Origin of the sequence: Aeromonas sp. QDB31 (assembly GCF_027707605.1) — a bacterium.
Classification (GTDB): Bacteria; Pseudomonadota; Gammaproteobacteria; order Enterobacterales; family Aeromonadaceae; genus Aeromonas; species Aeromonas media.
Genome location: NZ_JAPCIX010000010.1, coordinates 114,037 through 167,923 on the forward strand (window position 1 = coordinate 114,037; position 53,887 = coordinate 167,923).

Consider the following 53,887-nt stretch of genomic DNA (forward strand, 5'->3'; position numbering starts at 1 on the left):
GAGGCGTTTATGATGCCAAACATCGGCGACCGAGGGCCAGTTTGCAGCGCATCAATGGCTTGGCAATCGCGCCGGATGTGAGGCAGGCGGCATTTTGGGGGTCAGATCCAGCCCAGATGGGTCAGCCAGCCCTGGATGCGACCGGGCGTTTCGCCCAGTTCCATCAAGGCATAGGGACGGTAGTTGAGCTTGTGGCTGCGGCGGCTCTCGCTCTGGCGAGCCTCGGCAGCCAGCAGGGGCCAGCGTCCCCCGTCTTCTTGATAGAGATCCAGGGTGGGAATGCTGGCCTGGGCCACCTGCTTGGCCAGGGTCTGGTTGCTCAGCTGGTTGGGAAAGAAACCGTCGAGCAGCACCAGGGCATCGGGGGCGGGCAATTGCTCGCTGGTGATGAGGTTGGCGGCCCAGGCCGCGCTGGTGCCTTGCGCCAGCAACAGCTTGAACCCGCCCTCCTGCAGCTTGGCGTCACCGAGCTTGACGATGCGTTCGGCAAATTGCCGGCGAAATGCGTCAATGTTCTCCTGCTTCTTCTCTGAGGCCGGATCCAGCTCGGTCTGCTGGGGGGAGGGGAGCAGCAGCAGGGTATCGAAGCCGAGTCGACCCAGATCCCGGGTCAGTTGCCACAGCTGGCCGCTACGCTGCCAGTCCGGCAGCAGGATGGCGAGCCCCAGATAGCTGTCACCGTCGTGCTTGGCAAAGAGCACCCTCTGCTTGTCGATCCGGGTGCTGTCAGGCACTCCCTTCCAGTCGCTCTCCTGCCAGTGATCGAGAGGGGTCGGGGGCGAAATCTCGTTGGCCGGCAAGGTGGTGCTCGCCAGCAGGGTCAAAAACAGCAGTGGTAAGGATAATCTGGCCATGATGCGCTCCCCGGTTGACTGGGTTAGCGGCGGCGTGCCGGATTTCTGAAGGGGGTCGGGGGATCCAGTAGCAAGAGGGAAGGGGCAGGCCCCTTCCCTCGACGGGCTCAGGGCCGGGCAAGTCTGCCGAGCTGGCGGTCGTGCAGGGGGGAGAGCAGTAACAGGGCGCTGACGGCCCCCATCAGGGCGAAGAACATGTCGGACTGGGTATCCCAGGGGTCTCCCTGGGTGCCGAGGAACTCGTCGGCGCCCTGACCCAGAGCCAGGGCTGCACCCCACTCGATGAGTTCATAGCTGGCGCTGACGGCGAGCACCACGCAGATCACCAGAAACACCAGCATCTTCTTGCCCTGCACATGGTGGCCGCGCAGCAGTATCTCGCGACAGGCCAGGGCGGGCACGAACCCCTGGAAGAAGTGGCCAATCTTGTCATAGGGGTTGCGACCGAGATCGAACCACTGCTGCAGGTCGAAACCGAGCGGCACCCGGGCATAGGTGTAAGCACCCCCCAGCATCAGCACGGCCCCGTGCAGAAAGATGCACAGGTAGAGCAGGCTGGTGAGGGGGTAGCTGCGCTGACTCAGCAGCAACAGCGGCAGGACGATCAGCACGGGGGCGACTTCCAGCAACCAGGTGACCCTGTCATAGGGTTGCCAGCCGGAGAGCACCAGCAGTACCAGGGTGAGCAGCAACAGCAGGAGTTTTTGATGAGATGTCATAGGGAGCCTGTGAGGGAGGAGGAACCTGACTTCATGGTGTAGTCCCAATCGGCGCGAGACGAAAGGGGGCAGGGGAATTCTCCCTCAATGGAAGGCCCGCTGTCACTGACCGGGGCTGAATGATCGCAGGACCGGTGCCCATAAAGAAAAAGCGAGCCTGGGGCTCGCTTTTTTCAACACGGGCGTGAAGCCGTCAAATCAGTTGACGCGACGCTTGAATTCACCGGTGCGGGTATCGATTTCGATCTTGTCGCCGATCTCTACGAAGGCGGCAACGGCCAGCTCGTAGGTGGTGCCCTTCAGGCGGGCCGGCTTGGTCACTTTACCGGAGGTGTCGCCACGGGCGGCCGGCTCGGTGTACTCGACTTCGCGAACGATGGTGGTCGGCAGTTCTACGGAGATGGCTTTCTCGTTGTAGAAAGTCACTTCGCAGATGTCTTCCATGCCGTCAACCATGTAGTTCAGGGCGTCACCCAGGTTGTCTTTCTCGACGTCGTACTGGTTGTACTCGGTGTCCATGAAGACATACAGGGGGTCGGAGAAGTAAGAGTAGGTGCACTCTTTACGCTCCAGCTGAACGACTTCCAGCTTGTCGTCGGCCTTGAATACGGTCTCGGTGGCGCTGCCGTTCAGCAGGCCTTTCAGCTTCATCTTGACCACGGCGGAGTTACGGCCGGATTTGTTGAATTCGGCTTTCTGGACCACCATCGGCTCGGTACCGATCATGACGACGTTACCAGCGCGGATTTCCTGTGCGGTTTTCATGTAAAAATTCCTGTTCGTATACGGGCAGATAAAAACTGCCAGATTATATACGGCTTTCTAAAAATTTCACCAGCCGAGTGACGAGATCCCCATCGGCAAGCAACTTCTGTGACCAGCTTCGCGCATGTTGTTGCCAAATAGTGCCGAATTGCGGCCATTGGGCCCAGAGTTCGCGCACATCTTGCCCATGGTTGAGGGCATGATTGAAGGCGCGCAGCCACTGGCCGCCATCGGCGGGCAGCGCCTCCAGATAGTGGTCGAGGAAATCATCCAGCTTGGCAATGTGAGCCTGATCGTCCTGGGGATAGATGTGCCACAGGAAGGGCCGTGCTGCCCACTGGGCCCGCACGAAGGAGTCTTCGCCGCGCACCAGGTTGAGATCGCAGCTCCACAGCAGCCGATCGTAGCCCGCCTGGCTCGTCATCGGCAGCAGCTTGATGGCGAGCTGGCCCGATTGCAGCAGATCCCCCGCCTGGGCCGTGCCGATGGCACTCTCAAGACCGGCGCCGCTGAGCACGTCGGGGAGGGCGCGCCCCATGGGCAGCAGCAGGGTGACCGGGGTGGCGCCCTGGCTCCAGCACTGGACCAGGCTTTTCAGCGCCTCGCTCTCGTAGGTGAAGAGGCTTATCCGCAGCTCGTCTTGCGCCCTGGGCGGTAGCCCCAGGCTCGCCCAGTAGGCGGCAAGGCCTGCCTCATCCTGCTGCCACCGCTCCCGTTCGGCGATGAGGTCACGCTCGCACAAGAGGCCACCGGTCTTAGCCGTGAAGCCCGGGAAGAAGAAGTATTTATTGAGGCTCAGCTTGCCGACCCGCTGCGGCGAGGCGAGGCCGTGGCAATCCTCGACCCAGCTCTCTGCCGAGAGATACTCCAGATTGATCCAGCAGGGGGGCGGGCTCTGCTCGGCCATGCGTTCGATAAAGGGGGCGGGCAGCTCGCAGGCGAAGGCCTCTATGACCACTCTGGCCGGGATGGCATCCGCTGGCAGGGGGCCTTGCCAGCGCTGGATGTGAATCCCCTCAACCCACTGGCGATCCCGCGCGGGATTAAGCCCCGGACAGATGCGGGCAAAGCTCGCCAGGTCGTCCACCCAGAGCCGCACCTCTCCATGCCCCTCCCGCTCCAGCTGGCGGGCCAGCCGCCAGGTGACGCCTATGTCGCCGAAGTTGTCCACCACGGTGCAGAAGATGTCCCAGTCGAAGGGGGGCAGGGGGCTGGTCATGTCAGGGGTCCAGATGCAAAAAAACCGGTGCGCAGGGTAGCACACCGGTGGCCTGGCTTCTAACCGTCAGCGCGTGACGGGGCTGCGGCAGATTACTCCTTGCCGTAGACGTTGTTCTCCTGCTCGCGCACCCGGATGAAGGTGGTGCGCTTGGTGAGCTCTTTCAGCTGGCTGGCGCCGACATAGGTGCAGGTGGAACGCACACCGCCGAGGATGTCGCGCACGGCGTTCTCGACCGGGCCGCGGTAGGGCAGCAGCACCGTCTTGCCCTCGGAGGCACGGTATTCGGCGACGCCGCCGGCGTGCTTGTCCATGGCACTGGAAGAGCTCATGCCGTAGAACTTCATGAAGGGCTCGCCATCCACGTCGACGACTTCGCCGCCGCACTCCTCGTGGGCCGCCAGCATGCCCCCCAGCATCACGAAGTCGGCGCCGCCGCCAAACGCCTTGGCCACGTCGCCCGGGCAGGTGCAGCCGCCGTCACCGACGATCTGGCCGCCGAGGCCGTGGGCCGCATCGGCACACTCTATGATGGCGGAGAGCTGGGGGTAGCCGACGCCGGTCTTGACCCGGGTGGTGCAGACCGAGCCCGGGCCTATGCCCACCTTGACGATGTCGGCGCCGGAGAGGATCAGCTCCTCCACCATCTCGCCGGTGACCACGTTGCCCGCCAGGATGACGTGGTTCGGGCAGGCTTCACGGATCTTGCGCAGGAACTCGACGAAGTGCTGGGAGTAGCCGTTGGCCACGTCCACGCAGATGAAGCGCAGCGCCTCGGACATGGCGAGGATCTGGCGGGTCTTGATGAAGTCCTCTTCCGAGGTGCCGGTGGAGACCATGACATGGCCCAGCAGGGCAGGATCGGTGTCGTTCACGAAGGTTTGCCACTGGGCGAGGCTGTAGTGCTTGTGTACCGCCGTCATCATCTCGAAGCCGGCCAGAGTGCGCGCAATGGCGAAGGTGCCGACGGTGTCCATGTTGGCGGCGATGACGGGCACTCCCTGCCACTGGGTCCGGGTGTGCTTGAAGGTGAACTGACGGGTCAGGCTGACTTGGGAACGGCTCTTGAGGGTAGAGCGCTTGGGACGAAACAGGACATCCTTGAAACCGAGCTTCAAGTCTTCTTCGATACGCATTGCAAATTCCTTATTGAGCCTTGTGAAAGTCACTGTTGCAGTGGGCAAAATTTTCGGCAGGCACAAAAAAACCGCAGGTTTTCAAGGCCTCCGGTTTACAACAGTCTAGGCAAAAATCCCGCCAGAACAAGACTGATAATTCGCTCAGCATTGTGGTAGCCTTTGGCGTCACAACCTGAGGTCGACCACCAGCTTCATCCAGCACCTCGCCGTGGCCTCTCTCTCCCCTCTTTTTTCCCCCTGCACCAGAGTCAACTGCTGTCGGATCCCCCATGCCGTGAGTGCCAGAGGCCGGGGTTCTGGGCGCCTGCGCCACGTTTGCCAGTTGACAGAGGCCTGCGTGCTGCCCACTCTGGCGCAGAGGGCCAGCGTGGGCCCGCTTCGACGAGGAGAACACATTGTCCGTATCACACAAAGCCGGCTGGTTGTTGTTGGCCAGCCTCTGCTTCTCATCGAGCGTCTGGGCGGCCCCCACCGTCTATGGCTGGATCGAGAAGGGCCTGATCATGCCAAGTGGCGTCGCGGTCAAGATGAAGCTGGATACCGGGGCGCTCACCTCGTCCCTCGATGCGCGGGAGCTGCACCACTTCAAGCGTGACGGCAAGCCCTGGGTGCGCTTCACCCTGGCGTTGACCGATGCCAACACCGACAAGGAGGTGCGCCAGACCCTGGAGCGGCCGGTGGAGCGCAGCGTGACGGTGCGCGGTGCCGGCGGCATGGAGGAGCGTCCCACGGTGACCATGTCCATCTGTGTCGGTGACAAGGTCTACAAGGAGTGGTTCACCCTGCGGGATCGCAGCGACATGATCTATCCCGTGCTGCTCGGTCGTCGTCTGCTGGCGGAGCTGGGGCCGGTGGACTCCGCCCGCACCTTCACGGTGCAGCCGAGCTGTGGCTAGGCGTCATTCCAAAGGCGCGAGGATCGCACGCGGGGCCCGAGGCCCCGCGTTTTTTCTCCCCTGAGGCCTGTGCCTTCTATGCCGGGCGGGGGGCGGCGGGCAGCAGCACGCTCACCTCAAGGCCCCCCTCGGGCCGGTTGTGGATGTCGAGGTCCGCGCCGTGCAGTTGGACGATGCGCTGGACTATGGCCATGCCAAGCCCCACCCCATCCCCCTGCTGGGGGTTGACCCGAAAGAAGCGCTCGCACAGGCGCGACAGGGCGGCGGTGGGAATGCCGGGGCCATTGTCCCGCACATCCACCCTGACCCTGTTGCCCTCCTGAGTGATCACCACGGCGACCTCGCCGCCCACCTGGGTGTAGCGCAGCGCATTGTCGATGAGGTTGCCAAACATCAGCTCCAGCAACATGGCCTGTCCCATCACCTGCAGATGCTCGTCGCCCTCGAGGGAGAGTTGCAGGTCCTTCTTCAGGGCGATGGGGGCAAGGGTGGCCAGGGTGCCCTGCAACAGCAGGCTCAGATCCAGCCTGCCGAGCGCCGGTACCTGCTGATTGTCGATGCGGGCCTGGGTCAGCAGCTGGCGGATCAGCCGGTCGCTGCGATCGAGCGCCAGCAACATCTTGCGCAGCGCCTGTTCGCGGCTGAGATCATCCTCGGCCGCCAGGGCATTCTCGCTGTGGATGCGCAGCACCGCCAGCGGGGTGCGCAGCTCGTGGGCCGCCTCGTTGGTGAACTGTTTCTCCCGCTCTATGGTGTCCGCCAGGGTGTGCATCAGCCGATTGATCTCCGCCACCAGCGGCGTCAGCTCCTCGGCCTTGATGGCCAGGTTGAGCGGGCTCAGGTTGGCAGGATGGCGCTCGCCGATGGCCTGGGTCAGCTGGTGCAACGGAGCCAGGCCACGTTGCACCAGCCACCAGAGCAGGACGAGCAGGAAGGGCAGGGTGATGAAGAGCGGCAGCATGGTCAGGGTGGCCATCTTGCTGGCCAGCTCCCCTCGCTCGTCATCCCGCTCCGCCACGATGAGCCAGGTGTGCTCATTTTCGTTGTAGAGGGTGAAGGTGCGCCACTCGTGGTGATCCTTGGTCTCGCTGTTGAAGCCGCGTTCCAGGGTGGTCAGGGGCTGCTCCGGCGCATTGGGTGAACGCAGCAGTATGATGCCCTGCTCGCTCAGCAGCTGGAAGTAGAGGTTGTGTTCGAACTCGTGGCCGTAGGGGGTGAACTCGTTGTCCCGCCCAAGCTGGCTGAAGCTGCGCTTCTCCTGATGAAAGGTGTCGGGCACGGCCTGCTCCCACTCCTGGTAGACGGCGCCGTTGCTGGGCAGCTCGCCGCGCTGCTTCAGATAACGGCTGAGCAGCTGGTTGGTGATGCGGGCGGACTGGGCGAGACGGGCATCGAACAGCTCTTCCATCTCGTGGTTGGCTTCCAGATAGCCGATGAGGCCGCTGACGGCCAGGCTGAGACTGACCAGGGCCAGGATGCCGGAGAGCAGGAAGCGACGGATGGAGCGGACGCGACTCATTGGCTGGATATCCCTCTGGTGCCCGGGGTATCTGGCTGCGGCACAATGTAGCCGACGCCGCGGATGTTGCGGATGAGCTCGGGGAAGAACTTCTTGCGCAGGTGGTGAATGTGTACCTCCACCGCATTGCTTTCGGCTCCCTCATCCCAGCCATAGAGGCTCTGCTGCAGCTGATCACGGCTCAGCACCCGGCCGCTCTGGCTGATGAGCTCCTGCAGCAGCTTGTATTCGTGGGGGGTCAGTCTGACCACCTCCCCCTGATAGGTGACCTGCTGGGATTCGGGGTAGATGAGGATATCGCCATACTCCAGCACCGCCTGGGCCTGCCCCTTGCTGCGGCGCACCAGGGCGCGCAGGCGGGCGTTGAGCTCCTGCAGGGCGAAGGGTTTCACCATGTAGTCGTCGGAGCCCGCGTCCAGCCCCAGCACCCGGTCGTCCAGGGCATCACGGGCGGTGAGGATGAGCACCGGCAGCGTCTGTCCCTCCCGGCGCAGCTTGCGTAGCAGGCTGATGCCGTCGATGTCCGGCAGATTGAGGTCCAGGATGAGGGCGGCAAACTCCTCGCTCTTGAGCGCCGACAGGGCGGGCAGCCCCTGCTGCAGCCAGTCCACCGTGTAGCCGCTGCTGCGCAGGGCATCCACCATGCCATCCCCCAGCATCATGTCATCTTCCACCAACAGGATCCGCATTGTTTTTTCCCCTCAAATGACGCTGCCCACCAGTATGCAAGTTGGTGGGCAGAGTTTAAATAGCGCACTGATATGCTTGTGTTTATAGCTTGGCGAGACGCTCGCGGATTTCCGTCTTGCGCCCTTCGTCCGCCACCTCGCGGCCCGGTCTGGCCGGGGCGGCCAGGGCCTTGTCCAGATAGATCTTCGCCTTCGCCTTGTCCCCCTGTTCCAGCAGGAAATCGCCGTAGAAGAAGTTGGGATCGATGCCGGTAGGATTGATGGTGAGTGCCTGCTTGAGCAGCTGCTCGGCCTTGTCGTCATCCCCAAATCCGACCGGCCAGCCCGGCACCTGGTAGTAGAGCGAGCCCAGGCTGGTGTAGGCGGAGCCCTCCAGCGCCTTGGGATCCTGCTTGATGGCGATCTCCAGCTTGGCCTTGGCCTCTTTCACCAGGCTGAGGGCCCCGAGGCCGCCCTTGGCGCCGGCCCAGGTGCTCTTGACGATGGCGGACCAGATCAGCAGATCGGTGCGAAAGGCCTCCTTGGCACTGGCCTGATCCGCCTGGGCACTCAGGGTCGCCAGGCAGCTCTCCTTGGCCTTGCCGGTCTGCTGGTACTGGCAGTGGGCCCACTGCTGTTGAATGGTGGGCAGGGCATCTGCGGCCTGAACCAGGCTGCTGGCGAGGGCAAGCAGCAGGACGCTGTGGCCAAATCGGGGGCGGAAAGTGGCGTGTTTCATCTCAATGTTCCTTCTCGTGCGTGGCACAGGCGGGGTTGTCCCCGTGATCGGTGGCCGGGTGGGCTGGGCGGCGGGCATGGCGCTCGATGACGGGCAGTTGTCTGGCGAGCGCCTTGTCGACCAGGGCGGGCAGCAGGCCGTTGAGCCGCACGAACAGCTTCTCCGGCCAGCCGAGCCAGCTGCGGCGTGTCTCGTTGCACAGGGCGATGACGGCCTCCTCGGCGACGTCCTGAGGGCTGTCGGTGTGGGTGCCGAGCTCGGCATTCATGGCGTAGGCCGCCTCGGAGTTGAGGTGGGTGCGGGTGGCGCGGGGGGCAAAGTGCAGCACCTTGATGCCGGAGCCCTCCAGTTCCCGGCCCAGCGCCTCGCTAAAGCCCCGCAGGGCAAACTTGCTGGCGCAATAAACGCTGTAACCGGCATAGCCGATGGCCCCGAGGCTGGAGCCTATGTTCATGATGACTGCGGGCTTGCGCAGCCTCGGCAGCAGGGCGCGGGTGAGCTGGATGGGAGCCTCGACGTTGAGCAGCAGTTGGCGCGTCACCTGCTCGCTGCTCTGATCCTCCAGCCAGGCGAACTGGTTGCAGCCCGCGCTGTTGATCAGCACGTCCAGCCCGTCATCCAGCGCCGGGTGCTGCAACAACCGGGCCCGCTCCTGGGGCGAGCCCAGATCGGCGGTCACCGTCTGATGGCGCTCCGGGTGGGGCAGCTCCTTGCGCAGCCGTTCCAGTGCGCTGGCCCGGCGTCCGTGCAGCAGCAGATGCGCCCCCTGGGCCGCCAGCTCCAGGGCCAGGGCTTCCCCTATGCCGCCGCTGGCGCCGGTGAGCAGTATGCGTTTCCCTTCAAGCTTCATTGGCAGAGGATCCCGTGAGCTGATGGAGCATGTCGCCATAGAGGCGGTAGACCACCTTGGCGGCGTGAATGATGGCGGCCTGATCGGCGGCGTCTTCCACCCGGTTCATCAGGGATTCGAAGAACTTGAGGTGCTCCTGATCCAGGGCGCCGTGAGAGCTGAGGTAGCTCATCGCCTGGGGTGGCAGACCGAGGCCGCTCTTGAGCTGGTCCGCCACCGTCAGGGCGATGGCGACGCTGGTGCCTTCCAGCACCTGCACCATGCCGAAGAAGCCCATGGGGTTGCCGCGCTGGATCTGGTCGTAGAGGAAGGCCACCATCAGCTCGATGGGTTGACCGGGTCGGCCATGGCGCACCGCCTCGGCGTCACCGCCGCAAGCGCGGATGTCATTGAGGATCCACTCCTGGTGGCCGTACTCCTCGTCGATGTACTCCCGGATGGCGCCGCGCACCCACTCATACTCCTGTCCCAGCTTGCCGCCGGTGGCCATCAGGAGCGGCACCGTGTGGCGCACGTGGTAGTAAGCCTCTGCCAGAAAGGCGAGGTAGGTCTCCCGGCTGATGTCGCCGCGGCGGCAGGCCTCGATGATGGGGGCATTGAACAGGTGCTCGCGCTCGGCGGCGGTGGCGTGTTGCAGGGTCTGGTAGAAACTCATGAGGATTCTCCTGTGAGGCCTTGAGTCAGGCATTGGTCGATCTGCCGGGAAAAGTGGTGATAAATCTCGTTGCGACGGGGGCGGCCGTTAGCCGTCAGCAGGCCGGGGTGCTGATCCAGCGCCACCGGCAGCCAGTGATGGATGCGGGCGTAATCGGGCAACTGCTGGTTGAGCCGGGCAATCTGCTCGGCCAACTGGCACTGGGTGCCCGGCAGCGGCTGGATGAGGGCGACGTTGGCGGGCTGGCCGTCACCGAAGATCACGATGCGGACGATGGCCGGGCAGAGCTGGGCCTGGGCCTCCACCCACTCCGGCGAAAAGTTGCGGCCAAAGGCGGTGATCTGCACGTTCTTCTTGCGCCCCGTGATGTGCAGGTAGCCTTCTGCGTCCAGGTGACCCAGATCCCCTGTGGCGATCTGGCTGGCCGCAGCGCCCTCTTCCCCCAGATAGCCGAGCATGGCGCTGCCGCTCACCATGACTTCGCCGTCGGCGGCGATCGTCACCTGGCAGTGGGGCAGGGGGCGGCCGACGCTGCCCGGACGGTCATCGTCCGGGCCGTTGAGCGCCACGACCGAACCGCACTCCGACAGGCCATAGCCCTCATAGACTGGCAGCCCCAGCGCGCGGGCATGGGCGATGAACTCGGGGGCGACCTTGCCGCCACCGACGGCGACGAAGCGAAGCCCCTTGAGCCGTTCGGCCAGGGCCGGGGTGTTGGCGCACAGCGCCAGCAGCAGGCGCAGCAGTTCGGGTACCAGCACCAGGCTGTGGCTGGGCCAGCGTGCCAGGGCCTGGCCCAGCATGGCCGGGTCGAGGGTGCTGGAGCCGGTGAAACCCAGCTCGCCGAGCGAGGGGATGCGGCTGCAGGCGCCGGTGAGCAGTGGCACGTACAGACCGGTCAGATTCTCCAGCAGGGTGGCCAGGGGCAGCAGGGTCAGGTGCTGTTCAACTCCGGCCGGGGCGACCCTTAGGGCTAGGGATTCGCAGACTGCCATCATCTGGGCAAGGGACAGGCAGACCCCCTTGGGCTGGCCCGTGGTGCCCGAGGTATAGGTGATCTTGGCTGTGCCGTCCGGCAGGGCCGGAGGCGCGAGCGGGGTGCGTCGCCACAGGGGCAGATCCTGTTCGTCGGCGGTGCCCGTCATCAGGATGAGGGGGGCTGCGGCCTGCCAGCCCTCATGTTCGGGTCCCACCAGGGCGTCGGCTCCGCTGCTCTCCAGCAGCCAGGACTGCTGCGCCGGGCTGAAGAAGTGGGGAACCGGAATGACCACGATACCGGCCCGGGTGCAGGCCAGATCGAGCAGCGCCCAGGGCAGACCGTTGTCGAGCTGCAGGGCCAGGCGGCGAATGCCGGCTTGCTGCAAGCGGTCGGCCAGGTGCTGGATCTGCTGCCACAGGTTCTGGTAATCCAACGAACCCTGGCTGCCTTGCAGTGCCGGTTGTCGCGGCGTCAGGCTGGCGTGGCGGGCGATGGCGTCAAACAGGCTCATTGAGCGCACCTCTTGTCATTGTCGGCGTGGCTAAAAAGCATGGGCATGGGCCCCAACAGGTTGAGCAGCAGGCTGCTCTGGGCGAGCACCTCGCGCCCCTGGTTGATGTCCCCGGCCATCACCTTGGGTTGGCAGCGGTAGTACTCTCCCCAGGCACTGGCGTCTTCCCCCACCTGGTGGGCCTGGGCGGGGGCCAGCTCCACCGGGTTGAGACGCAGCCGGGCAAAGCTGTTGCGCAGTTTGGCGGTGCCGGTGAACACCACGTAATCGAGGGCGTTGTCACACAGCAGGCGGCACAGGGCGGCAAACATCAGGCGGGCATTGCCCGGCTCGCTGCAGGCGAGGTTGCCCACTTCGATGATGCGGCTGCGGGCCGGTCTTACCCCGAGGCGGGTTTCGATGGCGGCCTCGATGGGTTGCTCCAGATACTGCTCTAGATAGAGGGGTTGCTCGCCCTCGCCGTTGCAGGCCTGGTTGAGGCCACAGGCGCCGACCAGCACCCCATCGGCCCGGTAGAGCCCGAGCAGACAGGGCAGAAAATGGGGAATGCGGGCGTTGAATTCGAGGGTGTAGGCGGCCTGGATATAAGTTTGCAGCGCCATGACCTGCTGCGGGGATTCGGCCAGGATCAACCTGTAGGGGGCTTGGATCTCGATGGTCATGGTTGGCTCCTTCTCTTGCGATGGGTTGAGAGTAAAAGGGCAAACTTAAGAAACCCTTAAGGCGCAAAAAAAGTTGTCAGCAAGGCGGCGGGCAGGCAATCTGCGCGGCTGTTACCCAGGAGGATCCGTCATGTCATCAAGCGTCAGCTGCCCCCTCTGCTCGGCTCGCCACAGTTACCCCCTGTCGGTGGCAGGCAAGCGCTATCACCGTTGTCTGGACTGCGAGCTGGTCTGGCTGGATGAGGCGGATCATCTGGACGATGCGGCCGAGAAGGCGGTCTATGACGGGCATGACAACCGGGTGGATGATCCCCGTTATCGCGGCTTTCTGATGCGGGCCTTCGGCGAGGTGCTCTCCCGGGTGAGCCCTCCTGCCTGTGGCCTCGATTTCGGCTGCGGTCCCGGGCCTGCCCTCATCGCCATGGGGCGGGAGGCGGGCTTTGATATGGCGGGTTACGACAAGTTCTATGCCGACCAGCCCGAGCTGCTCACTCGTCGCTACGATTTCATCACCAGCACCGAGGTGATAGAGCACCTGGCCGCCCCCCGCGCCGTGCTGGACGGGCTCTGGGCCTGCCTCAACCCCGGCGGCGTGTTGGTGTTGCAGACCCAGCGGGTGCTGGGTGACGAGCGCTTCAAGAGCTGGCGTTATCGCCACGATCCGACCCACATCGTCTTCTTTGCCGAGGCGTCGTTCCGCGCCCTGGCTGCCCGCTGGCAGGCGGACCTCTGCTTCCCCCACACCGATGTGGCCGTGTTCACCAAACCCTGAACGGGGCATTTTCATTTGGCGGCGGCTTGGGCATGCTGGTGACCTGACACTCAGGAACGGATGCCCCTATTTTCATGTCGATCCCCCATTTGTCATTGCAAGACGCCCGCCACCTGCAACTCGCCGCCCAGGGGCTGCTGACCCCGCGCCGCGCCAAGGCCGGCCCCTCCGATCTGCTTGACTGCATCCGCCGCATGGCGCTGCTGCAGATAGACACCATCTCGGTGGTGGCCCGCAGCCCCTATCTGGTGCTGTTCAGCCGGCTCGGCCACTACGATCCGCGCTGGCTGGAGCAGTTGCTGGCCGAGGGGGCGCTCTTCGAATACTGGGCCCACGAGGCCTGCTTCGTCCCCCGGGAGGATTACCGGCTGCTGCGCCATCGCATGCTGGATCCCGCCGCCATGGGCTGGAAGTTCTCCGCCCAGTGGCTCAAGACCCACGGCGGCGAGATTGCGCAGATAGTCGAGCGCATCCGCCGGGAGGGCCCGGTGCGGGCAGCCGATATTGGAAACGAAAGAGGCGAACGCAAGGGGGGCGGCAACGGCTGGTGGGACTGGAAGCCCGAGAAGCGCCACCTGGAGGTGCTGTTCACCGCGGGTCAGCTGATGGTGCGCGAGCGGCGCAACTTCCAGCGGGTCTACGATCTCGCCGAGCGGGTCATGCCCGAGTGGGACGACGGGCGGGATCTGCCGAGCCCTGAGCTCGCCCAGCGGGACATGGTGCGTGCCAGCTGCCGGGCGCTGGGGCTGGTCAAGACCGGCTGGGTGGCGGATTACTACCGGCTCAAGCGCGGCAAATACGATGTCCTGCTCCATCAGCTGGCGGACGAGGGGGAGCTGTTGCCGGTGCGGGTGGAGGGCTGGCAGCACGGTGCCTTCGTGCACGCATCGCTCTCCGATGAGCTGACCCGGGCCCAGGCAGGCAGCCTCAAGGCGACCCACACCGCCGTGCTCTCACCCTTCGATCCCCTGGTGTGGGATCGCAAGCGAGCCAGCGAACTGTTTGGCTTTGACTACCGCATCGAGTGCTACACCCCGGCCCCCAAACGCCAGTACGGCTACTTCGTGCTGCCTCTGCTGCGCCGAGGCAAGCTGGTGGGGCGCCTGGATGCCAAGGCCCATCGCAAGGAGGGGGTGTTCGAGGTCAAGAGCCTCTATCTGGAGCCAGGGGTCAGGGTGACCGCCAGCCTGGCGCAGGATCTGGAGAAGGCGCTGCAAAAACTGGCGCAGTGGCACCAGACCCCGCTGCTTCGCCTCGGCGCCATGCCGGCGCCCCTGCGGGCCCTGTGGCCGGAGTCAGCGCCGCTTCCTTGAGCAATACGCAGCCAGACAACGCGCCGCGCGCCAACCATCAACCAAACAAAAACCGGGCACTGGGCCCGGTTTTATCATCTGTTGCTGGCAACTAAAGGATTACTGGAGTACCAGCACCATCAGCAGACCGACGGTGATGGCTGACACCAGGAAGGCGAAGCCATAGAACACGTAGTGGTGCAGCTTGGTGGTGTGGATCCCGAGATCATGCAGGCCGTGGTAGATGCGGTGCATGCCGTGCCAGATCGGCAGGGCGATGATCACCAGCAGGATGCAGGCACCCCACCAGGAGCTGGCGAACTCGAGTGCGCGTTCGTAGCTCATGGTCTCCACGTCCATGATGCCCATGGGCACCAGCAGACCAGTAATGAGGACAATCACCGGCAGCAGCATGGCGACAACCATGCCACCGGCACCAAACAGTCCCCAGTAAATGGGCTCGTCAGAACGTCTCATCATTAATCTCCTCAAGCCACGATGATCAGGATCAGCAGGGATACCACCGCCAGCGCCACATACTGGGCGATGACGATAGGCTTCTCCGGCACCAGGTCTTCACCACGGAAGATACGCATGGCCTTGGGGGCCAGGGCGAACCAGGTCTTGGCGTGGAACAGGCAGGCTGCCAGCGCGATGACGTGGAACAGGATGGCGACCGGGCTTTGCAGGGATTCCAGCCAGCCGTTGAACGCTTCCTGACCCTGCACCAGCCGCAACAGACCCCACATCAGCACGACGGCATAGATGGAGACGAAGATGCTGGTGCCTTCGCGGATCATGTAACCGGTGTAGAAGGCATTCTTCAGCCACCAGTCTTTCTTCATTTCGCGCACGTAAGGCTTACGTTTGCTCTCTGTGTTGTTCATGGTCTCACTCCTCAATCCGGCTTGAACATGGCGATCATGTAGTCCTTGGCGCTCTCGACCTTGCCAAGCTGGATGGCTGCGGCCGGATCCACACCCTTGGGGCAGACATCGGAGCAATAACCCACGAAGGTACAACCCCAGACGCCCTCGTCCTGGCTGATGATCTTCATCCGCTCTTTGGACGCGCTGTCGCGGTTGTCGGCGTTGTAGCGATAAGCCAGCGCCAGGGCCGCCGGGCCGGTGAACTTCTTGTTGATGCCATACTGCGGGCAGGCGGCGTAGCACAGACCACAGTTGATGCACATGGAGAACTGGTGATATTTCGCCATGTCGGCCGGAGTCTGGGTGTACTCGCCGTCGCACAGGCTGCGCGGTTCGCTCGGGATGATGTAGGGCTTGATGCTCTCCAGCTTCTCGATGAAATCGGACATGTCGACCACCAAGTCGCGCTCGATCGGGAAGTTGTTGAGCGGCTCGATTTTCATCTTGCCCGGCAGGTAGTCCCGCAGGAAGGTCTTGCAACCCAGCTTCGGAATGCCATTGACCATCATGCCGCAGGAGCCGCAGATCGCCATCCGGCAGGACCAGCGGAAGCTCAGGGTGGAGTCCAGCTGATCCTTGATGTACTGCAGCGCATCCAGCAGGGACATCTCTTTCAGGTAAGGCACCTGGAAGGTCTGCATCCAGGGCTCGTTATCCTGCTCGGGACGGTAGCGCAGGATTTCAATTTCGATCATCTCAGCCATTCTTCTTAGCCTCGTCTTGTTTCTCACCCTCGGAACCGTACACACGCTTCGCCGGTTGGGATTTAGTGATCTTCACATCGGAGTAATCGATGGTCGGGGCCCCTTCCGGTGCATAGAAGGAGAGAGTGTGCTTGAGGAAATTCACGTCATCACGCTCCTCATAACCGTCCAGACGCTGGTGGGAACCACGAGACTCTTTACGGTTGATGGCGGAGTGCGCCATGGCTTCGGCCACGTCCAGCATGTAGCCCAGTTCGATGGCGTACAGCAGATCGGTGTTGAAGACCGAGGACTTGTCGTTGATCTTGATCTTCTTGTAACGGGCTTTGAGCTCGTTGATCTTGTCGATGGTGCCCTGCATCAGCTCTTCGGTACGGTAGATACCGACGCCAGCTTCCATGGACATGCCCAGTTCGTTGCGGATGTCGGCCGGGTTTTCGGTCCCGTCGATGTCCATCAGCGAGAGGTGCTGCTTGATCAGCGCCTCGGCCTTGGCGGCCAGCGCTTCGGTGTTGCCGTGCTGCTGGGTCGCCGCGAATTCGGCTGCCTGTTCACCGGCCACCTTGCCGAAGACCACGATCTCGGACAGGGAGTTGGAGCCCAGACGGTTGGCACCGTGCAGGCCAACGGAGGCACACTCGCCAGCGGCGTAGAGGCCGGGCATGCGGGTGGCGCACTTGCCGTCAGTTTCGATGCCACCCATGGTGTAGTGGGCAGTCGGACGGACCGGGATTGGCTCCTTGACCGGATCCACACCCACGTAGGCCTTGGCCAGTTCGCAGATGAAGGGCAGACGCTCTTTGAGGTACTTCTCGCCGAGGTGGCGCAGGTCGAGGTGAACCACGTCGCCCATCGGGCCCTGGATCACGCGGCCTTTCTGCTGCTCCTGCCAGAATGCCTGGGAGAGACGATCGCGCGGACCCAGCTCCATGTGTTTGTTCTTCGGCTGGCCGACCGGGGTTTCCGGGCCCAGGCCGTAGTCTTGCAGGTAGCGATAGCCATCCTTGTTGAGCAGGATGCCACCCTCACCACGACAACCTTCGGTCATCAGGATGCCGGTGCCCGGCAGACCGGTCGGGTGATACTGGACGAATTCCATGTCACGCAGCGGTACGCCGTGACGGTAGGCCAGCGCCATGCCGTCACCGGTGACGATGCCACCGTTGGTGTTGTAGCGGTAAACGCGACCGGCACCGCCGGTAGCCAGCACCACGGACTTGGCCTGGATGAAGCGGGTGATGCCGTTCTGGATATCGAAGGTCAGCACGCCTTGCACGCGGCCATCTTCGACGATCAGGTCCAGACAGAAGTGCTCATCGTAGCGCTTGATGGTCGGGTACTTGATGGAGGTCTGGAACAGGGTGTGCAGAATGTGGAAACCGGACTTGTCTGCGGCGAACCAGGTGCGCGGGATCTTCATCCCGCCGAAACGGCGGACGTTGGCCTTGCCATCCGGCTTGCGGCTCCAGGGGCAACCCCAGTGCTCCAGCTGGATCATTTCGTTGGTGGCGTTGTTGACGAAGTATTCGACTACGTCCTGCTCACACAACCAGTCACCACCGGAGACGGTGTCGTTGAAGTGGTTTTCGAGGGAGTCGTCATCACGCACGACACCTGCGGCGCCACCTTCGGCGGCCACGGTGTGGCTGCGCATCGGATAGACCTTGGAAATCAGGGCGATTTCCAGCTCCGGGTGGGCTTCTGCAATGGCGATTGCGGCACGCAGGCCACCGCCACCGGCACCGATGATGGCAACATCGGTCTTGATAATATCCACATCTGCCTCCTTAGGGATAGATTTGCTGGGCACGATTTTGCTCTATGAAAAAAATTCAGGCTTGATGCAAGTCAAACTGCTTTGTTTTAGTGCTTGGCAACGGTGATTTTTATTACAACCACCCCATTCCTTGGATGAAAATGCCGTCATTATCGCCATCCATCAGTGATCTGGATCAGCCGTACTCGCTACTCGAGTGATTTTAACCCCAAGATTGTACGTAGTTTTCTTTCAAAAAAATGAGAAATGCCTCTCTTTTTAGGTATTACCCATAAAGTTTTTAAGTTTTTTATCAGAAATGTTTAATGATAACTATTATCATGTTTGCGGCCGATGAAAAGACATCAAAAAAGTAATGCGAATATAGCCGTGGCAGGCATCATCTGTGTCAGAAGGATATTCGAATGGAGAGGCTGATCACAGAGTGTTCTGTGTCGAAGGGGAATTATAACCATTGAAACAAAAAGGGTTTATATAAAAAAGGGGCCTGGACGGCCCCTTTTGATTGGTTCGATCAGATGCGGAACATGCCGACCTGATTGTTGAGCTCACCTGAAATATTTTTAAGTTGAGCCGAGAGGTTGCGTGAACTGTCCGCATCCACCGCCAGCTCGTCCGAGACGTCCTTGACCGCCTGGATGTTGCGGCTGACCTCGTCGGTCACCGCCCGTTGCTCCTCGGCGGCACTGGAGATCTGGGTCGCCATGTCGGAGATCTGGTTGATGGAGGTGGTGATCTGCTCCAGGGCCTGGGTGGCGTCGTTCGCATCTTCCACACTGTTCTGGGCCAGCAGTTGACCCTCGTGCATGGTGCTGACGGCGCCCTGAGTGTTGCGCTGCAGGGTCTCGATCATGCTGCGGATCTCGACGGTGGAGCTGTGGGTACGTTGTGACAGCACTCGCACCTCGTCGGCGACCACGGCGAAGCCGCGACCCTGCTCACCGGCCCGGGCGGCTTCGATGGCGGCGTTGAGCGCCAGCAGGTTGGTCTGCTCGGCGATGCCCTGAATGGTGGAGAGGATGGTGTTGATCTCCTGGGCGTTCTTCTCCAGCTCCTGGATGATGCCGGAGGCCTGCTTGACCTGGGTGGCGAGATCCGTGATGGAGCGCTGGTTGCGCGCGATCACCTGCTTGCCGTGCTCGCAACTGCTGGAGGAGCTGCGGGCCGCCTCTGCGGTCTGCTCGGCATTGCTGGCGACCTCGACGGCGGTGGCGGACATCTCGTGCACCGCGGTCGCAATCTGGGAGATCTCGTTCTGCTGGCGGGCCAGCCCCTGGTTGGATTTCTCCGCCATGTCGTGGGAGGACCTGGCCTGCTGGTTGAGCTGTCCGGAGGAGTTGGAGATGTCCTGCACCATCACGTGGATGCGCTCAATGAAGGTGTTGACGTGTTTGGCGACGGTACCGACTTCATCTTCCCGCTCGATCTTGATGCGACGGGTCAAATCGCCATTGCCGCGGGAGAGATCGGCAATCGCCTCGCCCAGGGTTTTCAGTGGGGCCAGGGAACTGTTGATGGCCACGTAGGAGAAGCCGGCCACGATGAGGATGGTCAGCAGGCCCTGCAGCAGGGCGGAGGTGACCATGCGGGAGACGGACTGGTAGGCGACCGCTTCATCCACCACTATGCCGAAATACCAGTTGGTGTTGGGGATCTCGGTGAGATCGAACACGCTGGCCTTGCCGCTGATCATCATCTCGGAGATGGTGTTGTCATGGGCCAGCTCGTTGACCTTGGCCGCCGTCAGCTCGGGAGAGAGGGCGGTGGCGGGTTTGAGGGCCAGCGCCTTGTCCGGGTGGGCGATGATGGTGCCGTTGCTGTCCACCAGGATGGCGTAGGTGCCTTCCGAGTTCATGGCCAGCACGTCCCGCACCAGACCGTCGATGGAGACGTCACCGGCGATGACCCCGTCGGTGTTGCCACGGCTGAAAGGCTCGGCGATGGTGATGATTAGCTGGCCCGTGGTGATGTCGGCGTAGGGGGCCGTGATGGCGAGTTTGCCGGCCGCCGTGGCGTCCTTGTACCAGGGGCGCTGGCGCGGATCATAGCCGGCCGGCAGATCGGTGGGCTTGCTCTGGATCATCCGGCCATCCTTGGTGCCCACATAGACCAGGTCGAAGTTGCCCGCGTTCATGGACTGGGCCAGGTGACTGAGGGGCTCGTCCTCCTTGGTGAAGGCCTCCTTGGTGGCGGTGACCAGGTTGATGCGGGCATCGAGCCAGCGGGAGATGCCCTTCACGTTGGCGATGGAGCTGTCATCGATGAAACTCCAGATCAGCCGCTGGGTTTCGCTGCGCAGCTGGGTGGTGTTGTACCAGACCTGCAGGCCGGTGATGACCAGGATGATGGCCCCGATGGCGAGGACCAGCTTGTTCTTGATGGATAGGTTCATGTTTACATCCTTGTGAGCGTCAGTCTGAGATCTGTGTGGTGTTTGTTATTGTTATGAGCCAACTCTGTATCGGCTGAAAGTGGACTTTATGTATCCCGGTGCACAGAAAATTTTCGATCTTTTTTCACCTCCTGATGGCCTGCCAGGGCGTGCTAATACTCAGCTGAATCGATCTGGCCGGTTGGTAAAGATGCCATCGACCCCCATGGCTGCGAGGGCATCCCCATCACTCACCTCGTCGACCGTATAGACCAATACCTTTAACCCTCGGCGATGGGCATCCGCCACCAGTCCGGCGTCGACAAAATCCACGTCGCAGTTCAGGGACCAGGCCCCCAACTCTTCGGCGAAGCGGGCGCCGTGCAGCGGCAGGCTGGCGGTCAGGGCGCCGAGGCGCAGCTCCGGCCTCAGCCGGGCGAAGTGCGCCAGCTCGGGATGGTGAAACGAGGAGACGACCCAGTGGGGCGGGGTGAAGCCAAGCTCCGCCTCGGCCCGCCTGGTCAGGGCCGCCACCGGCTCGGCGGTGTGCGCCCCCTTGAGCTCGATGTGCAGCTCGCAGCGCCCCGCAATCAGGCTCATCACCTGCCACAGGGTCGGGATCCGCTCCCCGTCCCCCGCATCCAGGCTCGCCAGATAGTCCCGGGACTGCTCTGTCAGCACCCCATGGCCGTCGGTGCAACGCTCCAGCCGTCGGTCGTGGAAGACCCAGAGCTCGCCGTCTGCCCACTGTACGTCGAGCTCGATGGCGCCGACTCCGAGTGCGATGGCTATCTCCATCGCTTTGAGGGTGTTCTCCGGTGCCAGTTTGCTGGCACCGCGATGGGCAATGATCTGCATTCGCTGCTCCTGTTGTCGTCATTGGGGGATGAGTGAGCTAGAACCCCACCCTTCCCCTTATGAAGGGGAGGGAGCCATCAGCCTCGGCTCATCCTGATATCGATCTGCTGGTGGGGCAGATGCATGCCGAGCTGGTTGAGTTTCTCCAGGATCAGCGAGTGCACCTCATGGGTGATCGGCATTCTGTGGTCCATGTTGTTCACATAGAGCCGGATCTCGTAGATGAGGGCCGAGTCGGTGAATTCGATCAGGAACACCTCGGGGGTCGGGGTATCCAGCACCAGAGTGGACTCCTGCACGCACTGTTCCAGCAACTGTTGTACCCGTTTGGGTTCCTGGGTCAGACCGATGCGAATGCGCAGCTTGACCCGGGTGATGGCATCAGACAGCGACCAGTTGATGAACTGCTCGGTGATGAAGGCCTTGTTGGGGACGATGATCTCCTTCCTGTCCCAGTCCACGATAGTGGTGGCGCGGGTCTTGATCTTGGTGACAGTGCCGGTCAGATCGCGAATGGTGACGGTGTCGCCGAGCCGGATCGGCTTCTCGAACAAGATGATGAGGCCGGAGACGAAGTTCGCGAAGATCTCCTGCAGACCGAAGCCCAGACCCACCGAGAGCGCCGCCACCAGCCACTGGGTCTTGGACCAGTCGATGCCGAGCATGGAGAAGCCGGTGAGGGCGCCGATGAGGATCACCAGATACTTGCTGACCGTGGTCAGGGCGAAGCCGGTACCGGGGGAGAGGCTCAGGTGCTGGAGCAGGGTGAGCTCCATCAGCCCCGGCAGGTTGCGGGCGGTGACCACCGTCAGGATGAAGGCGAAGGCGGTCAGCATCAGATCCTGCAGGGTAATGGCGGAGAGTTGCTCTATGCCAGCCACCTTGCTGCTCACCTGCCACACCTCAATGCTGCTGAGGAAGCTGAACGCCGAGTTGAGATCCGACCATTGCACCAGTACCAGCATGGTGAAGCCCAGCATCAGCAGGGTGCGCACCAGGCCGAGGGACTGGGCGCTGATGGTGTCCAGATCCAGCTCAGGCTCCTCCACCACGTCCGGGATCTCGGAGCTCAAGTCGTCATCCTCTCGTTCCCGCTGGGCCAGGATCTCGGCCCGCTTGCTCTTGGCACGATCGAAGGCGAGGCGGCGGCGCTGGATCAGCATCCAGCGGTGCGCCAGATAGTAGACGAGCAGGCAGCCGAGCCCAGCCAGCAGGCTCAGCTCCAGCTGGCGCAGCAGGATCCGGGAGGTATAGAAGTAGCCGAACAGGGTGCCCAGTACCGCCAGCAGGGGGGCCAGCATCAGGCTGTTCCAGATGAAGTGGTGCAGCAGGTGTGGCTTGGTCATGTCGGCCTGGCCCCAGGTGAGGGGCAGCTTCTCCCGGTTGAGGCGGGCGAAGAACAGCAGCAGCCAGAGGGCGCCGACGATGAAGGCCAGCCGGCCGAGGGAGTCGTAGAAGGCGTGCTCCTGATAACTGTTGGCCATGCCCTGCACGAAGAAGCTCGGGATCAGCACCAGCAGCAGGGTGCGGAACTGGCCCCACACCTTCTGGACCCGCTCTTTCTGCCAGCGGAAATGGAGGATGAGGATCCCCTTCTCCAGGGTGAGATGGCGGGCCACCAGCAGCGCCAGCAGCAAAAACCAGATCTCGCCAAGGCCGCGGGCCACCGCCACCGCGAAGGGGTATTGCCAGGCGCCGTCCAGCAGGCCGCGCATCATCAGCACCATGGCGGGCAGCGGCAGGGCCGCGAGCAGGGAGCGCATCAGCAGCCGGCTGGTGAGGCTGAACTTGTCCTGGGTCACCTTGCCGATGCGGGGGGCTATGTAGTGACTGTATTGCACCAGATGGCGTCCCAGCTTGGCCCAGCACCAGGCAAGCACCAGCAGACCGAGCCCGGCCAGGGTCAGGGTCATGGGGTTGTTCTCCACGATGGCCCTGGGCAGTTGCAGCCAGTTGACGGGATCGAGCAGCAGGCTCAGGGCGGTGGGCACACCGAGCAGGACGGCCGGGGTGAGCGGGCGCACATCCGGCATCCAGAACAGGTGGCTGGCGCTGATCTCGCGGATCTCGTCGATCTTGCTGTTCTGGCGGCTGTAGAGCAGCTTGAGCCGGGTCTGCTCCTGAATCAGGGTATCCGAGGCGTCGTTGAGCCGGGTCAGCAGTTGTCGCCTGGCCTTGAGCAGGTTGTCGAGCACGGCACGCTGGGCCCTGTCCAGGGTGATCTCATCCCCGCTGAGCAGCTCGTTGCGGATCTGCGCGGGATCCTTGAGGGCATCCTGCTCGGTCTCGTACTGGTATTTCGCCATGCGCGCCTTGACGATGTCGGACTCCAGTTTCTCCAGCGGGAAGTAGGCCGGCAGATCGGCCAGCTTGCTGCGCAGGTTTTCGCCGTAGGCGTTGCTTATCTGCAACCATTCCAGTTGTTCGCGCACCGAGTTGACCAGATCGTTCAGTCCTGACAGGGAGGTGTCGACGCCGCGCTGCTCGTCCTGTACCCGCTCTATCTGATCCTCCAGGGCACCCAGTTGCAGGGATAGCGCCTGGTTCTGCTGTTGCTGCTCCTGCAGCAGGGGCAGATCCGAGGTGAGCTGCCTGCGCAGCCGCTCGCTCTCGGCCAACGCCTGCACCGTCTTTTCTCGCCGCAACTGGTTTTGCTGGGCGAGCAGGCTGTTCTGCCACTCGTCCTCGTCGGTGATGGCGAGGTTGAGCTCCTGCAGCTTCAGCTTGCCGAGATCGTTGCGCTGCTGGGCGGAGAGCTGCTCCAGTTCCAGCATCTGGATCCGGTCAGAGAGGCTCTGCTCCTTGAGACGGGTGGCCAGTTGCTGGGCCTCCTGCAGCCTGTCCGACTCGTTGCTGAAGCTCAGGCGATCGAGCTGGGAGCGGGTCTGCAACAGCTGCTTGCGCAGCTCATCGACCCGCACATGATACTCCTGGCCCGTGCTCTCCAGCTGGTTGAGGCTGTCGGTCACGGCCTGGCGCTCCTTGCGCAGGTTGATCTGGCGGTTGCTGCTGAGGCTGATGGCCTGGCGCAACGTCTCTTCTTTTAGGGAGGAGAGGGGTGGACGGGGCTGGGGTTGATAGTTGTGCAGGCTCTCCTTGAGGCGAGCGGACTCCTTGGGGTAGTCGATGAGGATCTGCTGATAGGCCTTGCCCTGTTCCCGATAGCGCTGGGCGTCCCGGGCATACTGCAGTGCCTGCTGATAGCTCTCCCGCAGCTGCTGGTTTTCGAGGCTGTCGGTCTTGGGGACGCTTTGCAGCAACTCTTCCACCTGGGTGACGGCATCATCGGCCTGGACAGAGGAGAAGGGGAGCAGGCTGAGATAGAGCATCAGACAGAGCAGGCGTTGCAACATGGCGCACGTTTCCGTTCATGAGAAGTCGCCTTAGCCTAAAGCAGGGGCCGGGGCGGGTAAAGCCTTCCACATTAATGATTTGCAACATAAATAACGGGTGATCCGGGTCTTGTTTGGCTATTATTCTGGCCGTTTCCCTCCGTTGAGCAATTTATGTCCTCTGTCGATCTGGGCACGGCCCCCCTTTCCCGGCTCTTCCTGCGTTACGTCACCCCGACGGTGGCCGCCATGCTGGTCACTGGCGTCTATGTCACCATAGACGGCATCTTCGTCGGCCATCTCCTGGGCCAGGACGGTCTGGCTGGCATGATGCTGGCTTACCCCATCTGCGCCGTGCTCTATGCGGTGGGGGCGCTGATCGGCATGGGCTCCTCGTCGCTCGCCTCGTTTTATCTGGGCAAGGGGGAGCAGGTGAAGGCGCGCCACATCGTCGGCAATGCGCTGGTGATGGTGCTCATCGCCTCCGCGCTGCTCGCCTTCATCGGCATCCGGTACGGAAGGGAGATGCTGACCTGGATGGGGGCCGAGGGGGTCATCTTCAACGCGGGGTTCGCCTACCTGCAGTGGTACGCCTGGCTCGGGGTCTTTGCCGTGCTCTCCATGGCGTTCACCGCCTTGCTGCGCAACGACGGACGGCCCGGCCTCACCACCTGGATCCTGGTGGGGGGCGGCGTGCTCAACGTGCTGCTCGATTACCTGCTGATGGCGGTAATCCCCTGGGGACTGGCGGGGGCGGCCATCGCTACCATGCTCTCCCAGGCGGTGACCGGCGGCCTCTGTCTGTGGCACTTCTTCACTCCGCGCAGCCAGCTGCGCATCCGCCTGGATACCCTGGTGCCGGACTGGCGTCTGATGGGGGAGACCCTGCGACTCGGGGTGTCGAGTTTTCTGATGTACCTCTATCTGTCGGTGGTGCTGGCGCTGCACAACAAGGCGCTGCTGTCAGTCGGCACTTCGCTGCACGTGGCTGCCTACGGCGTCATCAGCTACAGCGAGGCCTTCTTCTATCTCATCTTCGAGGGGATCGCCATGGGCATCCAGCCCATCGCCAGCTTCAACGCCGGAGCGGGTAACTGGGCTCGGGTACTGCGGGTGCGCAACCTGGCGCTGGGGGTGACCCTGGCGGTGGCGCTGTGCGGCATGATCCCGCTCTACCTCTGGCCCGAGGGGGTGGTCTATCTCTTTGCCGGCGACAACGCGGCCCTGTTGCCGGTGGCCAGCCTCGGCATCTGGCTCTACTTCTGGGGCCTGCCCATGGAGGGGCTGCTGCTGGTGGGCGCCACCTATTTCCAGGCCATCAACCGGGCCCGCATCGCCTCCCTGCTCACCGGGGGCAAGCTGGTGCTGATTGGCGGCTTCCTGTGGGGCTTCTCTTCCCTCTGGGGCGTGGCCGGGGTCTGGTTGGCGCTGCCCACCTGCAGCACCCTGCTGGTACTGGTGATGTGGCGGGCCATGGGCAAGGAGGCCGGGCAGCATGCCGCAGCCCCGTGACTAGCGCCCCTCTCCATGAACGAAAAAGGCAGCCCGGGCTGCCTTTTTCGTTTCATCCTGCCCGGATCAGGGCTTGAAGGCGCCGATAAAGATGGCGGGGTCGACGCGGGCATCGTTGAGGCTGACGTTCCAGTGCATGTGGGGACCTGTGGCGCGGCCGGTGGCGCCGACCCGGCCGACGATGCCGCCGCGGGGCAGGCTCTGGCCCAGGGTCACGTCGATTTTGGACATGTGGCAGAACATGCTGATGAGCCCCTGGCCGTGATCGACGAACACCGTATTGCCGTTGAAGAAGTAGTTGCCGATCAGGATCACCTTGCCGGCGGCCGGTGCCTTGATGGGGGTGCCGGCACCGACCGCGAAGTCGAGGCCGGAGTGGGGGTTGCGCTCCTCGCCGTTGAAGAAGCGGCGCAGCCCGAACGGGCTGGAGAGGGGCCCCTGGACCGGTTTGTCGAACAGCAGGTTGCTGGGCTGGGTGGGGCTGAAGGTCTGGTAGGCCAGGGTCTGCTCGGCCAGTTCCCGGTTGATGCGGGCCATGTCCTCGGCCAGCGGATTGACCTGACGGGTGTTTTTGAGCTTGATGTGCTGCTCCCGATAGTGCTTGTTGCCGACCGTGAAGCTCAAGGTGCGGCCATCGTTCGTGGTCACTTGATGGGGGCCGGGCTGGCTCTTGAGCGGGATGCCGACGATGGCGATCCAGCGCTTGCCCTCTTCCTGCACCACCAGGACGGGTTTGTCCTGATACCGCACGGCGGGCGCCTTGGCGCCGTCTCCCAGTTGCACCACGGCCACGCCTCCCGGCACCGGGTGGTTGAGCAGACGGCTGATGAAGCTGGATTCGGCGTGAAGAGCGGGACTGCCGAGCAACATGAGAAGGAAGAACAGGCGGCGCATGGTGGCTCCATCGAACAAGGCGGTGAGATAAAAAGGGGGAAAATGATGCCACATTCTTGCCCGGCTGTCCGTCACCTCGCGCCATGGCGCCGGACAGGAGACTGTGCCGCACGGCAAGATTGAGAATTCCATGCTATTTACTAATGTGTCACTAAAGGTATCTTTGAATGGCACCTATGACGGCAGGCAGTAAGGCACTGGCTGGGGAGCTTGTGGGCGGGCGAAGCACGGGCCGTCAATGGCCAGTGCACCAGTCCCTTCGTGGCGACCGGCCCCATCACCACCAGTACCCTCTATCAGCCCGGAGAAACCAGCGGTCCCACCGCCTTCTCGACCACGGGCACGGCTACCTGTGATTGCACCGGGATCTCGGTGGGGCTGTTTGTGACCGTCTATTACCAGGGGACCACCAACCTGCCCACCGTCTCCGATCCTCTGGGCACCCTCATCAAACTCAATCCCTATTTTGGCCTCAAAACTGAGTTCAATGCGGCAGGGGGATACCAGGAAGTTCCCTTCAGCGCCACGACCACAGGGCTGCTCAGTGCCTGTGTCGGTGGGTTGCTGAATGTCTCCCTGCTGGGGGGAATCAACGTGAATGGCGGCCGTTATACCCTGAAGCTGCTCAAGGGGGTCATGGGTACCCAGACCTTCAGCGGCACCGTTGCCCACCTCTTCGTGCGGCGAGCCAGTGTACCCGACACCAGCCCGGTCAATGCCTTCAGCACCCTGGCGATGAACATCAGCGTCACCTCGACACCGACCTGCCAGTTCCCGGCCGGCACCAGCATTCCCATCGATCTCGGCGCCGTGGCGCAGAGTGCCTTCGTCGAGGGGGAGATACCCAGGGGTTATGCCCCGCGCAGCGTCAATGTGAGCGTGACCTGCAGCCAGATCCCGAATGACTATCTGGTGCCGCTGCAATACAGCTTCGGGGGGGCGCTCAGCAGCCAGAATCGCTTCATCACCACCAGCCTGGCCGGGGTCGGGGTGGGTATGGTCGAGCAGGATACGCTGACTCCTATTCCATTTGATACTGCCATCGCGGTACCCTACTCGGCGGCCAGCCACAACACCCAATATCAGGTGAGGCTGTATCCGACCCGGTTGCCGGGTCAGGTGGTGCGCACCGGTGCTTACACGGGCACCATCATGGTCACGGTGAGCGTGCCCTGATGACAGGGTTTTCTGCTGCTATTTTCGACGAGGTCAATGATGAACAGTGACAGCGCCCTGCGCCGCGAACCCAAACGCCACACCATAGGGCAGGGCTGGATCTGGATCCGCACCGGGTTCGATATCTTCAACAGGGGCATGGGCGCCAGTGTGGCCATGATAGTGATCTGGTTCCTGGTGGGCATGTTGCTGGAACAGCTGCCGGCAGGGGGCTTCATCTCCCAGCTGCTCTACATGGTGTGGGGCGCTGGCTGGGTGGCGGTGGCCCGCCGGGGTCATGAGGGCCAGCCCCTGCAGTTCGCCGATTTCTTCGCCGGTTTCCGTTACCGGCTGACCCCATTGATGTTGGGGGGGCTGATGGTGCTCGCCCTGTTCATGGGGATACTGCTCATTTGCGCCTTCATGCTGCATCAGTGGGGCCTGACCGGTCTGCTCTCCCAGGATCCGGAGACCCTGACCCTGACGCCCGAACAGGCGCAGGGGTTCCTGCTCTGTCTGTTGCTGGGGCTGGCCTTGCTGGTGCCCGTGCTGATGGCCATCACCTTCGCTCCCGCCCTCATCTTCTTCCACGGCGTGGGGGTCTGGCAGGCGGCCAGGCTCAGCTTCAAGGGTTGCTTGAGCAATATGTGGCCCTTCCTCTGGTGGGGGTTGCTGGGGGCCGTGTTGATCTTCTTTGGTGCGCTGCTGATGCTGGTGGGCTTGCTGGTGGTGCTGCCGGCCATCAACTATTCCATCTACGCCGCCTATCGCGACATCTATGTGGACGAGGAGGCTGCCGACGACGGCGAGCCGCCGGTCAAGGCGTTTGGTTTCGAGGCATAAGCCGACACAGGAATGACAGGGGCCGACAGGCCCCTTTTTCATGGACCCTCAGCGGGCCTGCCACAGGGGATCGTCCGCCATGTGCGCGATCAGGAAGTCGAGGAAGCTGCGCAGCAGGGGGGACATCTGCTTGCGGGTGCCATAGACGGCATAGACGCCGAGCTGCTTGGGCTGCCACTGGGTCAGCAGGGGCACCAGGGCGCCGCTCTCCAGGTGGGCCTGCACCGAGTAGCGGGGTTGCAGGCTGATCCCCGCCCCATTCAGGGTTGCCGCCAGCAGCAGGTTGGAGATGTTGGCGCTGAGGTTGCCGCTCACCGGCACGGACTCCGGGCCCTCGGGCCCCTGAAATTCCCACAGGCTCTTGCCGAAATAGGTATAGGTGAGGCAGTTGTGCAGGGCCAGATCCTGCACCTGCTGCAAAGGCGCATGACGCGCCAGATAGGCGGGGCTGGCGCAGACGACGGAGTGGCAGGTACCGAGGCGGCGCGCCACCAGGTTGGGATCCAGATCGTTGGTGATGCGCACCGCGAGATCGATTCGCTCTTCCACCAGATTGACGGTTCTGTCGAGCAGCAGGATGTCGATGGCCGTTCCCGGGTATTGCGCCAGATAGTCGTTGGCAGCCCCGACCAGCAGCGCTTCGGAGAGGGAGTAGCTGCTGGTAATGCGCAGTTGCCCCTTGGGAGCCTCGTCACTGCGGATGGCCAGGTGCTCCATCTCTTCTCCCAGCGCCAGCATGGCCCTGGCCCGGTTCAGTGCCTCTTCCCCCGGCCCGGTCAGGCTCAGCCGGCGGGTGGTGCGGTGCAGCAGTCTGGCCCCCATCCAGCGCTCCAGCTCGGCCAGATAGCGCGACACCATGGCGCGCGACATATCCAGTTTCTCCCCGGCGCCGCTCAGGCTCCCTTGTTCGACTACGCTGACGAAGACCCGCAAGGCGGTCAGTCGATCCATGTATGGCTCTCTATATGTTCGATATGTGCAACAGTGATGCGCTGTTAGTGCTGTATTCGCACCCTAAATGATCCAATACACTGTGTCCATCAAATGAACCCCCGAATACTTAATGAGGAATAGATGATGAACAACACCCTGATCCGCAACCTGACTCTGGCTACCACCCTGCTCAGCGGCGCCGCACTGGCCGCCCCCCTGAGCGTGACCGTCTACAACCCTGGCGAGAAGGCGATCTTCCCGGTCTCCTCCTCACTGGTGACCGGTGACAAAGAGGCAATCCTGATCGATGCCCAGTTCGACGTGCAAAATGGCCAGGCGCTGGTCGACATGATCAAGAAGAGCGGCAAGAAGCTGACCACTGTTTATATCAGTGCCGGTGACCCCGACTTCTACTTCGGTCTGGAGCCGGTCATGGCTGCGTTCCCGGATGTCAAAGTGTTGGCCGACCAGCATGTGGTTGACCATATCAACCAGACCAAGGATGCCAAGCTGAGCTACTGGAGCCCGATCTTGGGCAAGGGCGCACCGAAGAGCCTGACCGTGCCGCAAGTGATGACCGCCAGCCACCTGACACTGGATGGCGAGAAGATTGAAATCAAAGAGATGAACACTCCGAATGCCTACCTCTGGGCACCTTCCATCAAGACCGCTTTTGGTGGTGTGCCGGTTTACCACGGGGTGCATGTCTGGATGGCGGACAGCCAGACCAAAGCGGCCCGCAGCAACTGGGTCAAGGCGCTGGACAACTTGCTGGCCCTGAAACCCGAGCGTGTAGTGCCGGGCCACTTCCTGGGCACCGCGCCCAAAGGCACTGCCGCCGTGACCTTTACCCGTGACTATGTCCAGCGCTTCGAGCAGGCGTTGGCCTCCGCCAAGAACAGCGATCAGCTGATCGACGGCCTGAAGAAGGTGTTCCCGTCCCTGCCGGTGGACGATGGCCTGGCCATAGGTGCCAAGGTCAACATGGGCGAGATGAAGTGGTGATGGCCTGAGTCCTTTTCCCTGTGTTTTTTTGCCGGGCATTGATTGCCCGGTTTTTTGATCAACTGCCGAGGAGCACGCAGATGAACGACATCACACTGCACTATGTTTATGACCCCCTCTGTGGCTGGTGCTATGGCGCCGCCCCCCTGCTTGAGGCCGCGGCCGGGCTCCCGACCCTGCAGATCGCGCTGCATGCGGGCGGCCTCTGGCTGGGCTCGCGCCGCCAGCCCATGGGCCAGGCCCTGCGGGACCATGTCCGCCCCCATGACGAACGGATCCAGGCACTGACCGGCCAGCCTTTCGGTGAGCGCTACTTCAACGAGCTCTTGCTCAGCGACGGCCTCTTGCTCGACTCCGAGCCCCCGATCTGGGCCATACTGGCGGTCACCGAGCTGGGTGGTGATGGTTTGAGCCTGCTGCATCGCATTCAGCAGTCCCATTACCTTGACGGTCAGTGGGTCGGTGACCAGGCCCATCTCGCGCGGCTGGCGCAGGAGCAGGGCATCGCGCCGGAGGCGTTCGCCCTGGCCTTTGGTCAAGTGGATCTCGCCGGGCACCTGGCCCAAAGCCAGGGCTGGCTGCGCCGGCTCGGCGGGCAGGGGTTCCCCACTCTCGGGCTGATGCGGGGGGGAAGCCTCATCCCGCTGCCCGCCTCCTCATTCTTGGGTGAGCCGCAAGCCTTCGCGAGCCATCTCGCCGCCCTGATGGCGGCCTGATCCTGGCCATGTCCGGGTTTGCCGCATCGGCCCTCAGGGTCACGGCAATGGGCATGTCGGGTGAGCGGGGCAGGGGAGAGCGCTCCCCGTTTCGGGCTTCCCTTGTCCCCCGCACCGTTCTTGGGCATGCTAACGGCCTCTTTGATTGGCAGGATGCAGTACCTATGAACCTTCGCGATCTCGAGTACCTGGTAGCGCTGGAAGAGGAGAAACATTTTCGCAAGGCGGCGGAGCGCTGCTTCGTCAGCCAGCCGACCCTGAGCGGCCAGCTGCGCAAGCTGGAAGATGAGCTGGGGGTGATCCTGATCGAGCGCACCTCCCGCAAGGTGTTGTTTACCCCGGCCGGCGATGCCATGGCCCGGCAGGCCCGCAAGGTGCTCAAAGAGGTGCGCGAGCTCAAGAGCATAGGCCAGCACTTCGCCGAGCCCATGTCCGGCGAAATCCACATCGGCTTCATTCCCACCGTGGGTCCCTATCTGCTGCCCCACATCATTCAGGATCTGAGGGAACACTTCCCCAAGCTGGAGTTCTATCTCTACGAGGAGCAGACCCAGGTGCTGCTCAAGCGGCTGGAGGAAGGAGAGCTTGATTGCCTGGTGCTCGCCGAGCTGGAGGGCATGGACGGCTTTGGCTCCATCCCTCTCTATCAGGAGCCCATGTGGCTGGCGGTGCCCCAACATCATCCGGAAGCCAGTGCCAGGGCGGTGCCACTGCACAATCTTAAGGGCAAAAAATTGTTGATGTTGGCCGATGGACACTGTCTGCGGGAGCAGGCGCTGGGATTCTGTTTTGCCGCCGGCATCGGCGAGGATCAGCGCTTCAAGGGCACCAGTCTCGAGACCCTGCGCAACATGGTGGCGGCAGGCAGCGGCATGACGCTGGTGCCGAAGCTGGCGGTGCCCGCCAACGCCGAGGAGAGGGGCGTCAGCTATCGTCCGGTGATAGACCCGGTACCGGGGCGCACCATCTCCCTGCTCTATCGCCACTACTCGGTGCGCCGCCCCTGCTTCAATGAACTGGCCTCCCGCATCTCAGCCCTGATGAAAGGGCTGCTCGGCTGAAAGGCAGATAAAAAAACCGGCGCTAGAGCGCCGGTTTTTTTGCCTCAAGGGGCAGCTTAGAAGATGTCGTCGGTGGAGACGGGGCCATCGCTGCTGGAGCCATCGCCGCCGTAGACCTGATTGCCATCGGAGAGCTGGCTTGCATAGCGGGTCGGTTCAGTGCCTTCCTTGAAGAACTCCTCCATGCTGGCGCCATCGGCACGGTTGGTCAGCAGACCTGTCTCCCGATCGATGCGTACCTGCATGATCCCTTCGGGGACCGGCATCTTGCGCTCTGGCACTTGCTGCAGGGCCGTCTTCATGAAGTCGATCCAGATGGGCTGGGCGGCGCCGCCCCCGAATTCGGCCCGGCCGAGACCGCGCTGGTGGTTGTCAAAACCGATCCAGGAGGTGGCTACCAGATTCGGGGTGTAACCGGAGAACCAGGCATCCCTCGATTCGTTGGTGGTCCCCGTCTTGCCCGAGATGTCGTGACGCTTGAGGTCACGGGCCGCGCGCCAGCCGGTACCACGCCAGCCATTGCCACCCCAGATGGCGGTGGTCAGGGTGTCGGTGATCAGGAAGGCGCTCTGGGCACTGATGGTTTGGGGCGCCATGTTGTTGGGCACGACAGGGTCAATCGGGCACTGGGCCTTCCAGTCAGGGACTGTGTTGGCGTAGGCATCGGCGCTGTCGAGCCCGGCGGCGGCCAGTACACCGCAGTCGCGGCAGGCGGCAGCCGGATTGGCCTGATACAGGGGAGTGCCAAAGCTGTCGGTCACTTCGGTGATGAAGTAAGGCGTCACCTGGAAGCCGCCATTGGCCAGCACGGAGTAGCCACGCACCACTTCCAGCGGGGTGAATTCGGCGGCACCCAGAGCCAGGGATTCATTGGCGGAGATATGCTCGCGGGCGAAGCCGAAGCGGGTCAGGCCATCGATATAGGTATCCAGCCCGATGGCGCGCATCAGCCGGACCGACATCACGTTCTTGGACTTGGCGAGGCCAAGGCGCAATGTGGTCGGGCCTTCATAGATGGCCGGCGAGTTTTTTGGTTGCCACATGGGACCCTTGGCGGGATCCCACTGGTTGATCGGGGCGTCGTTGATGAGGGATGCCAGGGTATAACCCTGCTCCAGCGCGGTGGCATAGAGGAAGGGCTTGATGTTGGAGCCGACTTGGCGACGAGCCTGATCGACCCGGTTGAACTTGGAGATCTCGAAGCTGAAGCCACCAACCAGGGCCTCGATGGCACCGTCCTGCGGGTTCATGGCGACCAGGGCGGCGTTGACGTCAGGGATCTGGGAGAGCAGCAGCTCTTCCCCTTTCTCCCGCACCCAGATCTGGGCGCCGACCTTCAGCACGTCCCGTGCCGATTTCGGTGGATAGGTCTGGCGATCGTCGGTGATGAAGGTTCGGGCCCACTTGATGCCGTTCCAGCCGAGTTCGGCCTGCTTGCCATTCTTCAGCACCAGGGTGGCGCTCTTGTCACCGACCTTGGTGACCACGGCGGCCATCAGAGGCTGGTAGGTCGGTTGTTTGGCCAGGTGGGCCATGATCTGGTCGTAGTCCCAGGCCGTTTCCCCGGCCTTCCACAGCAGGGCGGTCGGGCCGCGATAGCCGTGGCGGGTGTCATAGTCGAAGACGCCGTCCAGCAGCGCCTGGTGGGCGGCACGCTGGCGCTTGGCGGTGACAGTGGTGTAGACGTGCAGCCCCATGGTGTAGGCATCTTCGCCAAACTGCTCCACCATCTTCTGGCGCACCATCTCGCTCAGGTAAGGGGCATTGAGCGTCGTCTCGGCACCGTGGTAACGGGCCTTGACCGGCATCTTGGAGGCCTCGTCAAACTGGGCCTGGGTGATCTTGCCGGTCTCCAGCATACGGCCCAACACCACGTTGCGACGTGCAAAGGCACGTTCCGGCGAACGGATGGGGTTCAGCATGGAAGGGGCTTTCGGCAACCCGGCGATGATGGCGATCTCGTCCAGGGTCAGATCCTTGACGTCTTTGCCGAAGTAGACCTGGGCGGCGGCGCCGACCCCGAATGCCCGGTAACCGAGGGGGATTTTGTTGAGATAAAGGGTGAGGATCTCATCCTTGGAGAGATTCTGCTCGATGCGCCAGGCCAGGAACACTTCCTTTATTTTGCGCACCAGGGTCTTCTCGTTGCTCAGGAAGAAGTTGCGCGCAACCTGCTGGGTGATGGTACTGGCGCCCTGGCGGGCCTGGCCGGAGACGGCCCAGACGGTGGCGGCCCGGATGATGCCGATGGGGTCTATGCCCGGGTGCTCATAGAAACGGGCATCCTCGGTGGCGAGCACCGCATCTATCATGGGCTGGGGGATTTCATCCAACCGCAACGGGATACGACGAATCTCGCCGAACTGGGAGATCAGTTCCCCGTCCCGGCTGTACACCTTCATCGGAGTGGCCAGTTTGACATCGCGCAGGGCGCTCACATCCGGCAACTGGGGCTTGATGTAGAAGTAGATACCGATGAGGCTGGCAACACCCAGCACTGCACCCAGCATCATGACAATAAACAGGCGAACGAGCCATTTCAGCATGGAAGAACTACCAATCGTCTTAAAATTAGCCAACGGGCGCAGAGTATAGCCTTTTTACCCTCGCGGATTCGAGGTTTTCCTGTCCGGGGACATCGACCTCGAGAAGAGGCGGGAGGTTAGCATTCCAGGACGCAATTACCAAGGGGGCCGCAATCAAGGCCGAAAGGAGAGGAGCGTCAACTTTTGACATAAACTTTATGACATTGATAGATAGAGCATTATATTGAGTTAAGTCATCACGTCGTGATGCACTGTCCTACAATAAGTCCTAAAACCCAATAACGCATGGATGTGTATATGTTTGGGCTATTAAGTAAGGGATCCCTCCTCTCCTTGGCGGGCATTGATTTTGGCAGTCAAACCATCAAGGCCGTCACCCTCAGCGGACGTCCTGGCAAGGTGCATCTCGAATCGGTTGCCGAGATCCCCATGCCCAAGGGCACCCTGGTCGATTATCAACTGCAGGACATTGAACGGGTCGGTCAGTCCCTCAAGTCGCTCAAGCGGCTCATACAAGGGGACTGTCAGCTCGTGGCCACGGCCGTGACGGGCTCCAATGTCATCACCAAGGTCATTCAGGTTGATGCCAACATCAACGAGAACGAGCTGGAGAACCAGGTTCACCTGGAGGCAGAGCAGCTCATTCCCTTCCCCCTCGATGAGGTCAGTCTGGATTTCGAGATCCTCGGCCTGACGGCCGATGAGAGCCGCCAGGAGGTGCTGCTGAGTGCGGCGCGCACCGAGAGCGTCAACGGCCGGGTCAGTGCGCTGATGGAGGCCGATATGAAGACCATGGTGGTAGATGTGGGTGCCCATGCGCTGGGGCGTGCCGTGCTCGCCTGTCTACCCGAGCTGAAAACCTGGGACAAGCCGGTCGGTATCGTCGACATAGGCGCCAGTGCCATGACCTTTGCCGCGCTGCTCAAGGGGGAGGTCGTCTACTCTCGTCTGCAGAATTTCGGTGGCGATCAATACAGCCAGGCCCTGGCCTCTTTTTACAGCATGAGTCTGGATGAGGCGGAGCTTGCCAAGGTACAGGGTCGCTTGCCTGCCGACCATGAGGTGGATGTGTTGTTGCCTCATCTCAACACCCTGGTGTTGCAGGTAAAGCGTAATGTGCAGCTATTTTGCAGTTCGTCGGGCAACAAGGAACTGTCAAAACTGGTTCTGACGGGAGGGGGCAGCCTGCTGCCTGGTCTCGTCGGGCAGATAGGCAGCGAGCTCAACTGTGACGTCCTGCATCCCGACCCCTTTGCCTTGTTTGGCAAGCCGAAGGGAGAAGGAGGCCTCATCCATGGAGCCAAGTACATGGCGGCATTCGGTCTGGCACTGCGGAGCTTCACACCATGTCAAATATAAACCTACTGCCCTGGCGACTGGCCAGGGCCCAGCGTCAGAAGAAACAGTTTGGCATCATGATCGGTCTGTTCCTCGCGGCCACGGCCTCCCTTGCCTTTGCCGTCGACTGGCTGGTGCAGCAGCAGATCGGGTATCAGCAGCAGCGCAACCAACGTCTGCTGCAGGAGATGGCCACACTCGATACCCAGCTTGGCGAGATCCGGTTGCTCAAGGAGCGTCGCAAGGAACTGATCGACCGGATGCAGCTTATCGAGCAGTTGCAGACAAGACGCAACATACCGGTACGCCTGTTCAACCAGCTCCCCGTGCTGGTGCCCAACGGTGTCTACCTCAATACCCTGGCCTTGCAGGCCAACAGAATTGATGTCAACGGCAAGGCTGAAGCCTATGGCCGGGTTGCCAGCATGATGAGGCGCATCGATGGTTCGGGCTGGTTGGGGCAGTCTCAGCTCAGCACTATTTTCACTGCGGATGTGGCGCCCGTGGCCCTCAGCCAGTTCTCCATGATGTTCCAGATTGCTGGCGTAGCTCCGGCCGCGGCTAAGGGGCAAAAATGAACCTGCAACAGTTCAATGACCTGGATCTCAATGACATCGCGCGTTGGCCCAAGGTTGCCAAGGGGATCTTCATCCTGTTTTGCTGTGCCTTGCTGGGGGGGGCCATCTACTACTATGTGATTGCCAATTCCCTGACGGCCTTGCGGCAGGAGGCCGTCAAAGAGCAGGAGCTGAAGGCCCAATTCGAGAGCAAGGCCATGCTGGCTGCCAACCTGGAGGCATACCGGAAGCAGATGGTGCAACTGGAGCATTTGGTGGATGCCCAGCTCAAGCAGTTGCCCAACACCCATGAAGTGGCAGGGCTGCTGGATGACATCAGCTTTATCGCCACCGACAACGGGCTCAAATTGAACAGGATTAACTGGGAAGCAGAGGTCAAACACGAATTCTCGACCGAACTTCCCATGCGCATCGAGGTGGTGGGCACCTATCACGAGCTTGGCAAGTTCACGGCTGACATGGCTGCATTGCCGCGCATCGTCATCCTGGAGTCGTTTCAGCTCAATCAAAGCCGGGATCAGGGCGAATTGATAGGCATGTCCATGCAGGCCAAGACCTACAAATACAACGGTAAAACCCTGGAGCAGAAGCCATGAGCATGAGAGTGATAGGACTCTTCTTGCCGGTGCTGTTGTTGACGGCCTGCGGCGGGCAGGAAGACATGGACGAGTACGTACAACAAACCAAGGCGAGGCAACCCATCCCGATCGAACCCTTGCCGGAGATAAAACCCTTTTCCCCCATGGCCTATCAGCACAGCGATCAACGCAGCCCCTTCATTGAACCGCAACCTGAGACCAGTTCCAGAGTGGATGCGAAGACCAAGCCGGACTGCGCCCAGATAGTGGCGAATCGGGAGAAGGAGGTGCTGGAGCGCTATTCGCTGGCCAGTTTGAGCATGAAGGGATCCATCGGCAAGCAGGGACAGTTATGGGCGCTGATCAGGACCCCGGACGGGCAAGCCGTGCGTGTGGGGCTCAATCAGTACATGGGACTGGATCAGGGCAGAGTCATCAAGATAACGAATACTCATGTTGACTTGATGGAAACGGTACCGGATGGCAAAGGATGCTGGGTCACCCGAGAAACTCAGCTGGCCATGGCCAATCTCGACGCAAAACTATGATCAGGGATGAGCAGAGATGAGAACAACAATAAGAAGGATGAGCGGTGTGGCGCTGTTGTGGCTGGGCGCATGCGCTCAGGTGTGGGCGGTGCCAGCGTTGCAGGAGGTCAGGGTAAATCCGCTGTTGGCCGATCAGCTCTTGCTCGAGCTGAGCTTCAGCGAGCCTGTGAGCGGATTTACCGACAGACTGTCGTATGAACCCAATCAACTCTTGCTGCACGTGCCCGGAGCCATAGGCGCGCTGACGGTCAACCCGCTGCCCATCAAGCAGCAAGGGGTGGACAACCTCAAGGTGGAGGGCAAGGGGGAAGGGCTCGATATCAAGATAGCGCTCGATCAGCTGACCCCTTACCAGGTTCATCAACAGGGCAACAAATTGCTGGTGTCATTGGGAGAGAAGGCCGGTCAGCCAGTGGCTGCGACGACGACCTCTCCAAGTGCCAGTCCGTCAGCCCTTGTCAGGAGCCAGCCAGTGACCCAGTCGGCGCTGATTGATACCCAGCGGGTCGCTCAGAACCAGTCTCAATATCAGGCCCAGCCCGTCTCTGTCTCCTCTCCCGTGGCGGCTCCCGCCCCCGTTGCGGCCAGCAAACCCGTCCTGTCCGTCTCGCAGGCTAACGCGGGAGGTGCCTACTTCAACTCGGTCAAGGGGGTGGATTTTCGCCGTGGCAAGGAGGGGCAGGGGGAATTTCTCGTGACCCTGGATAACAGTTCGGCTGCAGTGGATGTGAGCAGTCGGGGCCAGAAGGTGCTCGCCAAGTTCCACGGTACCCGGATCCCGGATGAGCAACTCAATCTTATCAATGTGCAGGATTTTGCGACCCCGGTCTCCCAGGTGGAGGTGTTCCGCCAGGGCAATGACACCCTGTTTGAACTCTCGGTCAATGGCCAGTTTGATTATCGCTACGACCAGGCCGACAAGATGTTCATCATAGAGGTGAAAAAACGCGTCGCTACCACGACCGCGAAACAATATCAGGGAAAACCAATCTCATTGAATTTCCAGGATATTCCTGTACGAACCGTGCTGCAGATCATCGCCGACTTCAATAATCTCAACCTGGTGACCACGGATTCCGTCTCCGGCAATATCACGTTGCGTCTCGATGGTGTGCCCTGGGAACAGGCGCTCGACATCATTCTCAAGGTCAGAGGGCTCGACAAGCGGCTGGACAACAACATCCTGCTGGTGGCCCCGGCGGACGAGATTGCCGCACGAGAGAAACAGCAACTGGAGAGCCGAAATCAGGTGGCCGATCTGGCGCCGCTCTATACCGAATATTTGCAGATCAACTATGCCAAGGCATCCGAAGTGGCGGCCCTGCTCTCCTCCGAGAGCACCAAGCTGCTCTCTCCCAGAGGCGCAGTGAGCGTGGACGAACGCACCAACGTGCTGGTGGTCAAAGACACGGCGGATGTCATCGGCAACGTCAAGCGGATGCTGGATATCCTCGATATCCCGGTCAAGCAGGTGGTGATCGAGGCGCGCATGGTGACCATAGACGACGGCTTTGACGAGGCATTGGGCGTGCGGTGGGGGGTGACCAAGACGGATGGCCATGGCAATGGCACCTCTGGCACCATAGAGGGCAATGATGGCGCTGGTAATAATGACGGCAGCTCCACCATCACGCGCCCCGGCGTGGAAGACAGGCTCAACGTCAACCTGCCGGTGACCAACGCCGCCGGTACCCTGGCCTTCCAGGTTGCCCGTCTCGCCAATGGCACTCTGCTCGACCTTGAACTGTCGGCGCTGGAGAAGGAGAGCAAGGCCGAGATCATTGCAAGCCCTCGGGTCACCACGGCGAACCAGAAACCGGCTTTGATCGAACAGGGGACCGAGATCCCTTATGTGGAGTCCTCTTCCAGCGGGGCGACCTCGGTCACCTTCAAGAAGGCGGTGCTGAGTCTCAAGGTCACGCCACAGATCACCCCCGACAACAGGGTCATCCTGGATTTGACCGTGACCCAGGATACCAAGGGGGAAACTGTCCCGACCGGTACTGGGGATGCAGTCTCCATCAACGCCCAGTCCATCACCACCCAGGTGCTGGTCAACAATGGTGAGACCCTGGTGCTGGGCGGCATCTATCAACAGACCATCAAGAACGACGTCAGCAAGGTACCGCTGCTGGGGGATATTCCCGGCCTCGGTTATCTGTTCAAGAAAACCACCAGTGAGAACAAGAAGCGTGAACTGCTGATCTTCGTGACCCCGAGGATAGTCACCGACGCCCTCTGAAAACTTTACATGTGAGGGTAAAACACATATAACCTTACGCCCCGATGAGGCTGGGGCGTAAGGGCTGCGGTTGCCAGTCCTGGTTTCTATTGAGATAATCCCCCTCCTGATCCATCGCAAGATAAGGTTCATAGGTACCCCGGTCGAGTAGTTACCGGGGCCATACAGTTTGTAATTACTAACGAAAAGACATGGCTGAGAAACGCAATATTTTCCTGATAGGTCCCATGGGTGCGGGCAAGAGCACCATAGGTAGACATCTGGCAGAACAACTGCACATGGAGTTTTTCGACTCAGATCATGAGATTGAGCGCCGCAGTGGTGCCGATATCGGCTGGGTGTTCGATGTTGAAGGCGAAGAGGGTTTCCGGATCCGCGAAGAGAAGGTGATCGGTGAACTCGCCGAGCAGCAGGGTATCGTGCTGGCAACGGGCGGCGGCGCCATCAAGAGCCGTGAAACCCGCAACAAACTCTCTGCGCGCGGCATCGTGGTCTACCTCGAAACCACCATTGAAAAGCAACTGGCGCGTACCCAGAGAGACAAGCGTCGCCCCCTGTTGCAAACCGAAGAGCCGCCCCGCGAAGTGCTGGAGCGTCTGGCCCTCGAGCGCAACGCCCTGTATGAAGAAGTCGCAGACTTTGTCATCCAGACGGATGATCAAAGTGCAAAAGTTGTAGCTAATCAAATCGTTAAGTTGATTGGTATGTAATCAATAGAGGACGTCCATGGAAAGGTTGAAGGTCGAACTGGGTGAGCGCAGCTACCCGATTGAGATAGCTGCTGGTCTGTTGCAACGCCCCGAGGTGCTGACGCAGACGATCAAGGGCAAGCGGGTCATGATAGTGACCAACACTGTCGTCGCCCCCTTGTATCTTGAGCAGATCATTCAGTTGCTGCCCGGTTTTCAGGTTGAACACCTGATATTGCCGGATGGCGAGGCCTACAAGACCCTGGCTACCTTCGAGCGGATCATGTCTGCTCTGCTGGAAACCAGTCATGGTCGTGACACCACCCTCATCGCCCTGGGGGGCGGCGTGATAGGCGACGTTGTCGGCTTTGCTGCGGCAAGCTATCAACGAGGCATTCCGTTCATTCAGGTGCCTACCACACTGCTCTCCCAGGTTGACTCCTCCGTCGGCGGCAAGACCGCCGTCAACCACCCTCTTGGCAAAAACATGGTGGGCGCCTTCTATCAGCCCAAGCATGTGATCATCGACACCGATTGCCTCAAGACCCTGCCTGCGCGGGAGTTTGCAGCCGGCATGGCCGAGGTGATCAAGTACGGCATCATCTGGGATGAGGCCTTCTTCTCCTGGCTCGAAGTCAACATGGTGCGGCTGCAACGCCTTGACGCAGATGCTCTTTCTTACGCCATTCGCCGTTGCTGTGAAATCAAGGCCGACGTGGTCGGTCAGGACGAGACCGAGCACGGCGTCCGTGCCCTGCTGAACCTGGGCCACACCTTCGGCCATGCCATCGAGGCAGAGAAGGGCTATGGCAACTGGCTCCATGGGGAGGCGGTGGCGGCGGGCATGATGCTGGCGGCCGAGACGGCCCTGGCCCGTGGCGACATGACGGCGCAAGAGGTGGCACGCGTCCGCGACCTGTTGCTGGCGGCCGATCTGCCGGTGCTGGCGCCGCCCGAGATGGATTTTGCCGCCTTCATTCGCCATATGCGCCGTGACAAGAAGGTGCTGGAAGGCAAGCTGCGGCTGGTGTTACCAGTCGGGATCGGGCAGGCCCAGGTAGTGGCCGATGTGACGGATATGCAGTTGATGGCGGTGATCGAGTCTGGTCGTGACCAATAACAAATTGCTTAAACTGCCTTCCCAGCGGCAGCTGGTTGACCGGCTGCTGCATCTGATTGAGTTCAATCACCCCTTTATTTTTCTCTCCGGCAAGCCCGGCAGCGGCCGTGGCACCCTGTGTGAATCCCTGCTGGCCCAATTGCCTGACCAGGTGCGGGTGGTTAGCCTCATCGGCAGTCCGGCCATGAAGATGGCAGACGTGCGCCAGTTGCTGCTTCAGCAGGTGGTGGCGCGCCCCCTGTTCAATGCACAGGATGCGCTGGCCGACAGCTTCTTCCGCATGCTGGAGGGCAAGTCTTCCACCCTGCTGCTCATGATCGAGCGTGCCGACACCTTGCCGACCGAACTGGTGGGGGAGCTGTGGGCGCTTGGTCGCCACAACGATACACTGGCCTCTCCCCATAAACTGGCCATTCTGCTCTCGGGCAGTGACGTCTGGTGTCGCGATCAGAAGAGTGCCCTCAAGGGGCGTGCCATGCCCGCGCTCGAGCTGGAAGTCGCGCCACTGAGCGCACCGGAGCAGCGCATCTTCTTGTATGAGAAGGCCAAGGAGCTGAAGATCCCGGCGGCCCTCTTGCCCAAGCCCAAAGTGGAAGAGATCCTGAAGGGGGCGGGGGGGCACCCTTCCGCCATCATGCAGTCATTGGAGGATGTCATGACCGACAGAAGGCCCAAGAAACGTCAGGCCGAGTTGCCCGTCAAGAAAATTGCGACCGTGCTGGCCCTGGCGGCCGCTGGTTTGCTGGCGCTGAGTTACCTCCCTCTGTTCGAGGAGGCGGGCAAGGGTGAGACCCCGGCCTCGTCCCAGTCCCAGGGGATGGCGTTGCCCAACCCTGTCGCCACAGATCCACTCAGCATCGGCACGGCGAGCGGGTCCCAGTCGACTCAGGGCGGTGGCACGACATCTGGGGAGCAGGGAGGCCAGCAGGTTGCCCGGGATTGGCAGCCCGATGCCAAGACTTTGCCCAAGAAGGTCGAGAGCGAGACAGTCACCACGGAGTCGAGCAATTACGAGGGGCGACGTGTCGTCATCTCCGACGAAGTGGTCGAAAAGCTGATGACGCAGCCCAACATCAGCGGCGCCCTGCCGACGACGGTGGTGGACGAGCTGATTGGAGGGAGTTCCCGTGCGGCCCCGACCGTGGAAACGGCACAGCCCAAGACACAGAACTCGGCACCTGTTGCCAAGGCGACGCCCACTCCTGCCGCGGCTACGCCCGCTGCGGCGCCAGCGCCCAAGGTGGCCCTGACGCCGGCGGCAACCCTCAACAAGAAAGTGAGGAACCACTACAGCATCCAGCTGATGGGGGCGAGCAATACCCAGGCGGTCGACAGTTTCGTGGCCGAGCATGGGTTGGCGGGCAAGGTCTGGGTCTACAAGACCCGCTTCCGTGGCAGCCCCTGGTACGTGGTGGTGCAGGGCGACTATGCCAACAGCACCCAGGCCAAGGCGGCGATCCGCAAGCTCACCCCCGCCTTGCTCAAGGGACAACCCTGGCCCAAGTCATTTGCCCAGATACAAAAAGAATTGAAGCAATAGCCAGTCGCCCGGCGAAGGGGGTAGAATCGTCCCCCTTTTTTGGGCATTGCCTTCTTAACACCGGACTTCCATGAAAAAAACACGCGCGTTTTTAAAATGGGCCGGGGGAAAATACTCCCTGGTCGAAGAGATTGCCGAGCGCTTGCCGGCCGGGCGTGTGTTGCTGGAGCCTTTCGTCGGAGCGGGCTCGGTGTTTCTCAACACGGATTACGATGCCTATGTGCTCAACGACATCAATCCGGATCTGATCGGTCTCTACAATCATCTCAAGCGGCAGCCGGACAACTTCATCCGCGAGGCGCGCAAGCTGTTTGTGGCCGAGCACAACCACAAGACTGCCTATTATCGGCTGCGCACCCAGTTCAACCAGACCGAAGCCGGGTTCGAAAGGTCTCAGCTGTTCCTGTTTCTGAATCGCCACGGGTTCAACGGTCTGTGTCGCTACAACAAGAAGGGCGGTTTCAACGTGCCGTTCGGCTCGTACAAGAAGCCCTATTTCCCGGAGAAAGAGCTGTGGGCTTTCGCCGAGAAGGCACAGAAGGCCACCTTCATCTGTGAGAGTTATGCCGATGCCATGGCCAGGGCGGATGAGGATTGGGTGATCTACTGCGATCCCCCCTATGCGCCGCTCTCCACCACGGCGAGCTTCACCACCTACTCGGCCGGCGGCTTCACTCTGGATGACCAGGCGCTGCTGGCCAGGCTGGCCCGTCATACCGCCGCCCACAAGGGGGTGCCAGTGCTCATCAGCAACCACGACATCGAGCTGACCCGGGAGCTCTACCGCGGGGCCCGGCTGGACGAGATCCTGGTCAAGCGCACCATCAGCCGCAACGGCGGCAGCCGCAACAAGGTAGCCGAGTTGCTGGCGCTCTATCCGCCCGGCATCGCCCCCGAGCAGGGCCATTACCCCGGTGAGGCCGAACTGGTCTCCGTCGGTTGAATCATGAACGGTCCCTGCGGGGACCGTTGTCGTTTCTGACTGGGCGAGAGCGAGATCCGGGTCGGCTGTACGAGCGGATCATTGTCATCGCGTGTATTGCGGCAGGACTCGCGGTCCGCGTCTTCTGCACTTGCGGGTCGTTTTCATTCCATGTTTGCGGTGAGACTCGCGGTCCGCATCTTCTGCAGGTGCGGGTCGTTTTCATTCCGTGTTTGTGGTGAGACTCGCGGTCCGCGTCTTCTGCACTTGCGGGTGGTTTTCATTCCACGTTTGCGGTGAGACTCGCGGTCCGCATCTTCTGCAGGTGAGGGTCGTTTTCATTCCGTGTTTGTGGTGAGACTCGCGGTCCGCGTCTTCTGCACTTGCGGGTCGTTTTCATTTCACGTTTGCGGTAAAATTGCGCCGCTTTTTCTGCCACGCTGCCAATGGATGACGCTGATGAAAGACTTTCTGATTGCCCCCTCTATCCTCTCCGCCGACTTTGCCCGTCTGGGTGAGGATGTGGCCAAGGTGCTGGCCGCCGGGGCCGACGTGGTGCACTTCGACGTGATGGACAACCATTATGTCCCCAACCTGACCATAGGCCCCATGGTCTGTCAGGCCCTGCGTGACTACGGCATCGAAGCCCCCATCGATGTGCACCTGATGGTCAAGCCGGTGGATCGCATCGTGCCCGATTTTGCCAAGGCGGGTGCGAACCTGATCACCTTCCACCCGGAAGCCTCCGATCACGTGGACCGCACTCTGGGTCTCATCAAGGAGCAGGGTTGCCAGGCCGGTCTGGTGCTGAACCCGGCCACGCCGCTCACCTGCCTCGAGTATGTGATGGACAAGCTGGACGTGATCCTGCTGATGTCGGTCAACCCGGGTTTCGGTGGTCAGAGCTTCATCCCCGGCACCCTCGACAAGCTGCGTCAGGTGCGTCGCCTGATCGATGAGAGCGGTCGTGACATTCGCCTCGAGATCGACGGTGGCGTCAAGGTGGAGAACATCCGCGAGATCGCCGCCGCCGGGGCTGACATGTTCGTGGCGGGCTCTGCCATCTTTGGCAAGCCGGATTACAAGGCGGTGATCGATCAAATGCGGGCGGAGCTGGCTCATGTCCGTTGAACGTCCCTTCGATCTGGTGCTGTTCGATCTGGATGGCACCCTGATCGACAGCGCTTCCCAACTGGCGTTGGCGGTCAACCGCACCCTGACCGATCTGGGGCTGGCCGAGGTTGACGAAGCCGTGGTACGCACCTGGGTCGGCAATGGCGCCGACAAGTTGATCCAGCGTGCCCTCGATTACCGCGAGGCGCCCGAGCTGTTTGCCAGGGCCCGCCCCCTGTTTGACCAGCACTATCAGGCCTGCCTGCTGCAAGGGTTGGCCATGTATGACGGTGTGGAGCAGAGCCTGCGCCGCCTGCAGGCGCTCGGCTACCGGCAGGCCGTGGTGACCAACAAGCCGAGTCACTTCGTGCAGCCCATTCTGGATGCCCTCGGCATCGGCGACTGTTTCGCTCTCTGGCTGGGGGGCAACTGCGTGCCCGTCAAGAAACCGAGCCCGGATCCACTGCTGCACGCCTGCCACGAGCTTGGCGTCAGCCCGTCCCGCACCCTGATGGTGGGGGACTCCGAAAATGATGTGCTGGCCGCCCAGGCCGCCGGCATGAAGGTGGTGGGGCTCACCTACGGCTACAACTATGGCCGTCCCATCGCGGATTCCCGCCCTGACTGGGTATGCGAGCAGTTTGCAGAGCTCGATGCCCTGTTGGCTGAATAACAAGGAGCAACACATTCATGGCTAAACCAATCGTATTGAGCGGGGCCCAACCCTCGGGCCAGCTGACCATAGGCAACTACATGGGCGCTTTGCGTCAGTGGGTCAACATGCAGGATGACTTCGACTGCCTCTACTGCATCGTCGATCTGCATGCCATCACCACCCGCCAGGAGCCTGCCGCCCTGCGCAAGGCGTGCCTGGATGCCGCCGCCCTCTATCTGGCGGTCGGCATTGATCCGGCCAAGAGCACCGTCTTCATCCAGTCCCACGTGCCGCAGCACGCCGAGCTCGGCTGGATCCTGAACTGCTACACCCAGATGGGCGAGCTGTCGCGCATGACCCAGTTCAAGGACAAGTCCGCCCGTTTCGAGAACAACGTCAACGTCGGCCTGTTTGGCTATCCGGTGCTGATGGCGGCGGACATCCTGCTCTATCAGGCCAACCAGGTGCCGGTCGGCAACGACCAGAAGCAGCATCTGGAGCTGACTCGCGACATCTGCACCCGGTTCAACAACCTGTACGGTGAGGTATTCACCCTGCCTGAGCCCTTCATCCCGACCGACGGTGCCCGGGTGATGAGCCTGCAGGATCCCACCAAGAAGATGTCCAAGTCCGACGACAACGAGGCGAACTTCATCGGCCTGCTGGAAGATCCCAAGCAGATCGTCAAGAAGATCAAGCGGGCGATGACCGATTCCGACGAGCCGGCCGTGGTGCGCTTCGATCCCGAGAACAAGCCGGGGGTCTCCAACCTGCTGACCCTGATGTCCGGGGTGACAGGCCGCTCCATCCCCGAGCTCGAGCAGCACTTCGAGGGCAAGATGTACGGCCACCTCAAGAGCGAGACGGCCGATGCCGTGGTCGCCCTGCTGGAGCCCATCCAGGCACGCTTCCGCGAGCTGCGTCAGGATGAGACTCATCTGCAGGCAATTTTGGCGGCTGGCGCACAAAAGGCGCGGGAAAGGGCTGAAAAAACCCTGACCAGCGTATATGATGTCGTCGGCTTCGTTCCTCGAGCCTGACATACTGGGAAGGTGTAGTCGTAGAGAGCTGGGTATTTGCCTGGCTTTCTTTGTTTTACCCGACCCCTGGTTCGTCAATTCAACTTCCAATGTCAAACGCGGGTTCTTGCCCCAAGAGAAAGCATGTCTGTCGAATCACATACCCCGATTGAAGAACTGAGTGACAAGGGCAACTGGCTGCGCAAGTTTCGCAAGGCCAAGAACCTCAACACCCTGCAGCTGATGGTCTCCAATGCCATCGACAAGCACCACAAGACCCCGGCCATCGCTGCCGCCATCTATCTGGCCGAGTGCCAGCGCGAGCGCGAGCTGGAGCAGGGACGTTATCTGGATCGCTGAGGTGCTCTCCCGGCTTCTGCCCATCTGCTGGGTTGCCATGCCACACCCCGCTTTCGGCACTTAAGCCGTGCCCGCCTTTCCCCCTTCCTGCTCCCGAGCCCAGCCCATGGGCTATCCGGTGTCTTCTGCCTGTTCTCGTCCGTTTCCCCGTTGAGGGGCATAGGTTGGTCAGCCTCATGGGGACAACGTCTTCGAGATGGCAGGGATGTTTTGCTGAGTAAAAACCAGAAGCCACCATCCATGCCCGCGTGATGACCCCTCAGCGGTTTATTAACGGGGGCAGACATGCCAGAATGCGCGGCGTTTGTCCGTGGACGGCCGGCAGGCGCAGTCTGCTTACCGTCTCTGTTCTATTCCCAGGGTTCTCTCATGCTGCTACTCATCGACAACTACGACTCCTTTACCTGGAATCTGGTGCAATATTTTGGCGCCCTGGGACAGGAGGTAGTGGTGAAGCGCAATGACGAGCTGACGCTGGACGCCATTGCCCGGCTCTCTCCCCGTTATCTGGTGATTTCTCCCGGTCCCTGCACCCCCAATGAGGCGGGTATCTCGCTGGCGGCCATCGCCCGTTTTGCCGGCCAGCTCCCCATTCTCGGCGTCTGCCTCGGTCACCAGTCGCTGGCGCAGGCCTTCGGTGCCAGGGTGGTGCGCGCCCGTCAGGTGATGCACGGCAAGACCTCGCTCATTCGCCATCGCGGCGAGGGGGTATTCAAGGGGCTCAACGACCCGCTGCGGGTCACTCGTTACCATTCGCTCATCGTGGAGCGCGATACCTTGCCCGATTGTCTCGAGCTCACCGCCTGGAGCGAACATGCCGATGGCAGCCCGGACGAGATCATGGGCCTGCGCCATAAGCAGTTGAATATAGAGGGCGTTCAGTTCCATCCGGAGAGCATTTTGAGCGAGCAGGGTCATCAGTTGCTGGCCAATTTTTTGGCTAATCCCTGAATAGTTGTGACCGGCCTCCCAGAATTGAAAGGAGGCCAAAAATATTTTCCCTGACACTTTATTCACCTCCCTCCCTGTCCAAATTATCTCTTGCCAACACCCCCTGAGCCGTTATGCAATGCGGTTGCCTAAAATCTCACGGGCAGTCGAACATTGTTCCCTGTAACGCGCTTTGTTGCAGACTTTTAGCTTTTTTTCTGTGACAATGCCGATGTGTTTACATGGATTTAACTTTTGGGCGGTGGATTATTCTGTCGCCAGATCGAAGGAGAGCAATATGTCAGAGTTGTTGGCAGTGACACGTGAAGTGTTTGATGAAGTGATGGTTCCCAACTATGCGCCCGCCAAGATCATCCCGGTGCGTGGTGAAGGGTCACGTGTCTGGGATCAGGAAGGCCGTGAGTATGTGGATTTCGCCGGCGGGATCGCCGTCAATGGCCTGGGCCATTGCCATCCCAAGCTGGTCGAGGCCCTGAAAACCCAGGGCGAGAAGCTGTGGCACCTCTCCAACGTGATGACCAACGAGCCGGCCCTGCGCCTGGCCAAGAAGCTGGTCGCCGCGACCTTCGCCGACAAGGTCTATTTCTGCAACTCAGGTGCCGAAGCCAACGAAGCCGCCCTCAAGCTGGCCCGTCGCTACGCCATCGAGAAGTTCGGTGCCCACAAGACCCAGATCATCGCCTTCCACCAGGGTTTCCACGGTCGTACCTTCTTTACCGTCAGCGTCGGTGGCCAGGCTGCCTACTCCGATGGTTTCGGTCCGAAGCCCGCAGACATCACCCACGTGGCCTACAACGATCTGGCGGAGCTGGCTGCCGTCATCTCCGACAATACCTGCGCCGTGGTGATGGAGCCGCTGCAGGGTGAAGGTGGCATCATTCGTCCCACCGACGAGTTTGCCAAAGGGGTGCGCGAGCTGTGCGACAAGCACAACGCCCTGCTGATCTATGACGAAGTGCAATCCGGCGTCGGTCGTACCGGCGATCTGTTTGCCTACATGGGTCTGGGCGTCACGCCGGATATCCTCACCAGCGCCAAGGCGCTGGGCGGCGGCTTCCCCATCGGCGCCATGCTGACCACTACCGACATCGCCTCCCACCTGAAAGTGGGCACTCACGGCTCCACCTACGGCGGCAACCCGCTGGCCTGCGCGGTGGCCGAGGCGGTGATCGACGTGGTCAACACCCCGGAAGTGCTCAGCGGCATCAAGCAGCGCGAACAGCTGTTCCGCGAGGGTCTCGAAGCCATCAACGCCAAGTATCACTGCTTCAGCGAAGTGCGCGGCAAGGGTCTGCTGCTGGGCGCCGTGCTGAACGACGACTACAAGGGGCGCTCGCGCGACTTCCTGCTGGCCTCCATCGACCAGGGGCTGATGGCGCTGGTAGCCGGCACCAACGTGGTGCGTTTTGCGCCGTCTCTGGTTATTCCGGAAGCGGATATCAAGGAAGGGCTGGTACGGTTCGAGAAAGCGGTTGCCCAGGTGGTTAACGCCTGATCCAAATTGAGGTGGGGAGCCCTCCCGGCAGGAGCCGGGACCCCACCTGTCGTCAATGAAAGGGAGTTGTCATTTATGTTGGTTATCCGTCCCATCGAGCAAAAAGATTTTGCCGGTCTCAAGACCTGTGCCATCGAATCCGGCACCGGCATGACTTCGTTGCCCGTCAACGATGAACTGCTGCAGCGCAAGATAGACGCTTCCACCCAGACCTTTTCGGACAAGCCTGCGGGCAAGGGTGACTGCCTCTATTTCTTCGTCGCCGAGGATCTGGAGACCGGCGAAATGGTCGGTACCTGCGCCATCGATGCGGCCGTGGGCCTGTCCCAGCCGTTCTACAACTATCATATCGGCAAGGTGGTGCACTCTTCCCCCAAGCTCGGCATCTACAACGTGGTCGAGACGCTCACCCTCTCCAACGACTACACCGGCAACTCCGAGTTGTGCACCCTGTTTCTGCGCGAATGTGCCCGTGAGGGGCTCAATGGCCGTCTGCTCTCCAAGCACCGTTTCCTGTTCATGGCCGAGCACCCCGAGCTGTTTGACAAGACCGTCTTCGCCGAAATGCGCGGCGTCTCTGATGAGAACGGTCACAGCCCCTTCTACGAGTGGCTGCAAAAGCATTTCTTCTCGATGGACTTTCCCACCGTCGACTACCTCACCGGCATCGGCAAGAAGCGCTTCATCGCCGAGCTGATGCCCAAGTACCCCATCTACGTCAATCTGCTGAGCAACGAGGCACGCGCTGTCATCGGTCAGACCCACGAGAAGACCCGTCCGGCCATCAAGATGCTGCAGGACGAGGGCTTCGTGAACCGTGGTTATGTCGACATCTTCGATGCCGGCCCCACCGTCGAGTGCGATGTGAAGCACATCCGCAGCGTGCGCCGCAGCCAGAAGCTGGCGGTGCTGGTGGGTGAACCCATCGGCGGTCATACCTATCTCGTCTGCAACGCCAGGTTTGAACAATACCGCGCCTGCTACGGCAACATCCGGGTCGATCTGGACAAGCACGAAGCCATCATACCGCCCAAGATGGCGGCCGCCCTCAAGGTGGAGAGTGGCGACATGGTTCGGGTCGTCGATCTGGAATAACGGATCCATATCACCACATTGAAGCAGGCTGCCGAGGCGGCCTGTGCACCACAGGGAGTGAATTGATGATGTCTTTAGTCCAGTTTATCGATGGCCAGTGGCTGGCCGGCGAAGGCAAGCCGTTCGAATCAAAAGATCCGGCCAAGAACGAAGTAATTTGGCGCGGGGAGGCGGCCAGCGCTGCTCAGGTGGATGCCGCCGTCAAGGCGGCCCGCGCGGCCTTCTACCATTGGTCTGATCTGGCCCTCGAGGATCGTCTGGCCGTAGTACGCCGTTATGCCGATCTGCTCGGTGAGCACAAGGAGGCGCTGGCCCTGACCATCGCCCGGGAAACCGGCAAGCCGCTGTGGGAGACCCGCACCGAAGTGGCGGCCATGCAGGGCAAGATCGCCATCTCCATCCGCGCTCATGACGAGCGCACCGGCACGGTGGAGAACCCCATGCCCGGTGCCAAGGCGTTCGTGCGCCACAAGCCCCACGGCGTGGTCGCCGTGTTCGGCCCCTACAACTTCCCGGGTCACCTGCCCAACGGTCACATAGTGCCTGCGCTTATCGCGGGTAACGCCGTGGTGTTCAAGCCCTCCGAGCTGACCCCCATGGTGGCCGAGGCCATGCTCAAGGTATGGCAGGAGGCGGGGCTGCCCAAGGGGGTGCTCAACCTGGTGCAGGGCGAGGTCGAGACCGGCAAGGCGCTGGCGGGCAATCCGGACATCGATGGCCTCTTCTTCACTGGTTCGTCACGCACTGGCCACTTCCTGCACCAGCAGTTTGCCGGTCAGCCGGGCAAGATCCTGGCCCTGGAGATGGGGGGCAACAACCCTCTCATCGTCAAGGATGTGAGCGACATCGACGGTGCCGTCCATGCCATAGTCCAGTCTGCCTTCATTACTTCCGGCCAGCGCTGCACCTGCTCGCGCCGTCTGTTTGTCGAGCGCGGCGCCCAGGGCGATGCGCTGGTCAAGCGGCTGGTGGAGGTGGTCGGCCAGATCAAGGTCGGTCATTACGATGACGAGGCTCAGCCCTTTATGGGCGCCATGATCAGCGAGCGTGCGGCGCTTGGCATGGTCGAGGCGCAGGCCAAGCTGCAGCAACTGGGGGGAGAGAGCCTGCTCGCTCTCAAGTATCTGGAGGCGGGCACCGGTTTCGTCTCTCCGGGCATCATCGACGTGACCGCGGTCAAAGCGCTGCCGGACGAAGAGTACTTCGGCCCGCTGCTGCAGCTCATTCGCTACGACGACTTCGATACCGCCATCGACCAGGGCAACGCCACCAGCTTCGGCCTCTCGGCTGGCCTGCTCGGTGACAACGAGGCGGACTGGAACCACTTTTTCAAGCGGATCCGTGCCGGCATCGTCAACTGGAACAAGCCCATCACCGGCGCCTCCAGTGCCGCGCCATTCGGTGGCATCGGTGCCTCCGGGAACCACAGAGCGAGCGCCTACTACGCCGCTGACTACTGTGCCTATCCGGTCGCCTCGGTGGAAGACAGCAAGGCCGCGATGCCGGATCAGCTGTCCCCGGGTTTGACCTTCTAATCGAGAAGGAGGGGGTTGATGTGGCAGGAGAGGCCCAACGCCGCCGACGACTGCGTCATACCCCCGGTCTGATCTTCTGATAACAAGAAAATAAAAGAGGGGCACTGAACAGGTGCCCTTGTCTGTACCCGCAATCAAAGGAAAGAGAGATGCAAAAGGATATCGAGACCCTGTTTGGCCATCTGTGGGACAACTACATTCAAGTCACCCCCAGTGCCCACAAGGTTCACCAACTGCTGGGGGGCGGAGCCCCCATCATCAACGATCACGTGGCGTTTCGTACCTACAACTTGCCCAAGCTCGGCCTCGAGAAACTGGCGGCCCACTTCCGTGCCCTGGGCTACGAGGAGAAAGGCGAGTATGTGTTCAAGGCCAAGAAGCTCTATGCCAAGCACTTCGAACATGCCGATCCGGATGCGCCCAAGGTGTTCATCAGCGAGCTGAAGGTGGAAGAACTCTCGGAAGGCGCCCAGGCCATCATCCACAAGCTGGTGGATCAGGTGCCCGATCACCTGACCGACACTCCAGCCTTCCTCTACACCGGTGCCCCCTGGCAGGTTTCCCACGCCGACTACCAGACGCTGCTGGCAGAGAGCGAGTACGCCGCCTGGATGGCCGCCTGGGGTTACCGTGCCAACCACTTCACCGTCAACATCAACCGCTTGAAGGATTTCGACACCATCCAGCAGGTCAATGCAGCCCTGAAAGCGGCGGGCTTCGTGCTCAACACCGTCGGCGGCGAGGTGAAGGGGGATCCCCAGGTGATGCTGGAGCAATCCTCCACCATGGCGGACAAGGCCGAGGTGCCCTTCAGCGACGGCGTGCGCACCATCCCAAGCTGCTTTTACGAGTTTGCCCTGCGCTACCCGCAGGCCGACGGCGTGCTCTACCCGGGCTTCGTCGAAGCGTCGGCCGACAAGATCTTCGAATCCACCAACGCCATGTAATGGCCACCATGAAAACAACGCCCCGCCTGGGGCGTTTTTATTTTGGATTAAATACGGTCAAATTATTGCTGTGGTGTAGTGCCCTGTCGGGCTAAGCGCTTGCCCAAAGGAATGAATAAAGTCATTTGATATACATCATTGAAATATTCCATTAAACAGATGATGCCGAAACTAAATGCTGAACTGTGTCTGTAGCATGTGACTGATTTTTAAGGAAGGTGCGAACAAGTCCCTGATATGAGATCATGTTTGTCATCTGGAGCCATGGAACAGGGTTCATCATGAGT

General features: G+C 61.6%; 49 protein-coding genes. 27 read left to right on the plus strand and 22 right to left on the minus strand.

The window, feature by feature from the left end:
• Positions 1-101 precede the first annotated feature (101 nt).
• The 5 genes from PG898_RS12420 to PG898_RS12440 all read right to left on the minus strand — a co-directional run bounded on the left by PG898_RS12420 (position 102) and on the right by PG898_RS12440 (position 4,693).
• A complete protein-coding gene (locus PG898_RS12420) occupies positions 102-854 on the minus strand; it encodes a DUF3530 family protein (RefSeq protein ID WP_270824236.1) in 753 nt (250 codons plus the stop codon).
• Between the two features lie 107 nt (positions 855-961).
• Positions 962-1,573, minus strand: a complete 612-nt coding sequence (locus PG898_RS12425) for a DUF2238 domain-containing protein (RefSeq protein WP_043133268.1) — start codon at positions 1,571-1,573, stop codon at positions 962-964.
• Positions 1,574-1,771: 198 nt separating this feature from the next.
• Positions 1,772-2,338, minus strand: coding sequence for an elongation factor P (efp, locus tag PG898_RS12430; protein ID WP_011707002.1), 567 nt, complete (start codon positions 2,336-2,338; stop codon positions 1,772-1,774).
• A gap of 43 nt (positions 2,339-2,381) precedes the next feature.
• Positions 2,382-3,557, minus strand: a complete 1,176-nt coding sequence (gene earP / locus PG898_RS12435) for an elongation factor P maturation arginine rhamnosyltransferase EarP (protein WP_270824235.1) — start codon at positions 3,555-3,557, stop codon at positions 2,382-2,384.
• Positions 3,558-3,649: 92 nt separating this feature from the next.
• Positions 3,650-4,693 carry a GMP reductase gene (locus PG898_RS12440; protein WP_270824234.1) on the minus strand — a complete coding sequence of 348 codons (1,044 nt, stop codon included), beginning with the start codon at positions 4,691-4,693 and terminating at the stop codon, positions 3,650-3,652.
• 425 nt (positions 4,694-5,118) lie between these two features.
• Here PG898_RS12440 and rloA3 point away from each other — a divergent pair, with 425 nt between their 5' ends.
• Complete coding sequence (rloA3, locus tag PG898_RS12445; protein WP_442865811.1) at positions 5,119-5,592, plus strand: retropepsin-like aspartic peptidase RloA3; 474 nt, start codon at positions 5,119-5,121, stop codon at positions 5,590-5,592.
• A 76-nt stretch (positions 5,593-5,668) separates the two neighbouring features.
• Here rloA3 and PG898_RS12450 read toward each other — a convergent pair whose 3' ends face one another.
• From PG898_RS12450 to PG898_RS12480, 7 genes are all read right to left on the minus strand, one after another.
• On the minus strand, positions 5,669-7,111 hold the full coding sequence (locus PG898_RS12450) for an ATP-binding protein (RefSeq protein WP_270824233.1): 1,443 nt from the start codon (positions 7,109-7,111) through the stop codon (positions 5,669-5,671).
• Complete coding sequence (locus tag PG898_RS12455) at positions 7,108-7,800, minus strand: response regulator (RefSeq protein ID WP_270824232.1); 693 nt, start codon at positions 7,798-7,800, stop codon at positions 7,108-7,110. The genes PG898_RS12450 and PG898_RS12455 overlap by 4 nt, the downstream gene beginning before the upstream one ends.
• A gap of 82 nt (positions 7,801-7,882) precedes the next feature.
• Positions 7,883-8,518, minus strand: a complete 636-nt coding sequence (locus PG898_RS12460; RefSeq protein WP_270824231.1) for a tetratricopeptide repeat protein — start codon at positions 8,516-8,518, stop codon at positions 7,883-7,885.
• A gap of 1 nt (position 8,519) precedes the next feature.
• On the minus strand, positions 8,520-9,368 hold the full coding sequence (locus tag PG898_RS12465) for an SDR family oxidoreductase (protein ID WP_270824230.1): 849 nt from the start codon (positions 9,366-9,368) through the stop codon (positions 8,520-8,522).
• Positions 9,358-10,023, minus strand: a complete 666-nt coding sequence (locus tag PG898_RS12470; protein WP_182788093.1) for a TenA family transcriptional regulator — start codon at positions 10,021-10,023, stop codon at positions 9,358-9,360. Before PG898_RS12470 ends, PG898_RS12465 begins: the two co-directional genes overlap by 11 nt.
• A complete protein-coding gene (locus PG898_RS12475; RefSeq protein WP_226171862.1) occupies positions 10,020-11,513 on the minus strand; it encodes an AMP-dependent synthetase/ligase in 1,494 nt (497 codons plus the stop codon). The genes PG898_RS12470 and PG898_RS12475 overlap by 4 nt, the downstream gene beginning before the upstream one ends.
• Positions 11,510-12,175, minus strand: coding sequence for a thermostable hemolysin (locus PG898_RS12480; protein WP_042649595.1), 666 nt, complete (start codon positions 12,173-12,175; stop codon positions 11,510-11,512). Before PG898_RS12480 ends, PG898_RS12475 begins: the two co-directional genes overlap by 4 nt.
• A gap of 130 nt (positions 12,176-12,305) precedes the next feature.
• On the opposite strand from PG898_RS12480, the gene PG898_RS12485 reads away from it, so the two are divergent.
• Positions 12,306-12,947: a class I SAM-dependent methyltransferase gene (locus tag PG898_RS12485; RefSeq protein ID WP_042649594.1), complete on the plus strand. Its 642-nt coding sequence runs from the start codon at positions 12,306-12,308 to the stop codon at positions 12,945-12,947.
• 74 nt (positions 12,948-13,021) lie between these two features.
• Positions 13,022-14,260 (plus strand): winged helix-turn-helix domain-containing protein, encoded by a 1,239-nt coding sequence (locus tag PG898_RS12490; RefSeq protein ID WP_270824229.1) that lies wholly within the window; start codon positions 13,022-13,024, stop codon positions 14,258-14,260.
• Positions 14,261-14,359: 99 nt separating this feature from the next.
• On the opposite strand, the gene frdD is transcribed toward PG898_RS12490, so the two are convergent.
• From frdD to mscM, 7 genes are all read right to left on the minus strand, one after another.
• Positions 14,360-14,716: a fumarate reductase subunit FrdD gene (frdD, locus tag PG898_RS12495; protein ID WP_041205216.1), complete on the minus strand. Its 357-nt coding sequence runs from the start codon at positions 14,714-14,716 to the stop codon at positions 14,360-14,362.
• Positions 14,717-14,727: 11 nt separating this feature from the next.
• Positions 14,728-15,126, minus strand: a complete 399-nt coding sequence (locus PG898_RS12500) for a fumarate reductase (protein ID WP_041205215.1) — start codon at positions 15,124-15,126, stop codon at positions 14,728-14,730.
• An 11-nt stretch (positions 15,127-15,137) separates the two neighbouring features.
• Positions 15,138-15,872, minus strand: a complete 735-nt coding sequence (locus tag PG898_RS12505) for a succinate dehydrogenase/fumarate reductase iron-sulfur subunit (RefSeq protein WP_005317203.1) — start codon at positions 15,870-15,872, stop codon at positions 15,138-15,140.
• Positions 15,865-17,649 (minus strand): fumarate reductase (quinol) flavoprotein subunit, encoded by a 1,785-nt coding sequence (gene frdA, locus PG898_RS12510; RefSeq protein WP_042649592.1) that lies wholly within the window; start codon positions 17,647-17,649, stop codon positions 15,865-15,867. The genes PG898_RS12505 and frdA overlap by 8 nt, the downstream gene beginning before the upstream one ends.
• A 514-nt stretch (positions 17,650-18,163) precedes the next feature.
• Positions 18,164-20,041 (minus strand): methyl-accepting chemotaxis protein, encoded by a 1,878-nt coding sequence (locus PG898_RS12515; protein WP_005329900.1) that lies wholly within the window; start codon positions 20,039-20,041, stop codon positions 18,164-18,166.
• Between the two features lie 159 nt (positions 20,042-20,200).
• Positions 20,201-20,878 carry a glycerophosphodiester phosphodiesterase gene (locus PG898_RS12520; protein WP_042649591.1) on the minus strand — a complete coding sequence of 226 codons (678 nt, stop codon included), beginning with the start codon at positions 20,876-20,878 and terminating at the stop codon, positions 20,201-20,203.
• 77 nt (positions 20,879-20,955) lie between these two features.
• Positions 20,956-24,231, minus strand: a complete 3,276-nt coding sequence (gene mscM / locus PG898_RS12525; protein ID WP_270824228.1) for a miniconductance mechanosensitive channel MscM — start codon at positions 24,229-24,231, stop codon at positions 20,956-20,958.
• 153 nt (positions 24,232-24,384) lie between these two features.
• Between mscM and PG898_RS12530 the strand changes: the two genes are divergently transcribed.
• Positions 24,385-25,722 (plus strand): MATE family efflux transporter, encoded by a 1,338-nt coding sequence (locus PG898_RS12530; RefSeq protein WP_005329906.1) that lies wholly within the window; start codon positions 24,385-24,387, stop codon positions 25,720-25,722.
• Positions 25,723-25,788: 66 nt separating this feature from the next.
• Here PG898_RS12530 and PG898_RS12535 read toward each other — a convergent pair whose 3' ends face one another.
• Positions 25,789-26,616 carry a M23 family metallopeptidase gene (locus tag PG898_RS12535; protein WP_041205211.1) on the minus strand — a complete coding sequence of 276 codons (828 nt, stop codon included), beginning with the start codon at positions 26,614-26,616 and terminating at the stop codon, positions 25,789-25,791.
• 210 nt (positions 26,617-26,826) lie between these two features.
• Here PG898_RS12535 and PG898_RS12540 point away from each other — a divergent pair, with 210 nt between their 5' ends.
• Positions 26,827-27,792, plus strand: coding sequence for a fimbrial protein (locus PG898_RS12540; protein ID WP_270824227.1), 966 nt, complete (start codon positions 26,827-26,829; stop codon positions 27,790-27,792).
• A gap of 39 nt (positions 27,793-27,831) precedes the next feature.
• A complete protein-coding gene (locus PG898_RS12545; RefSeq protein ID WP_171273408.1) occupies positions 27,832-28,614 on the plus strand; it encodes a BPSS1780 family membrane protein in 783 nt (260 codons plus the stop codon).
• A 48-nt stretch (positions 28,615-28,662) separates the two neighbouring features.
• Here PG898_RS12545 and PG898_RS12550 read toward each other — a convergent pair whose 3' ends face one another.
• A complete protein-coding gene (locus PG898_RS12550) occupies positions 28,663-29,565 on the minus strand; it encodes a LysR family transcriptional regulator (protein WP_270824226.1) in 903 nt (300 codons plus the stop codon).
• 126 nt (positions 29,566-29,691) lie between these two features.
• Here PG898_RS12550 and PG898_RS12555 point away from each other — a divergent pair, with 126 nt between their 5' ends.
• The 3 genes from PG898_RS12555 to oxyR all read left to right on the plus strand — a co-directional run bounded on the left by PG898_RS12555 (position 29,692) and on the right by oxyR (position 32,329).
• Entirely contained in the window at positions 29,692-30,552 is an 861-nt protein-coding gene (locus tag PG898_RS12555; protein WP_270824225.1) for a Vmh family MBL fold metallo-hydrolase, read from the plus strand.
• Positions 30,553-30,632: 80 nt separating this feature from the next.
• Positions 30,633-31,268 (plus strand): DsbA family protein, encoded by a 636-nt coding sequence (locus tag PG898_RS12560; RefSeq protein ID WP_270824224.1) that lies wholly within the window; start codon positions 30,633-30,635, stop codon positions 31,266-31,268.
• Between the two features lie 164 nt (positions 31,269-31,432).
• A complete protein-coding gene (oxyR, locus tag PG898_RS12565) occupies positions 31,433-32,329 on the plus strand; it encodes a DNA-binding transcriptional regulator OxyR (protein ID WP_005329937.1) in 897 nt (298 codons plus the stop codon).
• 56 nt (positions 32,330-32,385) lie between these two features.
• Here oxyR and PG898_RS12570 read toward each other — a convergent pair whose 3' ends face one another.
• The gene (locus PG898_RS12570) at positions 32,386-34,875 is read right to left on the minus strand and encodes a penicillin-binding protein 1A (protein WP_041205207.1); all 2,490 of its coding nucleotides are present in this window, start codon (positions 34,873-34,875) and stop codon (positions 32,386-32,388) included.
• A 297-nt stretch (positions 34,876-35,172) separates the two neighbouring features.
• On the opposite strand from PG898_RS12570, the gene tapM reads away from it, so the two are divergent.
• The 18 genes from tapM to PG898_RS12660 all read left to right on the plus strand — a co-directional run bounded on the left by tapM (position 35,173) and on the right by PG898_RS12660 (position 53,600).
• The gene (tapM, locus tag PG898_RS12575; protein WP_041205206.1) at positions 35,173-36,234 is read left to right on the plus strand and encodes a PilM family type IVa pilus assembly protein TapM; all 1,062 of its coding nucleotides are present in this window, start codon (positions 35,173-35,175) and stop codon (positions 36,232-36,234) included.
• Positions 36,222-36,791, plus strand: a complete 570-nt coding sequence (tapN, locus tag PG898_RS12580; protein WP_005329944.1) for a PilN family type IV pilus biogenesis protein TapN — start codon at positions 36,222-36,224, stop codon at positions 36,789-36,791. Before tapM ends, tapN begins: the two co-directional genes overlap by 13 nt.
• Positions 36,788-37,387, plus strand: coding sequence for a PilO family type IV pilus biogenesis protein TapO (gene tapO / locus PG898_RS12585; RefSeq protein ID WP_005329946.1), 600 nt, complete (start codon positions 36,788-36,790; stop codon positions 37,385-37,387). The genes tapN and tapO overlap by 4 nt, the downstream gene beginning before the upstream one ends.
• A gap of 2 nt (positions 37,388-37,389) precedes the next feature.
• Positions 37,390-37,917 carry a pilus assembly protein PilP gene (locus PG898_RS12590; protein ID WP_042649570.1) on the plus strand — a complete coding sequence of 176 codons (528 nt, stop codon included), beginning with the start codon at positions 37,390-37,392 and terminating at the stop codon, positions 37,915-37,917.
• A gap of 16 nt (positions 37,918-37,933) precedes the next feature.
• On the plus strand, positions 37,934-40,159 hold the full coding sequence (locus PG898_RS12595; protein WP_226171876.1) for a type IV pilus secretin PilQ: 2,226 nt from the start codon (positions 37,934-37,936) through the stop codon (positions 40,157-40,159).
• Positions 40,160-40,350: 191 nt separating this feature from the next.
• Entirely contained in the window at positions 40,351-40,869 is a 519-nt protein-coding gene (gene aroK / locus PG898_RS12600) for a shikimate kinase AroK (RefSeq protein WP_005329951.1), read from the plus strand.
• A gap of 16 nt (positions 40,870-40,885) precedes the next feature.
• A complete protein-coding gene (gene aroB / locus PG898_RS12605) occupies positions 40,886-41,968 on the plus strand; it encodes a 3-dehydroquinate synthase (protein ID WP_042649563.1) in 1,083 nt (360 codons plus the stop codon).
• Positions 41,958-43,508 carry an SPOR domain-containing protein gene (locus tag PG898_RS12610; RefSeq protein WP_226171880.1) on the plus strand — a complete coding sequence of 517 codons (1,551 nt, stop codon included), beginning with the start codon at positions 41,958-41,960 and terminating at the stop codon, positions 43,506-43,508. The genes aroB and PG898_RS12610 overlap by 11 nt, the downstream gene beginning before the upstream one ends.
• A 70-nt stretch (positions 43,509-43,578) precedes the next feature.
• The gene (locus tag PG898_RS12615) at positions 43,579-44,451 is read left to right on the plus strand and encodes a Dam family site-specific DNA-(adenine-N6)-methyltransferase (RefSeq protein WP_226171883.1); all 873 of its coding nucleotides are present in this window, start codon (positions 43,579-43,581) and stop codon (positions 44,449-44,451) included.
• Between the two features lie 438 nt (positions 44,452-44,889).
• Positions 44,890-45,561, plus strand: coding sequence for a ribulose-phosphate 3-epimerase (rpe, locus tag PG898_RS12620; protein ID WP_041205203.1), 672 nt, complete (start codon positions 44,890-44,892; stop codon positions 45,559-45,561).
• Positions 45,551-46,216, plus strand: coding sequence for a phosphoglycolate phosphatase (locus tag PG898_RS12625; protein ID WP_226171886.1), 666 nt, complete (start codon positions 45,551-45,553; stop codon positions 46,214-46,216). The genes rpe and PG898_RS12625 overlap by 11 nt, the downstream gene beginning before the upstream one ends.
• Positions 46,217-46,233: 17 nt before the next feature.
• Positions 46,234-47,238, plus strand: coding sequence for a tryptophan--tRNA ligase (trpS, locus tag PG898_RS12630; protein WP_041205201.1), 1,005 nt, complete (start codon positions 46,234-46,236; stop codon positions 47,236-47,238).
• Positions 47,239-47,361: 123 nt separating this feature from the next.
• Positions 47,362-47,577 carry a hypothetical protein gene (locus PG898_RS12635; RefSeq protein ID WP_005329964.1) on the plus strand — a complete coding sequence of 72 codons (216 nt, stop codon included), beginning with the start codon at positions 47,362-47,364 and terminating at the stop codon, positions 47,575-47,577.
• 369 nt (positions 47,578-47,946) lie between these two features.
• Positions 47,947-48,528 (plus strand): aminodeoxychorismate synthase component II, encoded by a 582-nt coding sequence (locus PG898_RS12640; RefSeq protein WP_270824222.1) that lies wholly within the window; start codon positions 47,947-47,949, stop codon positions 48,526-48,528.
• 277 nt (positions 48,529-48,805) lie between these two features.
• The gene (locus tag PG898_RS12645) at positions 48,806-50,023 is read left to right on the plus strand and encodes an aspartate aminotransferase family protein (protein ID WP_029299369.1); all 1,218 of its coding nucleotides are present in this window, start codon (positions 48,806-48,808) and stop codon (positions 50,021-50,023) included.
• A 75-nt stretch (positions 50,024-50,098) separates the two neighbouring features.
• On the plus strand, positions 50,099-51,118 hold the full coding sequence (astA, locus tag PG898_RS12650; protein WP_270824221.1) for an arginine N-succinyltransferase: 1,020 nt from the start codon (positions 50,099-50,101) through the stop codon (positions 51,116-51,118).
• Between the two features lie 65 nt (positions 51,119-51,183).
• Positions 51,184-52,653, plus strand: a complete 1,470-nt coding sequence (gene astD / locus PG898_RS12655; protein WP_270824220.1) for a succinylglutamate-semialdehyde dehydrogenase — start codon at positions 51,184-51,186, stop codon at positions 52,651-52,653.
• A 149-nt stretch (positions 52,654-52,802) separates the two neighbouring features.
• Positions 52,803-53,600, plus strand: a complete 798-nt coding sequence (locus PG898_RS12660; RefSeq protein WP_042649569.1) for a DUF1338 domain-containing protein — start codon at positions 52,803-52,805, stop codon at positions 53,598-53,600.
• The last annotated feature ends 287 nt before the right edge of the window (positions 53,601-53,887 follow it).

Bases quoted from the DNA above. Each gene is read 5' to 3' on its own strand.
- PG898_RS12625 (WP_226171886.1), top strand. From the start codon at position 45,551: ATGTCCGTTGAACGTCCCTTCGATCTGGTGCTGTTCGATCTGGATGGC.
- PG898_RS12450 (WP_270824233.1), bottom strand. From the start codon at position 7,111: ATGAGTCGCGTCCGCTCCATCCGTCGCTTCCTGCTCTCCGGCATCCTG.
- PG898_RS12465 (WP_270824230.1), bottom strand. From the start codon at position 9,368: ATGAAGCTTGAAGGGAAACGCATACTGCTCACCGGCGCCAGCGGCGGC.
- PG898_RS12505 (WP_005317203.1), bottom strand. From the start codon at position 15,872: ATGGCTGAGATGATCGAAATTGAAATCCTGCGCTACCGTCCCGAGCAG.
- PG898_RS12520 (WP_042649591.1), bottom strand. From the start codon at position 20,878: ATGCAGATCATTGCCCATCGCGGTGCCAGCAAACTGGCACCGGAGAAC.
- PG898_RS12480 (WP_042649595.1), bottom strand. From the start codon at position 12,175: ATGACCATCGAGATCCAAGCCCCCTACAGGTTGATCCTGGCCGAATCC.
- PG898_RS12635 (WP_005329964.1), top strand. From the start codon at position 47,362: ATGTCTGTCGAATCACATACCCCGATTGAAGAACTGAGTGACAAGGGC.
- trpS (WP_041205201.1), top strand. From the start codon at position 46,234: ATGGCTAAACCAATCGTATTGAGCGGGGCCCAACCCTCGGGCCAGCTG.
- astD (WP_270824220.1), top strand. From the start codon at position 51,184: ATGATGTCTTTAGTCCAGTTTATCGATGGCCAGTGGCTGGCCGGCGAA.
- PG898_RS12425 (WP_043133268.1), bottom strand. From the start codon at position 1,573: ATGACATCTCATCAAAAACTCCTGCTGTTGCTGCTCACCCTGGTACTG.
- mscM (WP_270824228.1), bottom strand. From the start codon at position 24,231: ATGTTGCAACGCCTGCTCTGTCTGATGCTCTATCTCAGCCTGCTCCCC.
- PG898_RS12440 (WP_270824234.1), bottom strand. From the start codon at position 4,693: ATGCGTATCGAAGAAGACTTGAAGCTCGGTTTCAAGGATGTCCTGTTT.
- PG898_RS12645 (WP_029299369.1), top strand. From the start codon at position 48,806: ATGTCAGAGTTGTTGGCAGTGACACGTGAAGTGTTTGATGAAGTGATG.
- oxyR (WP_005329937.1), top strand. From the start codon at position 31,433: ATGAACCTTCGCGATCTCGAGTACCTGGTAGCGCTGGAAGAGGAGAAA.
- earP (WP_270824235.1), bottom strand. From the start codon at position 3,557: ATGACCAGCCCCCTGCCCCCCTTCGACTGGGACATCTTCTGCACCGTG.
- PG898_RS12640 (WP_270824222.1), top strand. From the start codon at position 47,947: ATGCTGCTACTCATCGACAACTACGACTCCTTTACCTGGAATCTGGTG.
- PG898_RS12615 (WP_226171883.1), top strand. From the start codon at position 43,579: ATGAAAAAAACACGCGCGTTTTTAAAATGGGCCGGGGGAAAATACTCC.
- efp (WP_011707002.1), bottom strand. From the start codon at position 2,338: ATGAAAACCGCACAGGAAATCCGCGCTGGTAACGTCGTCATGATCGGT.
- aroK (WP_005329951.1), top strand. From the start codon at position 40,351: ATGGCTGAGAAACGCAATATTTTCCTGATAGGTCCCATGGGTGCGGGC.
- PG898_RS12660 (WP_042649569.1), top strand. From the start codon at position 52,803: ATGCAAAAGGATATCGAGACCCTGTTTGGCCATCTGTGGGACAACTAC.
- PG898_RS12460 (WP_270824231.1), bottom strand. From the start codon at position 8,518: ATGAAACACGCCACTTTCCGCCCCCGATTTGGCCACAGCGTCCTGCTG.
- PG898_RS12550 (WP_270824226.1), bottom strand. From the start codon at position 29,565: ATGGATCGACTGACCGCCTTGCGGGTCTTCGTCAGCGTAGTCGAACAA.
- PG898_RS12555 (WP_270824225.1), top strand. From the start codon at position 29,692: ATGAACAACACCCTGATCCGCAACCTGACTCTGGCTACCACCCTGCTC.
- aroB (WP_042649563.1), top strand. From the start codon at position 40,886: ATGGAAAGGTTGAAGGTCGAACTGGGTGAGCGCAGCTACCCGATTGAG.
- PG898_RS12545 (WP_171273408.1), top strand. From the start codon at position 27,832: ATGAACAGTGACAGCGCCCTGCGCCGCGAACCCAAACGCCACACCATA.
- tapN (WP_005329944.1), top strand. From the start codon at position 36,222: ATGTCAAATATAAACCTACTGCCCTGGCGACTGGCCAGGGCCCAGCGT.
- rpe (WP_041205203.1), top strand. From the start codon at position 44,890: ATGAAAGACTTTCTGATTGCCCCCTCTATCCTCTCCGCCGACTTTGCC.
- PG898_RS12470 (WP_182788093.1), bottom strand. From the start codon at position 10,023: ATGAGTTTCTACCAGACCCTGCAACACGCCACCGCCGCCGAGCGCGAG.
- PG898_RS12500 (WP_041205215.1), bottom strand. From the start codon at position 15,126: ATGAACAACACAGAGAGCAAACGTAAGCCTTACGTGCGCGAAATGAAG.
- PG898_RS12570 (WP_041205207.1), bottom strand. From the start codon at position 34,875: ATGCTGAAATGGCTCGTTCGCCTGTTTATTGTCATGATGCTGGGTGCA.
- PG898_RS12490 (WP_270824229.1), top strand. From the start codon at position 13,022: ATGTCGATCCCCCATTTGTCATTGCAAGACGCCCGCCACCTGCAACTC.
- PG898_RS12475 (WP_226171862.1), bottom strand. From the start codon at position 11,513: ATGAGCCTGTTTGACGCCATCGCCCGCCACGCCAGCCTGACGCCGCGA.
- tapM (WP_041205206.1), top strand. From the start codon at position 35,173: ATGTTTGGGCTATTAAGTAAGGGATCCCTCCTCTCCTTGGCGGGCATT.
- PG898_RS12530 (WP_005329906.1), top strand. From the start codon at position 24,385: ATGTCCTCTGTCGATCTGGGCACGGCCCCCCTTTCCCGGCTCTTCCTG.
- PG898_RS12515 (WP_005329900.1), bottom strand. From the start codon at position 20,041: ATGAACCTATCCATCAAGAACAAGCTGGTCCTCGCCATCGGGGCCATC.
- PG898_RS12595 (WP_226171876.1), top strand. From the start codon at position 37,934: ATGAGAACAACAATAAGAAGGATGAGCGGTGTGGCGCTGTTGTGGCTG.
- PG898_RS12455 (WP_270824232.1), bottom strand. From the start codon at position 7,800: ATGCGGATCCTGTTGGTGGAAGATGACATGATGCTGGGGGATGGCATG.
- astA (WP_270824221.1), top strand. From the start codon at position 50,099: ATGTTGGTTATCCGTCCCATCGAGCAAAAAGATTTTGCCGGTCTCAAG.
- PG898_RS12420 (WP_270824236.1), bottom strand. From the start codon at position 854: ATGGCCAGATTATCCTTACCACTGCTGTTTTTGACCCTGCTGGCGAGC.
- frdD (WP_041205216.1), bottom strand. From the start codon at position 14,716: ATGAGACGTTCTGACGAGCCCATTTACTGGGGACTGTTTGGTGCCGGT.
- tapO (WP_005329946.1), top strand. From the start codon at position 36,788: ATGAACCTGCAACAGTTCAATGACCTGGATCTCAATGACATCGCGCGT.
- PG898_RS12485 (WP_042649594.1), top strand. From the start codon at position 12,306: ATGTCATCAAGCGTCAGCTGCCCCCTCTGCTCGGCTCGCCACAGTTAC.
- PG898_RS12560 (WP_270824224.1), top strand. From the start codon at position 30,633: ATGAACGACATCACACTGCACTATGTTTATGACCCCCTCTGTGGCTGG.
- PG898_RS12590 (WP_042649570.1), top strand. From the start codon at position 37,390: ATGAGAGTGATAGGACTCTTCTTGCCGGTGCTGTTGTTGACGGCCTGC.
- PG898_RS12535 (WP_041205211.1), bottom strand. From the start codon at position 26,616: ATGCGCCGCCTGTTCTTCCTTCTCATGTTGCTCGGCAGTCCCGCTCTT.